The sequence below is a fragment of the Amycolatopsis balhimycina FH 1894 genome, assembly GCF_000384295.1.
In the GTDB taxonomy this organism is placed as follows: Bacteria; Actinomycetota; Actinomycetes; order Mycobacteriales; family Pseudonocardiaceae; genus Amycolatopsis; species Amycolatopsis balhimycina.
Genome location: NZ_KB913037.1, coordinates 7457102 through 7512675, shown reverse-complemented (window position 1 = coordinate 7512675; position 55574 = coordinate 7457102). Strand labels below are relative to the sequence as shown.

Genomic DNA, 55574 nt, shown 5'->3' with positions numbered 1-55574 from the left:
TCACTGCGCCGGACGTCAGGAAAGAGTCGTTCATGACGTCCTCGCCGCCGACCTCAGCCGCTGGCCGTCTCGCCGTGGCGGCTGCACCGAGCGGTCCAGCCGAGCGGGCTCACCTGGACGACCAACCGCCGCGCGCAGTACGTGCAGTACCGCGGCGGTTCCAGCGCCGTCCTCGGGTTGTGACACACCGGATGGTCCGCACCCCCCGCGGACGGCTGTCCACAATGGACACAGTACGACGCGGAAACCGAAGCGTCAGAGGCTGTCACTGAGGGCCTTGATGGGCATCTTGAGCTCGTCCAGCATCTCCAGGTCAGCCGATGCCGGACGGCCCAGGTTCGTCAGGTAGTTGCCGACGATGATCGCGTTGATCCCGCCGAGCATGCCCTGCTCCGCACCGAGGTCGCCGAGCGTCAGCTCACGGCCGCCGGCGAAGCGCAGCATCGTGCGCGGCATCGCGAGCCGGAACGCCGCCACCGTCCGCAGCGCGTCGCGGCCCTCCACGATTTCGTAGTTTTCGTACGGCGTTCCCGGCTGCGGGATGAGGAAGTTCATCGGCACCTCGTGCGGGTTCAGCTCGGCCAGCTGCACCGCGAACTCCGCGCGCTGCTCGACCGTCTCCCCCATGCCGATGATGCCGCCGCAGCAGACCTCCATGCCCGCGTCGGCCACCATCCGCAGCGTGTCCCAGCGTTCCTCCCACGTGTGCGTCGTCACGACCGACGGGAAGTGCGAACGCGCCGTCTCGAGGTTGTGGTTGTAGCGGTGGACGCCCATGTCGACGAGCTCGTCGACCTGCTCCTGCGTCAGCATGCCCAGCGAGCACGCGATCTGGATGTCGTTCCCGTCCTCGCGGATGGCGCGAACGCCCTCGCGGACCTGCGAGAGCAGCCAGTTCCCCGGCGTGGGCACCGATCGCGTCCGCCAGAGTGTCCAGATAGGACGGATCCGGTGGGGTGCCGAAGCCTGACGGCGGCGCGGGCACGAAGACCTGCTCGGGCAGGACGCCGCGCCACAGCGCGTGCATGCCGCCCTCGGGGTCGCACACGCTCATCGGCGTGAACGTGTCGCCGTGGTAGCCGCCGCGCCAGGTGAGCAGCTTCCGTTTCCCGGCCAGCCCGCGCGAACGCTGGTACTGCAGGCACATCTTCGCGGCGACCTCGACCGACACCGACCCGGAGTCGCAGAGGAAGACGTGCTCCAGGCCGTCCGGCGTCAGGTCGGCCAGTGTCTTGGCGAGGGTGATCGCCGGTTCGTGCGTCAGGCCGCCGAACATGACGTGGCTCATCCGCCCGGCCTGCGCGGCGAGCGCGGCGTCGAGCACCGGGTGCCGGTAGCCGTGGATGGCCGACCACCACGACGACATCCCGTCCACGAGCTCACGGCCGTCGGCGAGCTTCAGCCGCACCCCGCTCGCCTCGGTGACCAGCAGCGAGGGCACCTTCGCCGGCATCGGCGCGTACGGGTGCCACACGTGCTGGGCATCGAGGGCGAGCAGGCCGGCGGAGTCCATCCGCCGACCCTAGCCGCTCAGCGCAACCGGACCGGGAGTGCCTCCAGGCCGTGGACCAGCGAACTCTGCCGGTACGCCAGCTCGTCCGGCTTCGCGTCCAGCGCCAGGTCCGGGAACCGCGCCAGCAGGCCGCCGAGGGCGATCTCGGCCTCCAGCCGGGCCAGGGGTGCCCCGACGCAGTAGTGGATGCCGTGCCCGAACGCCAGGTGGCCGCCCGCCGCGCGGGTGATGTCCAGCCGGTCCGGCTCCGGGAAGCGCTCCGCGTCCCGGTTCGCGCCCAGCAGCGAGACGAGCACGAACTCGCCCGCCGGGATCGTCACGCCGCCGGCCTCCACCGGCTCGGCGGTGAACCGCAGCGTGGCCAGGTGGATCGGGCCGTCGAAGCGGAGGAACTCCTCGACCGCGCCGGGCAGCAGCGCCGGCTCCGCGCGCAGCCGGGCCAGCTGCTCCGGCTCGCGCAGCAGCGCCAGCACGCCGTTGGCGATCAGGTTGACCGTCGTCTCGTGCCCGGCGACCAGCAGCAGGAACGCCATCGACACCAGCTCCGGCTCGGACAGCGAGTCGCCGTCGTCGCTCGCGTGCACCAGGTCCGACAGCAGGTCCTCGGCCGGTTCGGCGCGTTTCTGCGCGATCAGGCCGGTGAGGTAGCCGAACATGCTCTGCGCCGCGTTCTGCACATCCTCCGGCCGCACCGCCGCGCTCAGCAGCGTCTTGGACCAGCCGGAGAACTCCGTGCGGTCCTCCTCGCGCACGCCGAGCAGCTCGCAGATCACCGTGATCGGCAGCGGCGCGGCGAACGACGGCACCAGGTCGGCCCGCTCCTGCCCGGCCAGCGCGTCGAGCAGCTCGGCGGTGATCTCTTCGACCCGCGGCCGCAGCCGGGCCACGGTCCGGCCGGTGAACGCCTTGTTCACGAGCTTCCGCAGCCGCGTGTGGTCCGGCGGGTCGGAGTTGAGCATGTGCCAGCTCAGGTCCTGGCCCAGGCCGTTCTGCAGGGCCTCGGGCGGCAGCTTCGCCTCGAACAGCTCACGGATGCCCTGGCTGTTCTTCCGCAGCCGCGGATCGGCCAGCAGCGCCCGCGCCTCCGCGAACCCGGTGACCAGGTAGCACGGCAGCCCGCGCGGTGGCAGCCGCACCCGGCGCACGGAACCGCCCGCCCGCAACAGCTCCGCGAACAGGTGTGCGTCCTGCGCGAAGTCTTCCGCCACCTCGACGATTTCGTCGGTCGTCATGCCATCCCCAGTTTCTCGCCGCGTCAGCGCTCGGCGAGTGCCGCCACCACGCGCTCGGTCACGTCCTGCCAGTATGCCCGTTGTTCCTCGCGTTCTTCCGCGTCGGCGAGCCATTCCTGGTGGAACCGCAGCGTGGTCTTGGCACCCGAGCCGCTCAGCCGCACCTGCACGGTGGAGTCGTGGTCCCAGTCGCTCGGCCGCCACGTGAGCCGGACCCGGTCGCCGGCCACGAAGCTGCGGATCTCGCCGACCGTGCCGTTCGCCGTTTCGTACTCCGCGCCCGCCTCGCGCGGCAGCTCTGCCCCGGGCCCCAGCCAGACCGCGACACCCTCGCGGCTGACCAGGAAGTCCCAGACCATCGCGGCGGGGTACGGCAAAGTCCGTGAAACGCCGATGTTCCACCCCACATCGGCCGTCTTCCCCGTTGAAGAAGTCATGTCCCCATCTTCCCACCGGGGTATGACAAAACCGCCCACCGGTCCGGGTGGAGGATGGGAACCCGTGCGCTACCGTCCGATTTCCCCCGCCGTCCTGGCCGAAGAACTGGCCGGCCGCATCGACGCGCTCCCCGGGCGGATCGCGGTCGCCGTCGACGGCGCGGCCGGGGCGACGGAAACGAAGGAACTCGCCGACGCCCTCGTCGACCCGCTGCGGCTGCGTGGCCGCGCGACCCTGCGCGTCTCCGCGGGCGACTTCCTGCGTCCCGCGTCGCTGCGGTTCGAGCACGGCCGCACCAACCCCGATGCCCGCTACACCGACTGGCTCGACCTCGGCGCGCTCCGCCGCGAAGTCCTCGATCCGCTGAAGGGGTCCGGCGAAGTCCTGCCGTCGCTGTGGGACCCCGAACGCGACCGCGCGACCCGCGCCGAGCGGGTGCCGCTCCCCGACGGCGGCGTCGTGCTGGTCGACGGCGAACTGCTGCTCGGCGCGGGTCTGGCGTTCGACCTGGCCGTGCACCTGTGGCTCTCCCCCGCCGCCCTGCGCCGGCGCGTGCCGGACGCGTGGGCCGTCCCGGCCTACGAGCGTTACGAGGCGGAAGCCGATCCCGGCTCGCTCGCCGACGTAGTCGTGCGCGTCGACGATCCGCGGCACCCGGCGCTCCACACGCCGTGACGGCTCAGCGGACCGCGGCCACCGGGTCGCCGTCCAGCAGGCCGGACAGCCGCCGCGCCATGACGTCCCACCGCCAGTTCGCGGTCACCCAGGCCCGCCCGGCCTCGCCCATCCGCCGCGCGCGCACCGGGTCGGCGAGCAGGCTGACGAGCGTCTCGGCGAGCTGGCCGGTGTCCCGGCCCTCGACGACGTGCCCGGTGACCTCGTCGAGCACCGCTTCGGGCGCCCCGCCGGAGTTGCCAGCCACCACCGGCAGGCCGGTCGCCGAGGCCTCCAGGTAGACGATGCCGAGCCCTTCGACGTCGAGGCCCTTGCCCCGGGTGCGGGCCGGCATCGCGAAGATGTCGCCCACCGCGTAATGCGCCGGCAGCTCGGCCCACGGCACCGACCCGGTGAGCACGACGTCGCGCTCCAGCCCCAGCTCGGCGACCAGCTCGGTGAGCTTCTTGCGGTAGGGACCGCCGCCGACGATCAGCAGCGCCGCGTCCGGGACCCGCTCGAGGATCTTCGGCAGCGCGCGGATCAGCTGGTCCTGGCCCTTGCGCGGGACCAGCCGCGACACGCACACGATCGTCGGCCGGTCGCCGAGGCCGTGCCGGGCGCGGATCTCCGCGCGGGCGGCCGGATCCGGCCGGAACACCTCGGTGTCCACCCCGGACGGCAGCAGCTCCAGCCCGGCCATCGGGCCGAACGCGGCGGCGAACCGGCCGCGGGTGTACCGGCTGACGTAGGTGACGACGTCCACGGTGTCGCCGATGCGCCGCAGCGCCTGCCGCGAACCGGGGAGCATCGACCAGCCGACCTCGTGGCCGTGGGTCGACGCCACGACGCGCCGGGCCCCGGCCCGGCGCAGCGGCTGCCCCAGCAGCGCGAGCGGGGCGGCCGCGCCGAACCAGACGGCTTCGCAGTCTCGCGCGCGCATGATCTGCTTCGCCCGGCGAAGGACGTCAGGCGTCGGCAGCATCAGCGACGTCGGATGCCGGACGACCTCGAACGGCGCCTCCGCGTCGAACTCCTCGTGCGACCCCGTCCGCGACTCCCACGACGGCGCGTAGACGACCAGGTCGTCCGCCGGCAGCCGGGTGGCGAGGGAGTTCAGGTAGTTCTGGATCCCCCCGGGCCGGGGCGGGAAGTCGTTGGTCACGAGCAGGGTCTTGAGCACGCCCCAGAGGCTAGCGGGGGCCACCTGTTCGTTCGGGGGTCCGGGTGGCGAAGCCCCCGGACCGAGGCGGAGCCTCGGCTGACACGGACGCCGAAGGGGCGGCACCGCGTGTGCGGTACCGCCCCTTCGGGGTGCTCTGCTTCGGGGTTACGCCGTCGGGCGGCGCGCTCCCGCGTACTGGCTCTGCAGCGGCGAGATCTTCACGACGTCACCGGTGTCGGGCGCGTGGACCATCTGGCCGTTGCCGATGTACATGCCGACGTGCGAAACGGGCGAGTAGTAGAACACGAGGTCGCCCGGCTGCAGCTGATCGCGCGGCACCGCGGCGCCGAACGTCGACTGCTCCCGGCTGGTGCGCGGCAGGGTGAGCCCCGCCTGCCCGTAGGCCCACAGCATCAGGCCCGAGCAGTCGAACACGGTCGGCCCGCTGGCGCCGTACTTGTACGGGCTGCCGAGCTTGCTCAGCGCCATGTTCAGCGCCGTCTGGGCCGCCGCGGTGGGGGCCTTGATGTTGGCCGGGGGTGTCGCGCCGCGGTCGCGCTGAGCGGCCTTGTCCGAGGCGCTCAGGTTCTTGTTGGCCGCCTCGAGCTGGTCGATCTGGTCGTTGAGGGACTTCTGCTTGGCCTTGATGTCCTCGGTCAGCTTGGCGGCCGCGTCACGGGCGTCCTGCGCGCGCTTCGCGGCGTCGGCGGCCTTGTTGGTGGCGTCGGTGGCCTGCTGGAAGGCGCCGGTGAGGTTGCCCATCGCGGCGTTCTTGCCGGTCGCGATGACCTCGAGCGCCGAAGAGCGGTCCAGGAAGTCCTGAGTGGAAGTACCGGCCAGCAGGGCCGACAGCTTGTTGAGCTGGACGCCGCTGGTGAACGAGGCACCGGCGAACTTGTCGACCTGGACCTGGTACTTCTTCTCGTTTTCGGCGGCCTTCGCGGCCTGGTCCTTCGCCGCGTTGACGTCGGTGGTGGCCTTGTCGAGCTCGCCCTGCTTCTTGCTCAGGTCGTCCTGAGCCGAAAGCAGGTCTTCGTTGAGCTTCTCGGCTTGCGCCGCGAGGTCGCGGTACTTGGCGAGGGCGTCGGAGCCGGTGGGAGGGGCTTGGAGGGCGGGGACGGGGGCGGCGATGGCCGTCGGCTGGGCCAAGGTGACGAGGGTGATCACCGAAACCGCTGCGAGGGCACCTGACACCACGCGCCTGACTGGATGCGACTGCACGGTCGCGCGGGTCTCCTTTGCGTCTCGGCCGCCGACGGGGACCGGAGCACGAAGAGGCCGGGGAGTCCTCTTCGCCGCTGTCCCCACCACACGCGCCGTCCGCTTGGGGACGAGCAGTGCTGCAACAGATAAAGCTGCAACTGTCAAACGTGTGGTGGTTCCGGTTCCCAGCTTCCCGACAAAGCTGTTTCCGGCGGCGATCTCGCGTCGCCGCCTCATCGGCGGCCGGGGGCCACGAGATCTCGGACAGGTTACGAAAAGACCGCCACCACGTCCACCACCTCTCCGCCAAAAACTGTGCGTGACGCCGTTAAACACCATCGGACCAGGGAGGGAGGAAACGTGTGATGGGCGTTACACGCTGGGGTTTCTCCGAGCCCGTTTCGACTACCGACCGTTCATCTGATCCGATCGACCATTCGGCGCGCCGACACGAAACGGGCGAGTCAGGCGGTGCGGCGGACCGGTTCTTCGACCAAGCGCAGCCGCGGCACCATTCCCGCTTCGGCCAGCGCGTCGACGGCGCGGCGCTCGTCGGCGTCCCACACCACCACCGGCGGCGCGCCGAGCAGCACGCTCACCGCGCAGTCGTGGCACGAGATGCCACGCACCACACAGCGGTCGCAATCGACCACCAGGTTCTCGATGTCCGAAACCGCGATGTGCGAGACGTCCACCGCGGACAGGTCGGGGGTGTCACTCACGTGGTCCTCCTCACGCCGGAAACTGACTTGGGGAGGACGGTAGGCGCCACCACCGACAATTTCGTGCGAGTCAGACCCGGGAGAGGCGGCTGACCAGCACCGCGGCGGGCGTCGGATGGGCCCCACCGCCGCGCACCGAGTCCGCGACCGCGCGGTCGGACGTCGCGACGACCATGGGCCGCCCCGCCGGCTCGGCCGCGACCAGGTTGCGGATCACGTCGTCGGCGAGGACCCCGCGGTCGGAGAACAGCACCCGCACCCCGCGCGGCGACGAAGCCGGGACCGACAGCACACCGGCGCCGTCGAAAACGACGGTGACCTCGGCCGACGTGCGCGCGGCCAGCGCGGACAGCTGGTGGACCAGCCGGTCGCGCTGGTCGGCGAGGGCGAGCTCGGGATAGCCGGTCTTGGTGACGTTGTAGCCGTCGACGATCAGGTGCACGTTGGGCAGCGCCAGGTAGCGGTCCAGGGTGGACACGTCGGCGATCTTGCCGCCCTGACCGGTGCCGGAGCTGGCCCCGCGGACCATGTCCGCGGGACGGGCACCGCGCGCGCCGAGGGCGAGTTCACGGCGGAGACCGTTGACAGCGCCGTCGATGGTGTCGATGAGCAGGGCGAGCCGCACCTCGTCGGCCTGCCGGGCCTCACGGGCGGACTGGCGGGCGATCTCGGCGTCGGAGACGGCCCGTTCGGCGCGGGCGCGCTCGCTGGCGACGCGCTGGCGCTCCCGCTCGAGCTGGGCGGCGAGGGCGGCGATCTCGACCGCTCGGGCGGCGGAGCCGCGTTCGGCCTCGGCGGACGCCGCTTCGACCGCGTCACGGGCCTGGCGCAGCTGGACGCCTTGCTCGCGAAGGCGCTTCAGGAGCTTCTCGACTTCGCCTTCACGCTCGCCGCGGGCGTTCTCGGCGGTGTTCTTCGCCTCGGCGAGTTCGGCGCGGACCTGCGCGAGTTCGGCTTCGAGCCGCTGGGTGCGGGCGAGCGCGGCGTCGCGTTCGGCGCGGAGGGCGTTCTCCTCGGCGTTCCTGGCCACCAGCCGGACGCGCCCGGCGGCCCCGGACTCCCCGAGCAGGACGGCCGCGGCCGCCGCGGCCACGGAGTCGGCGGCGTTGGGGTCGAGGACGTCGGTGCGGTGTTCGCGGAGCCATTCGATGACGGCCGTGCGGAACTGGGAGGACTCGCCGAGGGCGGCGAGCAGGGCGGCGCCGCCGAGCTTCGCGCGCTTGGCGGGGGCGAACTTGGCGACGGGCCGCAGCTGGCGGGGGACGTCGGTGCTCGGCAGCTTGGCGACGGCGGCCGCGGCGAGCTCGGCGATGCGGTCGCGGACCGGTTCGGGCAGGACGGGCCAGGTGGCGGGTTCAGGCCGGCCGGCCTGGTCGTCGGCGTCCTCGGCCTGCTCGGGGCGCGACGCGACACCCGAGGGACCGGCGGGGTCCCCGGGCGGCTCCGGCACGAGCGGCTGCGGGTGCATTGGTCCAGGGTAGGCCCCACCCCTGCATCCCGCCCCGCGCGCCACACGGACCACACCCCGACCAGGGGATCCGGCCACCGGCACCCGAGGCCGGCGGCACCGGCCGTGAATGGCACATCGAGGGACTTGAAGTCCCTCGATGTGCCATTCACGGACCTCCGGTCGCCCGCGCCGGGCAAAACTGTCGGTGCGTCCCTCTAGGGTCTCGCTCATGCGTTCGGTCCAGGCACAGCTCGCGTTCGACGAGCTCGGCACTCCGTTGCGGGACACCACCTTCGTCGTCTTCGACCTCGAAACGACCGGGGCTCCCCCCGGGCCGTCGGGGATCACGGAGATCGGCGCGGTGAAGGTGCGCGGCGGCGAAGTACTGGGCGAGTTCGCGACGCTGGTGAACCCGGGCATGGTGATCCCGCCGCAGATCGTGTCGCTGACCGGCATCACGCAGGCGATGGTCTACGACGCGCCGCCGATCGAGGAGGTGCTGCCGGCGTTCCTCGAGTTCATCGAGGGCGCGGTGCTGGTGGCGCACAACTCGGGGTTCGACACGTCGCACATGCGGGCGGCGTGCGAGGGCCACGGGTACGTGTGGCCGAAGCCGACCGTGGTGTGCACGGTCCGGCTGGCGCGGCGGATCGTCCCGCGGGACGAGGTGGGCCGGTACAACCTGACGGCGCTGGCGCTGCTGTTCGGGGCGAGGACCCGGCCGACGCACCGGGCGCTGGACGACGCGCGCGCGACGGTCGACGTGCTGCACGGCCTGCTGGAGCGGGTCGGGAACCTGGGCGTGCACTCGCTCGAAGAGCTGATGGGGTACCTGCCGGAGGTGACCGTCGCCCAGCGGGCGAAGCGGCACCTGGCCGCGGACCTGCCGTCGGCACCCGGCGTCTACCTGTTCAAGGGGCCGAAGGACGAGGTGCTGTACGTCGGCACGGCGAAGGACCTGCGCCGCCGGGTGCGGACGTACTTCACGGGCTCGGAGGGGCGGAGCCGGATCCGCGAGATGGTCGCGCTGGCGGAGCGCGTCGACCACGTGGTGTGCGCGCACGCGCTGGAGGCCGAGGTGCGGGAGCTGCGGCTGATCGCGGCGCACCGGCCCGCCTACAACCGGCGGTCGAAGAACCGGCACCAGGGCTGGTGGATCGGGCTGACGGACGAGGCGTTCCCGCGGTTGTCGGTGGTGCGGCTGCCGCGACCGGGCGTGCTCGGCCCGTTCCGCAACCAGGCGGACGCGCGGACGACGGCGGACACCCTGGCCGGGGCGTCGGGCCTGCGGACGTGCACGCAGCGGATCTCGCCGCGCTCGCCGAACGGGACACCGTGCGTGCTGGCGGAGCTGGGGCGGTGCGGGGCGCCGTGCGCCGGCAGGCAGAGCGTGGAGGAGTACGGGCCGGCGGTCGAGTCGGTGTCGGGGCTGATCGCGGGGCTGGACGGCCGTCCCCTGCACACCGCGGCCGCGCACGTCGAGCGGCTGGCGGCGGGCCGGCACTTCGAGCAGGCGGCGCGGCACCGCGACGAGCTGGCGGGCCTGATCCGCGCGCTGGGACGGGCACACCGGCAGGCGTCGCTGGCGTCGATCGGCGAGCTGATCGCGGCGGGTCCCGACGGCGCGGGCGGCTGGGAGCTGGCGGTGATCCGCTACGGCAGGCTCGCCTCGGCGGGCGTCGCGCGGCGCGGGGTGCCGCCGATGCCGGTGGTGGAGACGCTGGTGGCGTCGGCGGAGACGGTCCTGCCGGAGCCGGGCCCCTTGCACGGCGCGCCGCCGGAGGAGGTGGGGGTGCTGCTGCGCTGGCTGGCCCGCCCGGGTGTTCGCCTGGTCCGCACGACCCGCCCCTGGGCCGAGCCGGCGGCGGTGGCGGGCTGGCAGGGCTGGCTGAACCTGGTGGCGGACGCCCACTCCCTGGAACACGTCGGCTGAACCCAGGAACGGCGCCTCAAGGGGCGGCTGGCGTACCCGGAGGGCCGGTTCGCGTGCCGGCCGTCCGAGTGCGTGAGGCGGGGGTACTGGGCCGGGTCAGGCGACCGAGTGGTCCAGGGCGTCGAGGAGCCAGGTGTGCGTGATGCCCATCGGGGCCGGATCGCCGGTGACCTCGCCCGCCAGGTGCCAGTAGCGGCGCAGCCGGGGGTGGCGGTCGGGCGCGGTGCGGTGGCTCAGCGCGCGCCGGAACTCCGGGGTGTCGCCCGTGCCGAGCGCGGCCGCGTGGGCCGTCACGAACCGGTCGAGCGCCGGGCCGGGCGACGGCCGTGCCCCGGCCGCCACCTGCGGGAACGCCAGCTGGCACGCCGCGCCGACTTCGGCGTGGAGGACCCCGAGGTCGGCGATGCGGTCGTGGCCGGCCAGCGTGCTCGCCTTCAGGTGGGTGGCCAGCCGGGTGTCCGCGGCGAGCGCCACCAGCTCGGCGTACGCGACCACCTGCGCCGTCGTGGGCTGGTCCGGCGGCTCCGGCGCGCCGACGTCCAGGAACATGCTCGCCGTGTCCGGCGGGATCGGGCCGGTGGTCATCGGGTGCCAGAGGCGGACGAGGGTCTCGTGTGCTGCCGCCCCGTCCTGCACCGCGGACAGCAGCTCGAGCCGCGTGGCGCGGTCGGCAGGGGGCGTCTCCTCGACGGCGCGAAGCACCGAGCGCCGCCAGGCCAGCGTCGCCAGCTCGCGGTCGAGCGCGGCCCGCTCGGCGGCCACGGCGTCATCGAGGGAACACCGGCCTTCGAGGACGCCGGTGATCGAACGCAGGCCCAGCCCGAGCCCCCGCAGCCGGCGCACGAGGTTCAGCCGGTCGACCGCCGCCCGCTCGAACCGGCGGTGGCCACCGACGCTACGCGCAGGCTCCAGCAGTCCCTCGTCGCAGTAGAAACGGATCGTGCGGACGGGCACGCCGGTCCGGCTCGCCAGCTCACCGATCCCGAGTGTGTCTCCGGTCACCTTTCGTCGAACCTCCAGCCGGGTGGAGTTCCTACGGTACGGCCATGGACAACGCGAGACTCGCCGAGGGGCTCCACGAACACACCGCCGGATTCGCCTACGCGGCAACGCAAGCCGACCCGGACACCCTCGTCCCCACCTGCCCGGAGTGGCCGCTGCGGGTGCTGACCGGTCACATCGGCCAGGCCCACCGCTGGGCCGCCGGCATCGTCCGGTCCGGCCCGTCGCCGGTCCCGGACCCGTTCGACGCCGACCCCGGCTCCCCCGAGAAATGGTCCGACTGGCTGCTCCAGGGCGCCGCGGAGCTCGAAGAAGCGGTCCGCGCTTCCGGCGAAACTCCGGTGTGGACGTTCTTCGGCCCCCAGCCGGCCCGGTTCTGGCTGCGCCGGATGCTCCACGACACCACCGTCCACCACGCCGACGCGGCACTCGCCACGGGCACCGCCTTCACCGTCGCGCCGGACCACGCGGCCGACGCGATCAGCGAGTGGCTGGAGCTGCTGGCCAACCCGGTCACGGCGAGCCTCAGGCCCGGCTTCGCCGAACTGCGCGGCACCGGCCAGACCCTCCGGCTGGCCCCGGACGACGGCCCGGGCTGGCTGGTCCACCGCACCCCCGGCGGCGTGCGGTGGACGCGGGACGGCGAACCCGCGGACGTCACGCTGGCCGGTCCGGTGGAAGACCTCCTGCTCGTGCTGACCCGGCGCCTGCCCGCGGACCGCGTCACGGTCACCGGCGACCACGCCCTCGCCGAGCACTGGCTGGCACACACCGCGGCGTAGGGCTCACTAGGATCGCGGGCGACACCCGAAGACGAGTCTTGGAGGACCCAGGTGATCACCGCGATCGTGCTGATCCAGGTAGAGGCGGACGCGATCCCGGACGCGGCGCAGGCGATCGCCGACATCGAGGGCGTCGGCGAGGTCTACTCGTGCGCCGGGGACGTCGACCTCATCGCCACCGTGAAGGTCTCCGCGCACGAAGAGCTGGCCGACCTGATCCCCGGCCGGATCGGCAAGGTGCCGGGGGTGCTGGACACCGTCACGCACATCGCGTTCCGGTCGTACTCCCGCGCCGACACGGAGTCGGCCTTCGCGATCGGCGTCGAGGACTGACCGAGGTCCTCCAACGCCCCATACGTCAAGCCGCTGAACGCCGAAACCGCCCTCCGCGACTTCCGGAGGGCGGCTTCGGCGTCAACTGCTAGTGCTCGGAGCGCTTGGCGGCCTCGGCCGTCTCGATGCTCTCGAACTCGCCCGGCTCGCCCTGGGTGACCGAGTGGCCGTTGCCGTGCCCGTCGCCGTGAGCCCGCTGCAACGCGGTGGTCTCCTCGGCGGGGTCCGGCGACCAGAACGTGCCCGGAACGGCCTGCCCGGCCGAGCCCAGCTTGTTCATCTTCTTCGGCACGGACGCGCCCTGGTACTCGAGCGGGATCGCGTGGCCGTGGCTGTCGACACCGGCGAGCGGCTGGTGGATCTCGATGAACTCACCGTGCGGCAGCCGCTTGATGATGCCCGTCTCGACGCCGTGCTCCAGCACCTCGCGGTCGGCCCGCTGCAAGCCCAGGCAGAGGCGGTAGGTGAGGTAGTACGCGATCGGCGGCACGATCAGCACGCCGATGCGGCCCGCCCACGTCGTCGCGTTCAGGGAGATGTCGAAGCTGTCGGCGATGATGTCGTTGAAGCCCGACAGCTCGATGACCATGAAGAAGCCCAGCGCCATCGCGCCCAGCGCCGTGCGGACCGGGGCGTCACGGGGCCGCTGGAGCAGGTTGTGGTGCGCGGTGTCCTTGGACAGCTTCCGCTCGATGAACGGGTAGGCCAGCAGCAGGCCGATCAGGAGCGGCATGCCGACCGCGCCGGGGAAGAACACCGCCGGGATCGTGTAGTTCCCGAGGTAGACCTCCCACGCCGGCCAGATCCGGAGCATGCCGTCGGCCCAGGCCATGTACCAGTCGGGCTGCGAACCCGCCGACACCTGCGCCGGGTTGTACGGGCCGAAGTTCCACACCGGGTTGATCTGGAACAGGCCCGACATCAGCGCCAGCACGCCGATGACCAGCGTGAAGAACGCCCCGCCCTTGAGCGCGAAGTACGGCATGATCCGGACGCCGACGACGTTGGTCTCCTTGCGGCGCACGCCCGGGAACTGCGTGTGCTTCTGGTACCAGACCAGCGCCAGGTGCGCCCCGACCAGGGCGAGCATGATGCCCGGCAGCAGCAGGATGTGCAGCGTGTACAGGCGCGGGATGATCACGTCGCCGGGGAACTCCCCGCCGAACAGCGCCCAGTGGATCCAGGTGCCCATGACAGGCACCGAGAGCACGATGCCCGACAGCGTCGCGCGGATACCGGTGCCCGACAGCAGGTCGTCCGGCAGGGAGTAGCCGAAGAAGCCCTCGAAGCAGCCCAGGATCAGCAGCAGGCCACCGATCACCCAGTTCGCCTCACGCGGCCGCCGGAACGCGCCGGTGAAGAAGATGCGCAGCATGTGCACGGCCATCGACGCGACGAAGATCAGCGCGGCCCAGTGGTGCAGCTGCCGCATGAACAGGCCGCCGCGGACGTCGAACGAGATGTCCAGCGTCGTGCGGAACGCCTGGGACATCTCCAGGCCCTGCATGTTCTTGAAGCTGCCGTGGTAGACGACCTCCTGCATGGAGGGGTCGAAGAACAGCGTCAGGTACACACCGGTGAGCAGCAGGATGATGAAGCTGTAGAGCGCGATCTCGCCCAGCAGGAACGACCAGTGGGTCGGGAACACCTTGTTCATCTGGTGCCGCAGGCCCTTGGCCAGGTGGTACCGCTGGTCGGCGTTGTTCGCGGCCTCGCCCACGTGCCGCTCCACGGCGCTCGACCCCTTGGTCGGCGTGGTGAGTGAACTCATGACTTACGCTCCCAAAAGGCCGGACCGATGGCCTCGATGAAGTCGCCTCGCGCGATCAAGTATCCCTCTTCGTCCACCGTGATCGGTAGCTGGGCCAGCGGCCGCGTCGCCGGGCCGAAGATCGGCTTGGCGTAGTGGAGCGCGTCGAACTGCGACTGGTGGCACGGGCACAGGATGCGGTTGGTCCGCTGCTCGTACAGGGAGGTCGGGCAGCCGACGTGGCTGCAGATCTTCGTGTACGCGTAGTAGTCGCCGAAGTTGAAGTCCTCCTGGCCGGCCCGCTTGACCACGTTGGCGGCGTCGGTCGAGCGCAGGCGGATCAGCATGACCGGGTTGTCGACGCGGGTCAGCGCCTTGGCCAGCGCCTCCGGGTCGTCCTTCTCGGAGTCGCGGTACGGGAAGACCGTTTCCATCGCGCCGGCGTCGAGGTCCTCGGCCTTGACCAGGCTGGCCTTCTCGCCCTTTTCGAGGGGCTTGCCGGTGTTGCGGCGCAGGTAGACCTTCTCGCCGGGGAAGTTGGGCTTCCAGCCGGTGTGCCACAGCGAGTCGCGGGACTCGCTGTCCTTCCACGGGTTCTTGATGAACGACGCGATCGGCAGCGCGGCGGCCGCGAGACCCAGCGCGCCCGCACCGGCGATCGCCGAGCGCTTGATCAGCGACCGGCGGGCGATGGTGCTGCGGCTCCCGGCGTCGGCCAGGTGCGCGAGGATCGTCGCGCGGTCGACCTCGGCCGACCCCTCGCCGTCGTTGTCGCTCCGCTGCTGCACCGCGACCTCGGCGGGCACGAACTTCTTCGTGTACAGGATCACGCCGATGCCGAGGCCGAGGATGGACAGGCCGAGCGTGATGCCGAGCATCGGGGTGTAGAGGCTGTACCAGAAGTGGCCGCTCTCGTTGTCCGGCGCCTCGTACTTCCACGGCCACCAGATCAGCGAAACGACGAACCCGAGCCCGGCCAGCGCGGACAGCGCGAACCAGAACGCGACCAGGCGCTCCGCCCGCTTCTCCGCCCGGGTGCCCTCCACGGGCCACGGGGTCGGGTACTCGACGATCTCGACGCCGTCGAGCGCCCCACCCAGCTTGACCAGCTGGTCACGGTCCATCTCAGCCAGCTCCGCCTCCGTCGGCGGCTTCGGCCCCTCGGCACTCATGCCTTCGATCCAATCCACAACGTCACGCCGATCAGCGCGGCGATCCCGACGATGAAGGCGATGACGCCCTCCGAAGCGGGGCCGACCCCGCCGAGGCCGTTACCACCCGGGTCATTGTTGCCGTCCGACACCGACTTCACGTAGGCGACGATGTCCTTCTTCTCCTCCGGCGACAGCTGCCGGTCGGAGAACTTCGGCATGTTCTGCGGGCCAGTGAGCATGGCCGTGTAGATCTGCTCTTCGCTGGCCGGGTCCAGGTTCGGCGCGTACTTGCCGGCCGACAGCGCGCCGCCGCGGCCGGTGAAGTTGTGGCACGACGCGCAGTTGAGGCGGAACAGCTCGCCACCGCGGGCCGGGTCGTCGCCGCGGAGGGCCTCGCCCTTCTCGGCGGGCCGCTGGACGCCGCCGCCGTGCGCCTGGATGTAGGCGCCGACCGCGTCGATCTCGGCCTCGGTCAGCTTCGGCGGCTTCCGCTCGATCTGCGCCTCCTGGCGCGCGGCGGGCATCCGGCCCGAAGAAGTCTGGAAGTACACCGCGGCGTCACCGATGCCGATCAGGCTCGGCCCGCGGTCCTTCACACCCTCGAGGTTCGCGCCGTGGCAGGCGATGCAGGTGTTGTTGTAGACCTGCTCGCCGAGACGCAGCTGCGCCGGCGTGCCCTGGGCCTGCGCGGTCTGCGGCTCCGGGGCGAACACGGCGTACAGGGCGCCGGCGCCCACCAGCGCGATGCCGAGCGCGAGCAGGCCGGCGAACCGCCTCCGCAGCTTCGACCGCGCGCGGTACCGGCGCTCCGAGGTTTTGGTGCTGGTGGTCATCTTGCGGCAACCCTTGCTGTCAGTTCAGGCCGATGGTGAAGGTGGTGGCGGCTGGGGGTGAGCCCCTCACGGCAGGAGGTAGATCACACCGAACAGGCCGACCCACACGATGTCGACGAAGTGCCAGTAGTAGGACACGACGATCGCCGACGTGGCCTGGGCGGGCGTGAACTTGCTCAGTTTCGTGCGGATGAGCAGGTACACGAAGGCGATGAGCCCGCCGATGACGTGCAGGCCGTGGAAGCCGGTCGCGAGGTAGAAGACCGTGCCGAACGGGCCGGACGGGATCGTCATGCCCTCTTCGACCAGGTTGTGGTACTCGTTGGCCTGGCCACCGACGAAGATCGCGCCCATGATCAACGTGATGATGTACCAGCGGCGCAGCCCGTAGACATCGCCGCGCTCGGCGGCGAACACGCCGAACTGGCAGGTCAGCGAGGACAGCACGAGGATCACGGTGAACGGGATCGCGTACAGCACGTTGAGTTCGAACTTCTCGCCGTGCAGCGGCGGCGGCCACTGGCCGGTCGCGTTCTGCGCCTTGACGGTGAAGAACATCGCGAACAGTCCGGCGAAGAACATCAGCTCGCTGGAAAGCCACACGATGGTGCCGACACTGACCATGTTCGGCCGGTTCAGCGAGTGGACCCGCTGACTGATGGTGGGAGCTGCCGTTGTCACGCGTCGCATTATGTCCTCTCGCACCACCGCTCCGCCGGGTGGGTCCACGGCGGGTCGTCTGCGTAACCGATCACACCGGATGCCCGGGAAGGTGAGAGCTACTCATGGGTTTACTCGACCGCCTGCTTGACCTGGTCAAGAAGCGGGAAACGCCCGGTCTGACCGCTGAGACGCCGGGATTGAAGATCGTCGCCGAGGCCTTCGACCCGGTCGTCGCGGACTCCGCGGTCCTGGCCGGTTCACCCACCTGGGTCAGCACGGCACCGGCCGTCCTGCGGCACCACCTGCTGCTCCCACCGGACCGGCTCGAGGAGGCGGCGTCGATCCTCGCCCAGGACGGCTATGAGCTGCGGGAACAGACCCCTTCGGAGGACTTGGCGCGAGTGCTCGCGGTCCGCGTCCAGGTGCTCGACGCCCTGCACTGCGCCCAGGAACGGTCGCGGATGGCGGGCCTGGCGCAGCGGCTGGGCGGCGACGCGCTGGGCTGGGACGCGCTCCAGCCGGAGGCGCCCGCGTGATGTCGGTCTCGGCCGATACGATCGGCTCAGACGTGCAGTAGCGAGACGGAGGCGTGCCTGATGGGCGAGCGGTCGATGCGGGTCCTGGTGTTCAGCCACAAGGCGGAGGTGCGCGAGGCGATCGTGAACGCGGTCGGCCGCCGGCCCGCCGCGGACCTGGCGCGCGTGGACTACGTCGAGGCGGACGGCATCGCCGACGTGCTGTCCGAGGTGGACGCCGGGAACGTCGACCTGGCGATCCTCGACGGCGAGGCGCAGCCGACCGGCGGCATCGGCCTCTGCCGCCAGCTCAAGAGTGAAATCGCCGAGTGTCCCCCGATCGTGATCGCGGTGCGGCGCAAGGACGACCGGTGGCTGGCCACCTGGTCGCAGGCGGACGCCGTGCTGGTGCACCCGCTGGACCCGCTGACCGCCGCGGAGACCGTCGCCGACGTGCTGCGCGCGCGACGGGTCCCCGTCGTGAACGGCTGAGCCGGTGACCACCCCGGTCCCCCGCACCTGGCCACCCCTGCTCAAGCAGCTCATCGCGGGCGCCGACCTCTCCGCGGAGGACACGGCGTGGGCGATGGACCAGATCATGAGCGGCGCGGCGAGCCCGGCCCGGATCGCCGGGTTCGCGGTGGCGCTGCGCGCCAAGGGCGAGACGCCCGAGGAGATCGCCGGGATGGCGGCCACGATGCTGGCGCACGCCCGGCGGGTGGAGCTGGACCGCCCGGCGGTCGACATCGTCGGCACCGGCGGCGACGGCTCCAACTCGGTGAACATCTCGACGATGGCGGCGATCGTCACGGCGGCGGCCGGCGCGCCGGTGGCCAAGCACGGCAACCGCAGCGCGTCGTCGAAGTCGGGCGCGGCGGACGTGCTGGAAACGCTCGGCGTGCGGATCAGCCTGCCGCCGGAGGACGTGCAGCGCAGCCTGACCGAGGTCGGCATCGGGTTCTTCCTGGCGTCGGCGTTCCACCCGGCACTGCGGCACGCCGGCCCGGTGCGCAGCGAGCTCGGCATTCCCACGACGTTCAACCTGCTCGGCCCGCTGACCAACCCGGCCCAGCCGGGTGCCGCGCTGATCGGCTGCGCGTACCAGGACAAGACGTGGGTGCTGGCGGAGACGTTCGCCCGCCGCGGCACGCGTGCCCTGGTGGTCCGCGGCGACGACGGCCTCGACGAGATCACCACGACGACGACGTCGACGGTGCTGGTGGTCTCCGGCGGCACGGTCACCGAACGCACCCTCGACCCCGCCGGGCTGGGCATCCCCCGCGCGACGGCCGAGGACCTGCGCGGCGGCGACGCGGCGGCGAACGCCGAGGTCGTCCGCGACCTGGTGGGCGGCAAGCCGGGCCCGGTCCGCGACGCGGTCCTGATCAACGCGGCGGCCGCGTTGGCGGCTTTCACGGGCTTCTCGGAGACCCTCGAGGACGACCTCCGCACCGGCTTGACCCGGGCGGCCGAAGCCATCGACTCGGGAGCCGCGGCCGCGCTCCTGGACCGCTGGATCGCCTTCACCTGACCCGTAACCCGCGTGTTCCGAGCCGGAACTCGCGTGACTGAACCCGGATCTCGCGTGATTGAGGCCGGAACTCGCGAGTTCCGGCCTCAATCACGCGGGTTACGTCCCCGATCACGCGAGTCACGGGTCTGATCACGTTTGCCGGGCCGGTTCCGGGCGGGTTTCCGGAGCCGGACGGCGGCCGCGTTGCGGGGCCAGTGCGGCGGCGAGGACCGCGAGCATGCCCAGTGCTTCCGGCCAGCCGGGGCGGTGGCCGTAGAAGGCGATGTCGACCAGCACGGCGACCACCGGGTAGACGTAGGAGAGCAGCGCCACCGTCGTGGTGGGTCGTCCTACCGGGCCGCGTTCCGGGGCTGAAACGTCATGAACGACTCTTTCCTGTCGTCGGATGACAGGAAAGAGTCGTTCATGGCGTCACGGGCACCCTCGAACACGAAACCGGCCGCCGCACCGAAGTGCGACGGCCGGTCCGGAAAGCTCGGGTCAGTCGTGCGACGGGCCCGTGTGGTACTCGAACACCAGTCCGCCGATCGTGATGAGCAGCGCGACCAGCGCGATGACCAGCAGCCAGATGTGGAAGAACGCCAGCGCGACGGCGGCGAGGGCGGCGGTGGCCGCCATGCCGATCGGCCAGTAGCTGCCCGGGCTGAAGAAGCCCAGCTCGCCCGCGCCGTCGCTGATTTCCGCGTCCTCGCGGTCCTCCGGACGCGGTTCGATGCGGCGGGCGACGAACTGCATGTAGCTGCCCGCCAGGAAGGCCAGCCCGCCGGTCAGGATCAGCGCGACGATGCCCACCGGCTCGGGCCTGCCACCGAAGTCGGAATCCAGCACGGCCCACGCCCAGTACGCGGCCGCCATGAGCACGGCGAAGCCCGCCACGATGAAGAAAATCCGCGCTTCGACCTTCATGGTCTTTCCCTACTCCTGTTGTCGCTTCCGGGCGTCAGTTCGACGCGGTCCGCGCCGTGCGGTCGGTGTTGAACGGCTGGGTGGTCACCGCGTGCGGGGTGCACAGCTCGCCACAGTTCATCTTCGCCAGCGCCTCGGCCGCGGTGAACGTCTGGCCGGTGGCCGGGTTCATCTGCTTGCGCAGCGCGATGTACTGGTCGAACTTGTCCGCCGACAGCGCTCGGACCTCGAAGTTCATCACCGAGTGGTAAGTACCGCACAGCTCCGCGCACCGGCCGACGAAGGAGCCTTCGCGGTCGATCTTGTTCTGGAACGAGCTGTCCTGGTTGTTCTTGTCCGGGTTCGGGAAGACGTCCCGCTTGAAGTGGAACTCCGGGACCCAGAAGGAGTGGATGACGTCGGTGGAGACCAGGTCGTACTGGATGGTCTTGCCGACCGGGAGCACCAGCAGCGGGATCTCGCCGGATGAGCCGACCGTGCTGACCTGCCCGCCACCGTTCGGCTTCGCCGCGTTGGCGTCCTCGTACTTGAACTCCCAGTTCCACTGGAAGGCGACGATCTGGACCTTGACGTCCGGGTTGTCGACCTTCTTGAGGACATCCGTCTGCGTCATGTACGTGAAGACGAACAGCACCACGACCATGATCGTCGGGACGACGACGGTGAACATCTCGAGCGGGATGTTGTACTGGAACTGCCGGGGCAGCTCCTCCGGCTCGCCGTCGGCGGTCTTCTTCTTGCGGTGGAACGTCGCGGTCCAGAAGATCAGGCCCCACACGATGACGCCGACGACCAGCGCGGCGACCACGGTCCAGGTCCACAGCGTGCGCATCTCGTCGGCCTGCTGCGTGACGCCGACCGGCCAGCCGAACCGCAGGATCTCGTCGCCGGAGCAGCCCGTCGCGGTCAACGCGACCAGCACGGCCAGCGCGGCTACGCGCACGGTCCGCTTCCCCAGGGTGCGCTCGGGTTGTCCCACTGCGCCTCGCCCTTTCACCCAGAGCCTCCTACGACCGATCTTCGTGACAGGCGGAGCCTAGCCGAGTTGGCACGCTCCGCTGACCAAGGGGTAACCGACGACGCGAGTGTTACTCGCCACCAGGGTCCCGGCATACTGGGCCCTTCCCAGCCCGATGACGCCCTGAAGGTGTGTGAGTACCCGTGTGCGGCCTGCTTGGACTGATCTGCGCGACCGAGACCGGCGCGGCGAACGCGCGTGAAGCCGTCGGCGCGGCCATGCGCTGCCAGCGCCACCGCGGGCCCGACGAGCAGGACACCTGGGCCGACGCCGAAGTCGTCTACGGCTTCAACCGCCTCGCCTTCATCGACGTCGAGCACGCGCACCAGCCGCTGGTCTGGGGTCCGCCGGAGGCGCCGGGCCGCTACACGATGAACTTCAACGGCGAGATCTACAACTACCTCGAGCTGCGCGCGGAACTGGCCGAAAAGCACGGCGCGAAGTTCGAGACCGAGGGCGACGGCGAAGCCATCGTCGCCGGCTTCCACTACCTGGGCGCCGACTGGGTCAAGCGGCTGCGCGGGATGTTCGCCTTCATGATCTGGGACTCGCAGGAGAAGGTCGTCTTCGGCGCGCGGGACCCGTTCGGGATCAAGCCGCTGTACTACGCGGCCGGGTCCGGCGGGGTGGCGTTCTCCAGCGAGAAGAAGAGCCTGCTGGAGCTGACCGGCGTCCTCGGCGTCGGCCAGGAGCTGGACCGCACGGCCCTGCAGCACTACCTGGTGCTGCAGTACGTGCCCGAGCCCGAGTCGCTGCACACGGCGATCCGGCGCGTCGAGTCCGGCACGTCGTTCGAGGTCGCTCCCGGCGGTGAGGTGAAGTTCACCCGCTACTTCCACCCGCAGTTCGCGGCGAAGCCGGTCAACGGGCCCGCCGAGGCCGAGGAGCTGTACCAGCGCATCGCCGACGTGATGCGCGACTCGGTCGGCAAGCACATGATCTCCGACCCGGACGTCACCGTGGGTGCCTTCCTGTCGGGCGGCATCGACTCCACGGCCACCTGCACGCTGGCCAAGGAGCACAACCCGAACCTGATCGCGTTCACCACCGGGTTCGAGCGCGAGGGCTACTCCGAGGTCGACGTCGCCGCCGAGACGGCCGCCGCGATCGGCGTGAAGCACGTGGTCCGCACGGTGTCGGCGGACGAGATGATGGAGCTGCTGCCGCTCATCGTCTGGTACCTCGACGACCCGGTGGCCGACCCGGCGCTGGTCCCGCTGTGGTTCATCGCCCGCGAAGCCCGCAAGCACGTCAAGGCGGTGCTCTCGGGCGAGGGCGCGGACGAGCTGTTCGGCGGCTACACCGTCTACAACGAGCCGATCTCGCTGGCGCCGTTCGAGAAGATCCCGGGCGGCGTGCGGAAGCTGCTGGGCAAGGTCTCCACGAAGATCCCGGAGGGCACCCGCGGCAAGGACCTGCTGCGCCGCGGCGCGCTGCCGCTGGAGGACCGCTACTACGGCAACGCCCGCAACTTCCGCGACAACCAGCTGCGCGCGGTCCTGCGCACCTACCGGGAAGGCGTCGGCTTCAAGGACGTCACGGCGCAGTGGTACGACGTCTCCCGCGGCTGGGACCCGGTGGCCCGGATGCAGCACGTCGACCTCTACACGTGGCTGCGCGGCGACATCCTGGTCAAGGCCGACAAGGTCACCATGGCGAACTCGCTCGAGCTGCGGGTGCCGTTCCTCGACCCCGAGGTGTTCGAGGTCGCCGCGAGCATCCCGCTGGACCAGAAGCTCACGCACGGCACCACGAAGTACGCGCTGCGCCAGGCGCTCGCGAAGATCATCCCGGCGCACGTGCTGAACCGGCGCAAGCTCGGCTTCCCGGTGCCGATCCGGCTGTGGCTGCGCAACGAGATGTACGACTGGGCCAAGGGCATCATCAACGACTCGAAGACCGACGAGCTGCTGGACAAGAAAGCCGTCCTCGCGATGCTGGACGAGCACAAGGAGGGCCAGCTGGACCGCAGCCGCCAGCTGTGGGCGCTGCTGGTGTTCATGCTGTGGCACGGCATCTTCGTCGAGCACCGCATCAAGCCCGAGATCCCGGAGCCGGTGTACCCGGTCAAGCTCTGACCCCGGCGTAAAAGCCGTGAAGGCCACCTTCAGGAACTTGAAGTTCCTGAAGGTGGCCTTCACGGCTTTTACGGGACCTAGGCGGCGGGCAGGACCACCGAGATCTCCTCCGCCGCGTCCGGGCCGAAGGCCTCGCCGATGCGGGCCAGTGCCTCGGCGCGGTCGAACGTCCACTCCTGCGTGCCGACCGTCTCCAGCACCAATACCGCGATCAGCGAGCCGAGCTGGGCGGCGCGCTCGACGGCGAGGCCGCCGTCGAGGCCGGCCAGGAAGCCCGCGCGGAAGCCGTCGCCGACGCCGGTCGGGTCGGCCTTGGCGCGCTCGGGGACCGCGCCGATCTGCAGCGCGACGCCGTCGGCGCCGACGATCTCGACACCCTTCTCCCCCAGCGTCGTGATCCGCATGGCGACCTGGCCGAGGACGTCGGCCTCGGTCCAGCCGGTCTTCTGGAGCAGCAGCTCCCACTCGTAGTCGTTGCTGAACAGGTACTTCGCGCCGGCGACGAACTCGCGCGCCTGCTCGCCCGTCATCCTGGCCAGCTGCTGCGACGGGTCGACCGCGAAGGCGTACCCGCGCTGCCGGCACTCCTCGGCGTGGCGGACCATGCCCTCGGGGTCGTCCGGGCTGATCAGCACCAGGCTCAGCTCGCCCACGCGCTCGGCGATCGGCTGCAGCTCGATGTTGCGGGATTCCGCCATCGCGCCGGCGTAGAACGTCGCGATCTGGCAGAGGTCCTCGTCGGTCGTGCAGACGAACCGCGCGGTGTGCGCGACCTCGGAGACGTGCACTCCGGACGTGTCCACACCGTGGCGCTCCAGCCAGGAGCGGTAGTCGGCGAAGTCGGCACCCACGGCACCCACGAGCACCGGCTGGACGCCGAGGACGCCGAGACCGAACGCGATGTTCGCGCCGATGCCGCCGCGCCGGACCACGAGGTCGTCGGCGAGGAAGCTCAGCGAGACCCGGTGCAGCTGCTCGGCGACCAGCTGTTCGGCGAACCTGCCCGGGAAATGCATGAGGTGGTCGGTCGCGATACTGCCGGACACCGCGATCCTGGCCCTGTCTGCCACCGGCTGCTCCTTCGTGTTCGGCCTCACGGCAAAAGGCGCGAAGTTACCCCCGGGTCATGACCCATCCGGGTAGTTCGCGCGTACCACCCGACACTACCGGCTGGTACTCCTTCTCCAGTCGAGTCGCGATCAATACCGTTACGAATCGTGAACGCCGTCACCGAACCCGAAACCCTGTCCGAGCTGATCGCCGACTGCGCGCTCATCCCGGCAACGCTGCAGGCCGAGAGCCTGCCGCTGCCCCGTGTCACGGCCAAGCCGTGGCAAGTCGACGAAGCGTGCCACGCCCAGGTGGCGGAGCTCGACGCCTACGTCTGAGAATTTCCGGACCAGGGAATTTTCCGGAGCAAGCGAAAGGCCCCGCCTCCTCGTCGGAGGGCGGGGCCTTTTCGGGTGACTCGGTGCGCCGAGACTCAGTGGAACGAGTCGCCGCAGGCGCAGGAGCCGGTGGCGTTCGGGTTGTCGATCGTGAAGCCCTGCTTCTCGATCGTGTCCACGAAGTCGATGACGGCTTCCGAGACGTACGGCGCGCTCATCCGGTCCACGGCGACCTTCATGCCGTCGAAGTCGCGGAACAGGTCACCGTCGAGCGTGCGCTCGTCGAAGAACAGCTGGTAGCGCAGGCCCGCGCAGCCACCCGGCTGGACGGCGATGCGCAGGTGCATGTCGTCGCGGCCTTCCTGCTCGAGCAGGGCCTTCGCCTTGGCGGCCGCGGCGTCGGTCAACGTGACGCCGTGGGTCTCCTCGGCGGTCTCGGCCTGCGTCGCGCCGACGTGCTCAGCGGTCGTCATGGCACTCCCTCTAGGTTCGAACTCGCTACGGACACTCCTCGTGCTGACGTGTTCAACACGCGGGAAGTCCGATCTGTTCCCCTGCCATCGTCGCACATGGATCGCCCTGGTGAACGGCGGCGTGACGCCTGCAATACCCTGGTGAGGTGAGGTTCCTGCGCCGAAGCACCACAGACACCGCCGCCGAAGAGCCGGAGACGACGGATGCCGCCGACGTCAGCGGCAAGGCGTTCACGCCCGGTAAGGGCAAGGCTACGCCGAAGCGCCGCGAAGCGGAGGCGAAGCGACGCGGCCCGGTGGCCCCGCCGCCCACCACCATGCGCGAGGCGATGAAGCGCAACAAGGAACTGCGCAAGGCCAACCCGCAGAGCAAGGAAGAGCGCAAGGCGGCCGCGAAGGCCCGCCGCGACGCCATGATGCGGGGTGACGACAGCGCCCTGCCGGTGCGCGACCGCGGGCCGGTCAAGGCGTACGTCCGCGACCTGGTCGACAGCCGGCGCAACCTCCTCGGCCTGTTCATGCCGCTGGCCATCGTGGTGTTCCTGACGCTGCTGGTGCCGCTGCCCCAGGTGCAGACGTACGTCACGATGCTGTGCACGGCGATGCTGCTGGTGATGGCGATCGAGGGGTTCGTGAACGGCCGCAAGATCGTGAAGCTGGCGCGGGAGAAGTTCCCGAAGGAGACGGTGGCCGGCCGGACGATCGGCATGTACGCGTTCGTCCGGGCGTCCCAGATCCGGCCGCTGCGGGTACCGAAGCCGCGGCTGAAGCCGGGCGACCCGATCCCGAACTGAGCAGTTTCCGAGAAGCCGGGCGAAACGCGTGTTTCGCCCGGCTTCTCGCTGCTTGCGGCCGGAGTCACCGTCGAGTCGTTAGCAAAGCAAACGATTACCGCCTAGGCTGGCGCCATGGAGTTTCGTCGTCTCGGCCGTAGCGGCCTCAACGTCAGTGAGATCTCGTACGGGAACTGGCTCACCCACGGTTCCCAGGTCGAGGAGGACCAGGCCCACGCCTGCATCAAGGCGGCGCTGGACGCCGGCATCACCACCTTCGACACCGCCGACGCCTACGCCAACACCGCCGCCGAGTCCGTGCTCGGGCGCGGGCTAAAGGGCCAGCGGCGCGAAAGCCTGGAGATCTTCACCAAGGTCTACTGGCCCACCGGTCCCAAGGGCCCCAACGACAAGGGCCTTTCGCGCAAGCACGTCATCGAGTCCGCGAACGCGTCCCTGAAGCGGCTCGGCACCGACTACCTCGACCTCTACCAGGCGCACCGGTTCGACCGGACCGTGCCGCTGGAAGAGACCATGCTCGCCTTCGCCGACCTGGTGCGCCAAGGCAAGGTGCTCTATGTCGGCGTCTCCGAGTGGACCGCCGACCAGATCACGCGGGGCGCGGCGCTGGCCCGGGAGCTGCGGGTCCCGCTCGTGTCGAACCAGCCGCAGTACAACATGCTCTGGCGCGTCATCGAAGACCAGGTCGTCCCGGCCTCCGAGCGCGAGGGGCTGAGCCAGATCGTCTGGTCGCCGATCGCGCAGGGCGTGCTCACCGGCAAGTACAAGCCCGGTCAGGAGTACCCCGCCGGTTCGCGGGCCACCGACGAGAAGGGCGGCGCGAACATGGTCGCCCGCTTCCTCGACGAGAACGTCCTCAAGCGCGTCGCCGAGCTCGAACCCCTCGCCAAGGACGCGGGCCTGTCGATGGCTCAGCTCGCCGTCGCGTGGGTGCTGCAGAACCCGAACGTCGCGTCCGCGATCATCGGCGCCTCGCGGCCCGAGCAGGTGCACGACAACGTCAAGGCCGCCGGCAAGAAGCTCGACGCCGACCTGCTGACGGCCATCGACGACGTCCTCGGCGACGTCGTCGAGCGCGACGCCGGCCTGACCAAGAGCCCCTGACGCCAAGGCCGTGAATGGCACATCGAGGGACTTGAAGTCCCTCGATGTGCCATTCACGGCTTTCAGTCCTGGGTGATCCGCGCCTGGTAGGGGACGTCGAGGTCGAACGCGTCCTCGGGGGCCATCCGGGGCTCGAGCCCGAACCCGCGCAGGAGGCGGCCGGCCCCGGCCAGCCGATCGCCTCCGCGCCCCGGCACGCGCGACGGCGTCAGACCGTGCGAGACGAGCAGGCTTTCGACGTCGTCGATCAACCGGTACGGGTCGTACTCACCCACGGACCCAGGTCTTCCCGGTGATCCGCTCGTAGACCTCGGTGTAGCGCCGCCGCGTCTGCTCGACGATGTCCGCCGGGATCTCCGGCCCGGGCGGGGTCTGGTCCCAGCCCGTGCTCCGCGACCAGTCCCGCACGAACTGCTTGTCGAAGGCGTGCTGCGGGCGGCCCGGCTCCCACTCGCCGGCGGGCCAGAACCGCGAGGAATCCGACGTCAGGACCTCGTCGCCGAGGGTCAGCGTGCCGTCGGCGTCGAAGCCGAACTCCAGCTTGGTGTCGGCGATGATGACGCCCTGGGCCAGGGCATGTTCGGCGCCCTTCGTGTAGATCTCGAGCGTGAGGTCGCGAAGCCGCTTCGCGGTGTCCTCGCCGATTTCGTTCAGCACCTCGTCGAAGGTCATGAACTCGTCGTGGCCGGTGTCGGAGATCTTCGTCGTGGGCGTGAAGATCGGCTCCGGCAGCTTGTCGCCCTCGACCAGGCCCGGCGGCAGCGCGACGCCCGAGATCTTCCCGTCGCGCTGGTACTCCCGCAGGCCGAGGCCGGCGAGGTAGCCGCGCGCGATGCACTCGACCTGGACCATCTTCAGCGGCTTGCAGCGCATCGCGCGCCCGGCGAACTCCGCCGGCACGTCGGTGGTCGACACGACGTGGTTCGGGACGACGTCGCGCATCCGCTCGAACCACCACGCGGACAGCTGGTTGAGCAGCTTGCCCTTGTCCGGGATCGGCGTCGGCAGCGAGACGTCGTAGACCGAGACCCGGTCGGACGCGACCAGCAGGATGTCCCCGCCGTCGAGTTCGTACAGGTCGCGGACCTTGCCCGCGTGGATGTGCTTCATTCGCCGTCCTCAGTCGTGTACTCGTAGAAAACCCAGTGGTCGGGCAAGGCGGCGGACTCACCGTACTCGACGACCGTCCCGGCGGCCGCCAGGAAGGTGCTCCGGCCGAGCAGCACCGGCGATCCCGCCGGCAGCCCCAGCTCAGCGGCCTCCTCCGCGCCCGCGCGGCCCGCCGCGTGCCGTTCCTGCGTGGTCGCGATCTTCGTGCCGAGCCGGGCCGCCGCGTGGGCTGCGGTGCCCTCGACGATCCGCTCCGGCACCAGCAGCGCCGGCGCCTTGGCCGACAGCGCGCCGTCGAACCACGACGTCGACGTCGACAGCGGCCGGGAGTCCGGCCCGTAGGTGGTTCGGCAGCGGCGGATCGCCGGGGCGCCTTCCTCCAGGCCCAGCGCGGCCGCGGCGCGTTCGGACGCCGGTTCGAGGCCGGCCGACCGGATCACGGCGTAGTGGCCGGGCGGGTAGATCCGGCCCGTCCGGGCCGTGGCCGTGGTGCGATCACGAGCTGTGCGGTGCAGGCCGCCGCGGTCGACGACCGTGCCGACGCCGCGCACCGGGCGCACGAGGCCCTGCGAGCGGAGGGTGGCCAGCACCTTGGTGGCCGTTGCCATCGCGACGGCCCAGGTGCGGGCGATTTCGCGGGCGGACGGCACCGAGTCGCCCTCCTGCAGCCGGCCGGACAGGATGTCGTCACGGATCCGGCCCGCGATCTGCAGGTACGGCGGCTCAGGACGGTCGAGGGTGGGCAAGGCGGCTCCTCACAGGGACAACACGCACAAGTGTTCTAGCACGCCGGAGGGTGACACACAAAGGCCTGTTCAGAACCACCCAGGTGTACTAGTACACACACTGGACTGTGTTCTAGTGCACAAGCTACCCTCGAAAGTGTGTCCCCGCCCACATCGCACAGCGGCTCCAGCGGCCAGGGCCTCGAGGAACTCCTCGAGGAACTCCGGCGCCGCAACTGGGTGCTGCACCTGTTCGGCGGCCGCGAGGCGCCGGAGATCTACGCGGCGGTGCACCGGTGGCCGACCTGCGCGGACGTCATCATCCTCCGCGACGAACACCGGGCCAGCGCCTACCGGGTACCGACCTTCCCGGGCACGGACGTGTTCAGCCCGCGGGTGGTCACCTGGCAGTACCACGCCACCCCCGTCTGGACGCTGCGGGCGGTCCTCACCCTGGCGGAGCCCGGCACCCCGGGCGCGCCGCTGCAGGCGCTGCGCCCGCAGCCCGGCTGTCACGTCCCGGCCGAGCTGCGGCACGACGTCACCATCCGGCCGACGAACATCACGCCCGAGCCGGACCGGGAGGGGGACGACGGCGGCCCGCCCGCGTGCGCCTAGCCGTTCGCGGGCTCAGCGGGCGAGCAGCCGCTCCGCGGCCACCAGGTCGTGGGGGTAGGTGATCTTGAGGTTCTCGGGAGCCCCCGGGACCCAGCGGATCGGCAGGGAGGAGAACCGCTCCATGCACGACGAAGTGTCCGTACCCACGAAGCCTTCGCGCTCGGCCTTCTCGTAGGCCTCGAGCAGCGGTCCCGCCCGGAAGCCCTGAGGCGTCTGGACGCGGATCGCGCCGGGCACCTGGGCGACCAGGTGCCCGGCATCCACCCCGAAGACGTCGTCCGCGGCCAGGCCCGGCACAGCCCCCCCGTCCTCGCGTGTCCGGGCCAAAACCGCACCGATCAGCTCGGGGTGGACCAGCGGCCGGGCCGCGTCGTGCAGCAGCACGGCGTCGACCCGGCCGCCTGCAATTCTCGGGGCGAGGTGGCGCAGCGCGTTCAGCTCGGACGCCTGGCGCGTGTCGCCGCCGTACACGATCTCGATGCCATCGCCGGCCACTTCTTCGGCGAGTTCCCGATCCTGCGGCCGGATGACGAGCACGAGCACGCCGATCCCCGGGACGCGCCGGAAGGCGTCCAGCGACCAGGCGACCACGCGCCGGCCCGCCAGGGGCAGGTAGACCTTGTTCAGCTTCGCGCCGACGCGGGTCCCCGCGCCACTGGCCAGCACCACCGCGGCCGCCGTCGTCTCCACGAGCCGCGAGACTACCGGCCACCCCTGCCCGGTAGGTTGGCCACAGCGTTGCCGTGCCAGAGAAAGGGCCAGGTGTGGAGCCGGAAAACATCGAGTTCCCCGAGATCACCCCGCCCGACGACCACGCCCGGTCCGCGGCGATCGCGCTGCACGGCAAGCTCGTCAAGCCCGCCGGTTCGCTGGGGCGGCTCGAAGAGCTGGGCGTCTGGATCGCCGCCTGCCAGGGGCAGTCGCCGCCGCGGCCGTTCACCCGGCCGCGCGTCGTCGTCTTCGCCGGGGACCACGGCATTGCCGCGAAGGGCGTCTCCGCCTATCCCGCCGAGGTCACCGCGCAGCTGCTGGGCACCATGCTCACCGGTGGGGCCGCGATCAACGTCCTGGCCGCCGCCGCGGGCGCGAGCGTGCGCGTCGTCGACCTGGCCGTCGACACCGAAGCCCCGGCGACCCGCTCGATCGGCGAGTTCAAGGTCCGCCGCGGCTCCGGCTCCATCGACGTCGAAGACGCGCTGACCGCCGACGAAGCCAAGGCCGCCGTCCGCGCCGGGATCGCGATCGCCGACGCCGAGGTCGACGGCGGTGCCGACCTGCTGATCCCCGGCGACCTCGGGATCGGCAACAGCACGCCGGCGTCGGTGCTCGTCGCGGCGCTGACCGGCAGCGAGCCGGTCGCCGTCGTCGGCCGCGGGTCCGGCATCGACGACGACGCCTGGATGCGCAAGGCCACCGCGGTGCGCGACGCGCTGCGCCGGGCCCGCGCGGTGCTGGCCGACCCCGTCGGCCTCCTGCGCACCACGGCCGGCGCGGACATCGCCGCGATGGCCGGCTTCCTCGCCCAGGCCGCGGCCCGCCGGACGCCGGTGATCCTGGACGGCCTGGTGACGTGCGCCGCGGCGCTCGTCGCCGAAGACCTCGCCCCGGGCGCGCGCCGCTGGTGGGTGGCGGGCCAGCGGACGGCCGAACCCGCCCACGCCCTCGCCCTGGAGCACCTCGACCTCGGCCCGCTGCTGGAGCTGGACGTCCGCCTGGGCGAAGGCACCGGCGCGGTCACGGCGCTGCCGCTGCTGATGATGGCCGCCCGCGTCCTCGCCGAAACGGCCACCCACGACCAAGCCGGGGTTTCCGGCCCGCTGATCGCCGCGCCGGCCTCCTGACCCTGAAAGCCGTGAATGGCACATTGAGGGACTCTAAGTCCCTCAATGTGCCATTCACGGCTTTTCCGCTAAACGCTCAGCCGAGCTTGACCATCCAGTGGTCGGCGTCGGGGCGGGTGCCGTCCTGGATGCCCGTCAGCTCTTCGCGCAGCTTCATCGTCAGGGCGCCCGGCTGCCCGTCGGCGATCGTGAACTCGCCGTTCGCGTGCTTGACGTGCCCGACCGGGGTGATCACCGCCGCGGTGCCGCAGGCGAACGTCTCGGTCAGCTCACCGGACGCCGCCGCCTTCTCCCACTCGTCGGTGGAGATCCGGCGCTCCTCGACCTTGTACCCGAGCCGCGAAGCCAGCTGCAGCAACGACTTGCGCGTGACGCCGGGCAGCAGCGAACCCGTCAGCTCCGGCGTCACCAGCCGGGCGTTCTCGCCGGAACCGAAGACGAAGAACAGGTTCATCCCGCCCATCTCCTCGACCCAGCGCCGCTCGACCGCGTCGAGCCAGACCACCTGGTCGCAGCCCTTTTCGACGGCCTGTGCCTGCGCCACGAACGACGCCGCGTAGTTGCCGGCGCACTTGGCCGCGCCGGTGCCGCCGGGGGCCGCGCGGACGTACTCGGTGGACAGCCAGACGCTGACCGGCTTGACCCCGCCCGAGAAGTACGACCCGGCCGGGGACGCGATGACCGTGTACACGTAGTCGGCGGCCGGGCTGTTGACGCCGAGCCCGGTGGACGTCGAGATCATGAACGGGCGCAGGTACAGCGAATCACCCTGCCGGGTGGGCACCCACCGGCTGTCGACGGCAACGAGCTCCCGAAGCGACTCGATGAAGACGTCTTCGGGCAGCTGCGGCATGGCGAGCCGCTCGGCCGACTGCCGGAACCGGGTGGCGTTGGCGTCCGGGCGAAACGACGCGATCGAGCCGTCCGGCTGGCGGTAGGCCTTGAGGCCCTCGAAGATCGCCTGGCCGTAGTGCAGCACCGAAGTCGCCGGGTCGAGCGTGAAGGGGGCGTACGGACCGACCTGCGCGTCGTGCCAGCCCTGCGCCTTCGACCACTTCACGGTCACCATGTGATCGGTGAAGTACACCCCGAACCCGGGGGCGGCGAGTACCTCCGCGACACGGTCCGCGCTCGCAGGACTCGGGTGCGGGACATGGGCGAACTGTGTCGTGGTCGTCATGGCTAGACGATACCGCTTGGTCGGAGGCGCGTTAGTCGGACGTCCTTGTGTTCCGGGCATCCCGCAGCGCCGCCGTGACCGCTCTAGTATGGCGCTGTGACCTACCACTCCACTGAGCCGGTCCCCCGGCCCAAGACCACCGGCGCCGACGTCAAGACGTTCGTCGCCGCGGTGCTGCTGACCTTCGGCGTCGGCCTGCTCGGCATGGTCGGCTGGGCCGTGCTGGACAGCGGCTTCGGCGGCTTCCTCGGCCTGGTCGGGGGCGTCTTCGGCGTCGTGTGGTGGCGGAAGATCCACGGCAAGGCGTTCCCGAAGGTGCTCCCGACGAAGTCGGTGGTGATCCTCGCGGTCGTCAACGCCGTGCTGGCGCTGATCCTTCTCCTGACCGCGGGCTGAGCGAGGCCGGCAGGCCGGGCGGCAGCTCGGGCGCCGGCCAGCCGGGGTCCGGGCGGAAGTCGGTGTCGGTCCCGTCGAACGGGTAGGCGCCGCGTTCGGCCAGCGCGCCGATCCGCTCGCCCTCCGCGCGCAGCCGGTCGAACTGCTCGAGCGTCAGACGCCCGACCTCGAGTGCGGCCTCGGCCTCGTCCTCGTCGTCCCAGCGCCAGCTGCCGTCGCGCTCGACGACGACGTCGAGGACGCCGTCGATCCGGTCGACCGCGCCCGGCGTCCGGCCCAGCGGGATCTCCAGGTTGACGTACCAGTTCTTGAACCGGCCTTCGAGGTCGAAGAACCACCAGACCGAAGACCACTCGTCTTCGGGAATCCGGCGCAGCGTCGACGCACCGTGCCAGAAGTCCGGCACCGCCACCCGCGGGATGCGGAACCGCTGGTCCAGTGGGGCCTCCCGCATCAGGCGACCGTCGGCGAGCCTGCTGCCGATGATCGGCGTGCCCGCCGGCAGCCAGGCGAGCAGGACGCGGCCGTCGTCTTCGAGGACGCGCAGCGGGTGGACCTGGCCGATCGAGCCGTCGGGGCGGTGGAACCGTTCGGCCACGGTCTCCCCCGGCCGCCAGCGTCGATCACTCACGGGTCCCACTGTACCTGCGCGTGCGTACGCCCAGTAGCAGCTCGGTCACGGTCGCCAGGCCGGCTACGACGAGCACGGGCAGCACCGGCAGCAGGTACGCGGCCACCACGGCGGCGATGCGCGCCACGATCCCGGGCACTCCCGTCCGCACCCGGACGTCACTGCCGGCAACCAGCGCGGGAACGACGGTCGCGACCACCGCGACGGCCGTGAGCAGCGGCTGCAGGGCGTCCGCGTCGGCGGCGGACAGCAGATCCCGCAGCGAGGTCGGGGACAGCCCCAGCCGGACCGCGCCGAGCTGGTACAGCGCGGCGAAGGCCACCAGCACGGCGACCCCGCCGAGCAGCAGCACCCGCCACCCGGCGTTCTCGCGTCGCCAGGCGCGCAGGAACGGGAGGAAGACCACCGCGGCGACGAGCACACCCGCGAAGTCCGGGGGCCGGAGGCCGCCGCCGACGGTCGCCACCGGCGGCACCGCGACGCACACCGCGATCAGCCCGAGACCCGCGAGGAGCAGCAGCGCGCCGGTGATCCGTACGACGATCGTCGGGATCTTCAGCCCGGCGAACCCCGCGCCGGTCACCACGACGACGAACGCCGCGGCGGCCGCCGCCCGGTGCTCCGGGAAGACGTAGGCCCCGAACGCGATCGCGTAGACCGTCACCTCGGCCAGCCGTGCGACGGCGACGACGACCCGGTCCACCAGGGCATCCCCCGGTGCCGGCACCCGCGCCGTCACCCCGGCGGCCACCGCCGCCAGCACCAGACCGGCGAGCAGCCACCAGCCCGCGCCCGCCGCCCCGGCCGCCAGCGCGACCAGCAGCCCGCCGCCCAGCCGCACGCGGCCCTCCCTCTCCCTGTGTTCACCCGTGGTTCCGTCGTCATTAGCATGGCTCACGATCCCGGCCGGGCCGGTGCCCGGTACCACAGAGAAAACGCGCGAGGAGCCAGAAGTGACCGTGCCTAAGCTCGCCCTGTCCGACAACACCGGGGAGGCACTGGCCAAAACGCGCGCCGACGTGGTCGTCATCGGCACTCTCGCCGGCGAGGGCGGCCCGGTCCTCGCCCCCGGCGCGGCCGCCGTGGACGCCGCCTTCGACGGCCGCCTCGCCGGCCTGCTCGCCACCCTCGGTGCGAGCGGCAAGGCCGAAGAGGTCGTCAAGATCCCGACGCTGGGCAAGCTCCCGGCGCCCGTCGTGCTCGCCGTCGGCCTGGGCAAGGAAGGTGCCGCCGTCACCGCCGAGCAGGTCCGCCGCGCCGCGGGCGCCGCCGGCCGCGCGCTGGCCGGCACCGACCGCGCGTTCGTCACGCTGTCCGAGCTCGACCTGCAGGCCGCCGTCGAGGGCACGATCCTCGGCTCCTACGTCTTCACCGCCTACCGCTCCGAAAAGGGCGACGCCCCGGTCGCGAAGGCCGACTTCGCGACCCCGGGAACTGGCACTGCCGGGACCGCCCGCGAGCACAAGGCGACCCTGAAGGCGGCCAGCACCATCGCCGAGGCCGTCATCACCGCGCGCGACCTGATCAACACCCCGCCGAACGACCTGTACCCGGCCTCCTTCGCCGACCGCGCGAAGAAGCTGGCCGAGGACAACGGCCTCGAGTTCGAGGTGCTCGACGAGAAGGCCCTCAAGCGCAAGGGCTTCGGCGGCATCCTCGGCGTCGGCGGCGGCTCGTCCCGCCCGCCGCGGCTGCTGCGCCTGGCGTACAAGCCGGCCAAGGCGGGCAAGAAGGTCGCGCTGGTCGGCAAGGGCATCACGTTCGACTCGGGCGGCATCTCGATCAAGCCCGCCGCGAACATGGACCACATGACCTCGGACATGTCCGGCGCGGCCGGCGTGCTCGCTTCGGTCGTGCTGGCCGCGAAGCTGAAGTACCCCCTCGAGGTCGTCGCGCACATCCCGCTGGCGGAGAACCTGCCGTCGGGGACGTCGTACCGGCCGGGTGACGTGCTGACCATGTACGGCGGCAAGACCGTCGAGGTGCTCAACACCGACGCCGAGGGACGGCTCGTGCTGGTCGACGCGATGGTGCGCGCCGCCGAGGAGAACCCGGACTACCTGATCGAGACCTCGACGCTGACCGGCGCCCAGGTCGTCGCGCTCGGCAACCGGACCGCCGGCGTGATGGGCTCGGACGAGTTCCGCGACCGCGTCGCGGCGATCATGCAGGCCGGCGGCGAGAACGGCTGGCCGATGCCGCTGCCGGAGGAACTGCGCGCCGACCTCGACTCGCGCCTGGCCGACCTGGCCAACGTGACGGGTCACCGCTGGGGCGGCATGCTGGCCGCCGGGATCTTCCTGCGCGAGTTCGTCGCCGACGGTCTCGACTGGGTCCACATCGACATCGCGGGCCCGTCGTTCAACACCGGTTCGCCGTGGGGCTACACCGGCAAGGGCGGCACCGGGGTCCCGGTCCGGACGATCGCCGCGGTGCTGGCCGACATCGCCGCCAACGGCTGACCCACCACTGTCTTGAATGACTCATTCAGGACCTCCGAGGTCCTGAATGAGTCATTCAAGACGATCGGGCGGCAGTGATCCCTTTGCCGGTTTCGGTGTGATCTGCGACACCGTACCGTGGCCGGGTGACGACCGAGCCGGTTGAGCGCGACTCCCCCGCCGCGATCGCCGCCGAGCACGACGAAGAACGGCCCGCGCGCACCCTCTCCCGTGTTCCCGACCGGGTCGTCTACGTCGTCGCGCTCGCCGTGGCGGTGCTGGTGCTCAAGCAGGTGTTCTTCCCGTTCGCCAAGGGCAACCAGTTCTACCTCGTGCTCTTCCTCGGCGTGACGCTGCCGCTGGTGTTCCTCTGCTACCGCCCGCGGCTGCGCGGCCGCGACGACCCGGGCTGGATCGACTGGGCCCTGGCCGTCCTGGCCCTCGCCGTCGGCCTCTACCCCGTGCTCACCGGCTACGACGACTTCCTGAACCGCCAGGGCATCCTGTCCCCGCCGGACATCGTGGCCGGCGCGCTGCTGCTCGTGCTGATCCTCGAAGCCACGCGCCGCACGACCGGGCTCGTGCTGCCGATCGTCTGCCTGCTCTTCCTGGCCTACGCCTACTACGGCGGCTACCTCCCGCAGAACTGGGGCATCGCGCACGCGGGCATCGACTTCAGCCAGATCGTCAACGCGCTCTTCAACGACGCCAGCGGCTTCTACGGCACCCCGCTGGACGTCGCGGGCAGCTACATCGTGCTGTTCACGCTCTACGGCGCGGTGCTCAACGCCTCCGGCGCCGGGCAGTTCTTCGTGGACATCTCCTTCGCCGCGTTCCGGAAGTCCCGGACCGCGCCGGGCCGGACCACCGTCCTGTCGGGCTTCCTGCTCGGGACGGTGTCGGGTTCGGGCACGGCGACCGCCGTCAGCCTCGGCTCGATCACCTGGCCGATCCTCAAGAAAGCCCGCTACCCCAAGGAAAACGCGGGCGGCCTGCTGGCCGCGTCGGGGATCGGGGCCATCCTCTCGCCACCCACGCTCGGCGCCGCCGCGTTCATCATCGCCGAATACCTGCAGACGTCGTACCTGCAAGTGCTGGTCTGGGCGACCGTGCCGACGCTGCTGTACTACCTCGGCATCGTGTTCGCGATGGAGGCCGACGCGCGGCGGTTCGAGGCCGAGGCCGTCGACGTCCCGCACGGCGATCCGTGGAAGCTCCTGCTGCGCGGCGGTTACCACTTCCTGTCGCTGGCGATCATCGTCGTGTTCCTCGCCCTGGACATCCCGCCGTTCGCCGCGGTCGTCTACGCCACCGGCGTCGCCGCGCTCTTCGCGCTGGTCGCCCGCCGCCGTGACGTCAGGGGCTGGGCGAAGGACATGGTCGACGCGCTTTCGGCCGGGGTGCGCGGGGCGCTGCCGGTGATCGCGGTGTGCGCGGCGGCCGGGGTGATCACCTCGACCATCACCAAGACCGGGCTGGGCCTCGAACTCGCGGACGCGCTGGTGGAGCTGGCCGGCGCACTCACCGACAACGGCACGGTGATCCTGATCCTGACCGTGCTGCTCTCGGCGATCGCCGTCGGCGTGCTGGGGCTCGCGGTGCCGGTCACGGCGAGCTTCATCATCGCCTGGGTCGTCATCGGCCCGGCGCTGGAGTCCCTGGGCGTCGCCGACGCCGAACGCGCGATGTTCATCTTCTACTACGCCGTGTTGTCCGAGGTCACGCCGCCGACCGCGCTCGCCGCGGTGGCTTCGGCGGCGATCACCGGCGGCTCGGTGCTCGGCACCATGTGGCAGTGCTGGAAGTACACGCTCCCGGCGTTCCTGGTGCCGATCGCGTTCGTGCTCACCGACAACGGCGCCGCGCTGCTGCTGCAGTCCGACGCGCTGACCGTCGTCTGGGTGGCGGCGGTCTCCGCGGTGGCCGTCGCCGCGCTGGCGGTGGTGACCGGCGGCTGGCTCTTCGGGCCGGTCACCACGGGAGTGCGCCTGCTGTTCGTGCCCACCGCCCTGTGCCTGCTCTACCTGGAGCCGGTACCGATCGCGATCGGCGCCGTGTGCGGCGCCGCCGCCCTGGGAACCCACGCCGTGATCAAGAGGAGGACAGCATGAAACGCGCAGTCGCCGCCGTCGTGGTGCTCGCACTGGCCGTCACCGGCTGCGGCGGGAAACAGCAGACCGACCAGGCCGCGCCCGGCGGGGCGCAGTCCTGCGAAGCGGGCGAAGGCCGGATCACCATCGCCACCGGCAACAGCGGCGGCGTCTACTACGTGCTGGGCGGCGGGCTGGCCCAGCTGATCAGCAACACCACGAAGCTGCGCGCGACGGCGGCGGAGACCGGCGCGTCGGTGCAGAACATCCAGCAGCTGGTGGCCGGCAACTACGACGTCGCGTTCTCGCTGGCGGACACCGCGGCGGACGCGGTGAACGGCAAGGGATCCTTTGACGGCAAGCCGCAGAAGATCCAGGCGCTGACCCGGATCTACCCGAACTCGACGCAGGTCCTGGTCCGTACGGACGCCGGTATCACCAGCATCGCGGACATGAAGGGCAAGCGGATCTCGACCGGCTCGCCGAAGTCGGGCACCGAGGTGATCGCGAACCGCCTGCTGCAGGCGGCGGGACTCAAGCCGGAGTCCGACGTCCAGGCGCAGCGGCTGGACCTGGCCAAGACCGCGGACGGCATGAAGGCGGGCACCCTCGACGGGCTCGTCTGGTCCGGCGGCCTGCCGACCGCGCAGATCACCGACCTCACCACGGCGCTCAAGGACAAGGTGAAGTTCCTCGACGTCACGCCGCTGCTGCCGAAGCTGAAGGAGGTCAACCCGGTCTACGACCAGGGCGTGCTCCCGAAGGCCGCGTACGCCCAGCCGTCGGACGTGCCGACAGTCGTGGTGCCCAACCTGCTGCTCGTGCGCGAGGACTTCCCGGCGGGCAACGCGTGCGCGATCACGAAACTGATCTTCGACAAGCAGGCGGAGCTGGCGAAGGTGCACCCCGCGGCGAAGGAGATCTCGAAGCAGCTGGCGACCCAGACCGGCCCCGTGCCGCTGCACCCGGGGGCGAAGCAGGCTCTCGGCTAGGGTCGGGGCGTGGACGCCGGTGAGTACCTCGAGGCGGCGGTCCGCGACGTCCTGACCGCGGCCGAACCGCGCGTCGACGACCAGGTGGGGTACGCCGCCCTGCTGCTCGCGGTCGCCGGCGCTCTCGACGAGGCCGACCGGCTGGTCACGCAGTGGCAGGCCCGGACGGAGCGCCCGGTGGACGCCCTGGCCGCGGACCCGGTGCGGGCCCGCGCGTGGGCGATGCTCTTCGAAGCCCGGGGTGCGCGTCCGGGCTGGGCCGAGGGCCTGCCCCCGCTCGACGTCGATGCCGAGGAGCGCGCGCACACGGCTGCCCTGCGCCGTCCGGTCTCCGATCTCGACGGCGTTCTCCCGCCGGGCCCGGTCTCCGAGGTGATCAAGCACGTCACGCCGTCGCGCCCGGACCGGGTCCGCACCGCACTGGCCGACCGTGACCTGGCTCTTTGGGCTTCACTGGCCGGACCACGCCCGGACGTCGCCGCGCTCGCCGCCACGCGCGCGCTGGCCCCCGCGCTGGTGGCGGGCGCGGACCCCCTTGGCCTGCGCGACTGGGCTCCGACCTGCGCGGGCGCCCTGATCGCGGCGCTGCACGAGCGGTACCCGCCCGGCCTCGGCAGCTGGCCCGAGCTGATCACCGAGATCACGCGGCTGCGCGGCGCGGAACCGGGGCCCGGGCCGCTCCTGCACCGCCGGGCCGCTCTCCCACCCCCGGCATCGGAAGCGGCGATCCGCTCGGCGGAGCTGCGGCTGGGCATCGAGCTGCCCGCCGACCACCGCGAGTTCCTGCGGACGTGCGACGGCCTGCCCGCCGACGTGGTCTTCCCGCGCCTGCTCGGCACGGCGGACCTGCGCACCGAGGACGGCGTGGTGGTGCTGTCGGACCCGGCGGTGCTGCTGCTGTCGGCGGGGCACGTGGTCGAGGTCGACCCGGTCCTCGGCACGACGGTCCACGCGTCCTTCCGGGCGGCGCTGGTCAAGCACGCCACGCTGCTCGCCCAGGCCAGCTAGGTTGGACCCGGTGACCATCCTCACCGCGGAGAAGATCACCCCGGAAAACGTCGCCGCCGCGTGCCAGCTGGCCGTCGAACCGCACCAGAAGGACTTCGTCGCGCCCGTCGCCGTCTCGCTCGCCGAGGCCTACACACAGCCGGAAATCGCCTGGCCACGCCTGATCCTCGCCGACGGCCAGCCGGCGGCGTTCGTGATGGGCGGCTTCGACCCGGACGCCGAGCTCGACTTCTTCCGCTGCGGGGTCTGGCGCCTGAACGTCGGCGCGGGCGTCCAGGGCCGCGGCTACGGCCGGTTCGCCGTCGAAACCGTCCTCGAAGAAGCCCGAAGACGCGGCCAGAAGGCGGCGACGGTGCTGTGGCTCCCGGCCGAGGGCGGGCCCGAGGACTTCTACCTCAAGCTGGGCTTCCGCCCCACCGGCCAGACGTTCAACGGCGAGGTCGTCGGCCGGATCGAGCTTTAGACCTGGCCGCGTTTCTTCCGCTCGGTGTACTCGCGCATGCGCTTCGGGTAGCCGACGCGCGCGACCTCGTACACCGGGATCGACCGGCGGTGGCCGAACTGCTGCGCGGCCTCCAGGCTTCCGATGCGCCGGCGCGTCCATTCGCCGTCATGGGCGATCAACACCACAGTGGCCTCGGTGACGTTCGTCTTCGGTTCCACATAGGCTTCGACGCCGCGCCGGGAACCCGCCCACTCGTCGAGATGGCGGGTGTCCTCGGAGCTGGCTTTCCGCAGCGTACCGGCCCGTTGCCCACCCTTGGCCCGCCTGCGCAGCGAGTCGAAGAGACCCACCTCGACCACCCTCCCTCACGAGACTTCCACCCCTCATTATCCCGGTGTCCGCGTGTGGTCGGCGTCGCACACCCGGCTAGCTCGCAGCCTCGTCCGGCGTAGTGACAAGATGGCGAGTGTCGCGCGCGCGGTTATACCCGGCGCGGGCGGCACCAGAGCATCACCCCACTGCTTGCCGAGGAGTTAATGAAGTGACCGACACCTCCGCCGACCTCGTGATCCTGGGAGGCGGATCGGGCGGCTACGCCGCGGCGTTCCGCGCGGCCGAGCTGGGCCTTTCCGTCACGCTGATCGAGAAGGACAAGCTGGGCGGGACCTGCCTCCACCGGGGCTGCATCCCGACCAAGGCCCTGCTCCACGCCGCCGAGGTCGCCGACGAGACCCGGGAAGCCGAAGCGGTCGGCGTCAAGGCCGTCTTCGAGGGCATCGACATCGCCGGGGTCAACAAGTACAAGGACGGGATCGTCGCCCGCCTGTACAAGGGCCTGCAGGGCCTGGCCAAGGCGCACAAGGTGAACCTCGTCGAGGGCAGCGGCACGTTCGTCGGCGGCACGACCGTCGAGGTGGACGGCACCCGCCACACCGGCAAGAACGTCATCCTCGCCACCGGCTCGTACTCGCGCACGCTGCCCGGCCTGGAGCTCGGCGGCCGCATCATCGCCAGCGAGCAGGCACTGGCCCTCGACTACGTCCCCAAGAAGGTCGTGGTGCTCGGCGGCGGTGTCATCGGTGTCGAGTTCGCCAGCGTCTGGGCCTCCTTCGGCGTGGACGTCACGATCGTCGAGGCCCTGCCGCGGCTGGTCCCGAACGAGGACGAGTTCGCGTCCAAGCAGCTCGAGCGCGCTTTCCGCCGCCGCAAGATCGCCTTCAAGACCGGCGTGCGGTTCACCGGCGCGAAGCAGGACGACAACGGCGTGAGCGTTTCGCTGGAGTCGGGCGAGACCATCGAGGCCGACCTGCTGCTGGTCGCCGTCGGCCGCGGGCCGAACTCGGCCGGCCACGGCTACGAGGAGGCGGGCGTCAAGATCGAGCGCGGCTTCGTCCTCACCGACGAGCGGCTGCGCACCAACCTGCCGAACGTGTACGCCGTCGGCGACATCGTCCCCGGCCTGCAGCTCGCGCACCGCGGCTTCCAGCAGGGCATCTTCGTCGCCGAGGAGATCGCCGGGCAGAACCCGCGCGTGATCGACGAGAGCGGCATCCCGCGGGTCACCTACTCCCACCCGGAGGTCGCGTCGGTCGGGCTGACCGAATCGCAGGCGAAGGACAAGTACGGCTCCGACGTCACGACGTTCACCTACGACCTCGGCGGCAACGGAAAGAGCCAGATCCTCAAGACCTCCGGCGGGGTCAAGCTGGTCAAGGCCCCGGACGGCCCGGTCGTGGGCGTCCACATGGTCGGCGACCGCGTCGGCGAGCTGATCGGCGAAGCGCAGCTGATCTACAGCTGGGAAGCTTTCCCCGAAGACGTCGCGCCGCTCATCCACGCCCACCCCACCCAGACCGAGGCCCTCGGTGAAGCGTTCCTCGCCCTCGCGGGGAAGCCGCTGCACGTGCACAGCTGACGTCCCACCAGCAGAATCCAGACCACGCAGAACTTGGAAGAGGAGTCAGCGAACGATGGCCTACTCCGTCACATTGCCGGAGCTCGGGGAGAGCGTCACCGAAGGCACCGTCACCCGGTGGCTTAAGCAGGAGGGCGACACCGTCGAGGTCGACGAGCCGTTGCTCGAGATCTCGACCGACAAGGTCGACACCGAGGTCCCCTCCCCGGTGGCGGGCACGGTCGTGAAGATCAGCGCCCAGGAGGACGAGACCGTCGAGGTCGGCGGCGAGCTCGCCGTCATCGACGACGGGTCCGGCGGCGTCCCCGAGTCCGAATCCGACACAGCCCCCGCGCAGGAAGAGCAGAAGTCCGAACCCGAACCGGAGCCGGAACCCGAGCCGCAGGCTCAGGCCGCCGAGGAGAGCGCGCCGAGCAAGCCGGACACCGCGCCGGCCGCGGGCGGCGAAGGCACCGAGGTGAAGCTGCCCGAACTGGGCGAGAGCGTCACCGAGGGCACCGTCACGCGCTGGCTGAAGCAGGTCGGCGACTCGGTCGAGGTCGACGAGCCGCTGCTCGAGATCTCCACCGACAAGGTCGACACCGAGGTGCCGTCGCCGGTGGCGGGCACGGTCCTGGAGATCCGCGCGGGCGAGGACGAGACCGTCGAGGTCGGCGGCGTCCTGGCCGTGATCGGTGACGCGAACGCGGCGCCGAAGGCGGAGTCCAAGCCCGAGCCGGAGCCGGAACCCAAGCCGGAGCCGAAGCCCGAGCCGGTCCAGGAGGCCAAGCCCAAGCCGGAACCGAAGCCCGAGCCGCAGGCCGCGCCCGCGGCGAAGGCGGCCGAGGCGGCTCCGGCCGCCGAGGCGAAGGACGGTTCGGCGGACGGCCCGTACGTCACGCCGCTGGTCCGCAAGCTGGCGTCGGAGCACGGCATCGACCTCGCGTCGCTGACCGGCAGCGGCGTCGGCGGCCGGATCCGCAAGCAGGACGTCCTGGCCGCGGCCGAGGAGAAGCAGAAGGCCGCCGCCGCACCGGCGCCGGCTGCTGCCGCTCCGGCCGCGGCTGCCGCCCCGTCGGCGCCCGCCGCGCGTCCCGCGCCCGCGGTGTCGCCGGAGCTCGCCGCGCTGCGCGGCACCGTGCAGAAGGCCAGCCGGATCCGTCAGATCACGGCCACCAAGACCCGCGAGTCGCTGCAGATCGCCGCGCAGCTCACGCAGGTCCAGGAGGTCGACGTCACGAAGATCGCCAAGCTGCGCCAGCGGGCGAAGGCGGGCTTCAAGGAGCGCGAGGGCGTCAACCTGACGTTCCTGCCGTTCTTCGCGAAGGCCACGGTCGAGGCGCTCAAGCAGCACCCGAACGTCAACGCGTCCTACAACGAGGACACGAAGGAGATCACCTACCACGGCGCCGTGCACCTGGGCATCGCGGTGGACACCGAGCGCGGCCTGCTCTCGGTCGTGATCCACGACGCGGGCGAGCTGAGCCTGGCCGGTCTCGCGCACCGGATCGCCGACCTGGCGGGCCGCGCGCGGGCGGGCCAGATCAAGCCGGACGAGCTGTCCGGTGGCACCTTCTCGATCACGAACATCGGCAGCGTCGGCGCGCTGTTCGACACGCCGATCATCGTGCAGCCGCAGTCGGGCATCCTCGGCACGGGCGCGGTCGTCAAGCGCCCGGTCGTGGTCGCGGACGCCGACGGCAACGACACGATCGCCGTCCGGTCGATGGCGTACCTGCCGCTGACCTACGACCACCGCCTGGTGGACGGGGCCGACGCGGGCCGCTTCCTGACGACGATCAAGCAGCGTCTGGAAGAGGGCAACTTCGAGAGCGAGCTCGGCCTCTGAGCCGCTGAACGCCGCTGAAGGCCACCACCGGGTCACCCTGGTGGTGGCCTTCGGCGCATCCGGGAGCAGGCGGCGATGACCTGGTTCGCGGAGCACCACGACGAGTTCGGCCTGGCGATCCTGTCCGACGTCCCCGCTTTCGCGCGGGACCTGGGCGTGCGCCCGCGACCCTGATGGGCCACGATCGAAGCATGCGAGTACTGATCGCCGGGGCGAGCGGCTTGATCGGGTCGGCGCTGGGCGAACGCCTGCGTCGCGACGGCCACGAGGTCCGCCGGCTGGTGCGGCGTGAAGCGCGCGAAGGCGGCGAGTTCCGGTGGGATCCGCCGTCGGGCACCATCGCGAGCGGCGCGTTCGAGGGCGTGGACGCCGTCGTCAACCTGGGCGGCAAGCCGCTGTTCCCCGGCCGGTGGAGCGCGATGCGCAAGCAGCAGCTCACCGACAGCCGGGTCGAGCCGACCGAGGTGCTCGCCGAAGCCGTCGCCGAGCACAGCGTCGGGGTGCTCGTCAACGCGTCCGGGGTGACCTACTACGGCGACGCCGGATCATCCATTGTGGACGAGTCGGCGCCGCGGGGCCGGGGTTTCCTCCCCGAGTTGTGCGAAGCCTGGGAAGCCGCGACGGCGGCAGCCGGAGACGCGCGTGTCGTGAAGCTTCGGAGCGGGCTGGTGCTTTCGGCGCGGGGCGGGTTGTACGCCACCCTGCGTCCGCTCTTCCGGCTGGCCCTCGGCGGGCGGCTCGGCAACGGCCGCCAGTACATGCCGTGGATCGCCCTCGAGGACGAGGTCGGCGCGATCGTCCACGTCCTGACGCACAACGATGTCTCCGGCCCGGTGAACCTGACCGGCCCGGCCGCGGTGACGAACGCCGAGTTCACCCGCGCCGTCGGCCGGGCGGTACACCGGCCCGCGCCGTGGTGGGTGCCCGGGATCGCGCTGAAGGCTGTGCTCGGCCAGGCTGCCGAGGAGATGGCGCTGTTCAGCGTGCGGGCCGTGCCGGCGGCACTGGAACGGTCCGGCTACCAGTTCCGGCACCGGACCCTGGACAGCGCGCTCGCCGCGGCATGAGTGTCCGGCTGCAGCGCTGGCTCGTCGTCGGCGCGGTGTTCTCCGCCGCGTTCGTCCTGCTCGGCCTGAGCGTCGCGCGGCAGCCGCTGGCTCTCGACGTCGCGGTCTCGAAAGTGCTTCACGGCGTGTACGCCGAGCCGCTCGGCCGGGTCGCGCAGGCCGGCAGCGACGTCCTCGGCCCGGTGCTCCCCTACATCCTCGGCTTCGCGCTGCTCGCGCTGGCGCTGCGTCACCGGGAGCACTTCGGCCTGTGCGTCCGGCTGGCCGCCGTGCTGCTGCTGTGCCGGCTGACGAGCCTGGTGTTCAAGCCGATCTTCCTGCGGGAACGCCCTCGTGACTACCCGGACCTGAGCTACCCGAGCGGGCACGTCGTGTCGGTGGCCAGCACGGGGTTCGTCTTGCTCCTGCTGTGCGCGTGGCTGTGGCCGCGGCTGGTCCGCCGCGTCGCGGTGGCGGTCGCCGTCGCGGTCGTGCTGTCCGCCGCCTGCCGGGTCGTGCTCGGGGTCCACTGGGTCACCGACACGATCGGAGCAGTGCTGGCCGTGACCGGTGTCGGGCTGCTCTCAGCGTGCGCCTTGCGGCTGCTTCCGCCGGGTGACGGGCGTAGCCTCGACGGGTGAGTTCTTCCCTGACCTCCTGCCGCGCCGGCACCGAGCCCGTCGACGTCCGCGAACTCGGCACGATCGACTACACCGAAGCCTGGGAGCTGCAGCGGCGTCACCTCGCCGCCCGCGCCGACGGCACCGCGCCGGACACCATGCTCCTGCTGCAGCACCCGTCGGTGTACACCGCGGGCAAGCGCACCGAGGCCGCCGACCGGCCGGTGGACGGCACCCCGGTGATCGACGTCGACCGCGGCGGCAAGATCACCTGGCACGGTCCCGGCCAGCTGGTCGGCTACCCGATCGTGAAGCTCGGCGACCCGATCGACGTCGTGCACTACGTGCGGCGGCTGGAGGAAGCGCTGATCCACGTGTGCGACCAGCTGGGCGTGACGAGCGGCCGCGTGGAAGGCCGCAGCGGGGTGTGGATCCCGGCCGACGACCGCGGCATCGAGCGCAAGATCGCGGCGATCGGCATCCGCGTCCAGCGCGGCGTGACGATGCACGGCTTCGAGCTGAACTGCAACGCGGACCTGAAGGCGTTCGACACCATCGTCCCGTGCGGCATCCGCGACGCGGGCGTGACGTCGCTGTCCTACGAGCTGCAGCGGGACGTCACGGTCGAAGCGGTCCTGCCCCTGGCCCGCGACGCGGTCCTGGCGGCCCTCGAGGGCGAACTCCCGGTGAGCGAGGACCGCTGGCTCACCCGCCCCGAGGCCCCGCAGGCCGCAGGCGTCACCTTCGCCCTCCAGAACTGAAGTCCGTGAATGGCACATTGAGGGACTCTAAGTCCCTCAATGTGCCATTCACGGCTTTCGTGCTCCGGAACTGTCGGACCGTTCCCGTAGCGTGGAAAACGGGGCTGCTCAGTCCAGCTGCGGTGCGACCTCGGCGGCGATGAGCTCGAGCTGGTCGAGGTCCGAGAGGTCCAGCAGCTGCAGGTAGACCCGCGTGATCCCGGTCTTCTCCCGCCATTGCCCGATCCGGTCGACGACCTCGGCGGGTGTCCCGGCCAGGCCGTTCGCCCGCAGCTCGTCGACGTCACGCCCGATCACCGAAGCCCGCTGCGCGACCTCCGCGTCGGAGCGGCCGACGCCGATGACCAGCGCCACCGAGCGCAGGATCTCCTTCGGGTCGCGGCCGATCTCCTCCGCCGCCGCCTCGACCCGGGCGAACTGCGCGGCCGCGCTGTCGGCGTCCGCGAAGGGCAGGTTGAACTCGTCGGCGAACCGCGCGGCCAGCGCCGGGGTGCGCTTCTTGCCCCCGCCGCCGATGATCACCGGCGGCGCCGGGTGCTGCGCCGGCTTCGGCAGCGCCGGCGACTCCGAAAGCGTGTAGTACTCGCCCTTGAAGGAGTACGTCGAGCCTACCGGCGTCTTCCACAGCCCGGTGACGATCTCGAGCTGCTCGGCGTAGCGGTCGAAGCGTTCCTTCAGCGGCGGCAGCGTCAGGCCGTACGCCTCGTGCTCGGCGTCGTACCAGCCGGAGCCGAGGCCGAACTCGACGCGGCCGCCGGACATCTGGTCGACCTGCGCCACGGAGATGGCCAGCGGGCCCGGGTGCCGGAACGTCGCCGCGGTGACGAGCGTGCCGAGCCGGATCCGGCTGGTCTCGCGGGCCAGGCCGGCGAGGGTGATCCAAGCGTCGGTCGGGCCGGGCAGGCCGTCGGCCGAGCCCATCTTCAGGTAGTGGTCGCTGCGGAAGAAGGCGTCGTACCCGGCGGCTTCGGTCGCCTTCGCGACACGCAGCAGGTCGTCGTAGCTGGCCCCTTGCTGGGGCTCGGTGAAGATCCTCAAGTCCACGAAGATCAGCCTATAGAGACATCGGGCTCGGTGCGCCGCAGCCGTACCAGCATGCGGACGATCACGTCCTCGATCTCGGCGCCGACCTTCTTCGGGTCGGGCGAACTGGCGATTTCGGTCGCCGCGCTCGACAACGCGCCGAACAGCAGCCGGGCGGTGACCTCCACCGGGACCGGCTCGACCTCCCCCGCGTCGATCAGCGACTGCAGGCCGGAGCGCACGAGCCCGAAGCTGCACCGCTCCTCGGCCTCGCGCCAGCGTTCCCAGCCCATCACCACCGGCGCCTCGTGGATGGCAATCCGCTGGTAGGCGGGGTCGAGGCAGGAGCGGATGAACGCGTTGAGCCCGCCGAGCGCCCGTTCCCACGGCGTGCCCTCGCCGGTCATGATCTTGTCGAGCCGGTCGTAGACGAGGCTTTCGACCTGCTCGAACGCGGCTTCGAACAACGCCTGCTTGCCGCTGAAGTGGTGGTACAGCGCGCCTTTGGTCACCCGGGCGCGTTTGGCGATCTCGTCGAGCGAGGTACCCGCGTAACCGCGTTTGGTGAACAGTTCGACCGCGCTGTCGACCAGCGCGGACCGGGTCGACTCGGAGTAGTCGAGTCGTCTGGACCTCATTGTCGCCACCTTCACAACCTTACGCCCGGAGCATCTCTCCATACCCATGGTATGTTCGCCGTGTCAGGTCCGTACCGGGAGTATGCCGCAAACCCGCAGTATGACCCGGACCACGGAAGGGGAGCCCCACGATGAGCTGGACCGACTTCTACCGACGTCAGGAAATCCTCGAAGCCGCCGTGCGCCTGGCCGCACGGAACCCGGGCGTGCCACTGCCGCTCGAAGAGGTGCCCGGTGCCGAAGAGCACTTCGGCACCGAGGAGAACCTCCTCACCGCCTTGCAGTACCAGTGGACACGCACGCTGAGCGGACGCCTGCGCACCGAGGTCATCGACCCGGACGACGCCGACGGCCTCGGCGACCACGTCGACGCCGTCACCCGCGCTTGGCGCGCCGCCGTCGACGAGCACGCGGACCTGCGTGCGGTCCTCGACGGCGCCCGCGAGCGGCACGCGTCGCTGCGCCGGATGCACGAAGGCGAGCTGCGGATGCTCGCCGTCACGGCCGGGCTGGCCGACCCGCGCGAACCGGCCGAAGAGATCGTCAAGGTGGGCCACGCCCTCGAAGCGCTGCTGCGCACGAGCCGCGAACCCGTCCGTCGCCGTCCGGTGATGGGACATCTGCGGCGGCTGCTCGCGCCCAGTGCTTGATTGGCACTGCGACGCGAAGCGTCTCCGTTGAGGGCGGTGGCGGGGGCATGGATGGAGGGGTTAGGTAAGCGCATGACGCGTTGGAGCGAAGCCGACATCGCCGGCCAGACCGGCCGGACCGTCCTGGTCACCGGGGCGAACTCCGGTCTGGGCCTGCGTACCGCCGAAGTGCTCGCGGGCAAGGGGGCCCGCGTGCTCCTCGCCTGCCGCTCCGCCGAACGCGGCGCGAAAGCCCTCGACCAGGTCCGCGCAGCCGCCGCGGGCGCCGCACCCGAGCTCATCCCGCTGGACCTGAGCGAGCTCGCGTCGGTGCGCGCGGCGGCCGTGTCGGTGCGGGAACTCACCGGCGACGCGCTGGACGCGCTGGTCAACAACGCCGGCGTGATGGCGACCGCCCGCGGCCGCACCGCCGACGGATTCGAGCTGCAGTTCGGCACCAACCACCTCGGGCACGCGGCGCTGACCTGGCTGCTGCTGCCCGCCCTGCGCGGCGGACAGCACGCCCGCGTCGTCTCGCTGTCGAGCATCGCCGCCACCGGCGCCCGGATCGACCTCGAAGACCCCAACAGCGAGCACCGCCGCTACAACCCGGCCACGGCGTACGGGCAGTCGAAGCTCGCCAACCAGGTGTTCGCCGTCGAACTCGACCGGCGGCTGCGTGCGGCGGGCGACGACGTCCTCAGCGTCGCCGCGCACCCCGGGTATACCGCGACCGGCCTCGGCGGCGGCATGGCGCGGTCGTACACCAACCCGGTCCTCCGCTCGGTCATCGCCGGCGGCCACCGGATCGGCGAGGCCCTGTTCGCCCAGAACGTCCGCCAGGGCGCGCTGCCGCAGCTGTACGCGGCCACCGCGGACGACGTCGCGGGCGGCGACTACGTCGTCCCCGGCGGCCTCGGCGGGTTGCGCGGCAGCCCGGTCAAAACGCGCCCGCTGCCCGCCGCGCGCAGCGAGTCGCTGGGGGCGGGCCTGTGGGACGTCACCGCGAAGCTGACCGGCATCACCCCCGATCCCGCGTAGCCCGGACGGGCGTACGGTTGAAGCCGTGAGTGCTGCGCCTGAAGGCCGGAAGCTGCTGCGTCTCGAGGTTCGCAACAGTGAGACGCCGATCGAGAAGAAGCCGCCGTGGATCAAGACGCGGGTGCGGATGGGGCCGGAGTTCACCGAGCTCAAGGGTCTCGTGCGCCGCGAAGGACTCCACACGGTGTGCGAAGAAGCCGGTTGTCCCAACATTTACGAATGCTGGGAAGACCGTGAGGCCACGTTCCTGATCGGCGGTGACCAGTGCACCCGCCGGTGTGACTTCTGCCAGATCGACACCGGGAAACCGGCGGCTCTGGACACTTCCGAGCCGCGGAAGGTCGCGGAGTCGGTGCAGGCGATGGGTTTGCGGTATTCGACGGTGACCGGTGTGGCGCGGGATGACCTGCCTGATGGTGGGGCGTGGCTGTATGCGGAAACTGTCCGGCAGATTCATGCGTTGAACCCGGGTACGGGTGTGGAGTTGTTGATTCCGGACTTCAACGCCGATCCCGCGCAGCTGGCTGAGGTTTTCGGGTCGCGGCCGGAGGTTCTTGCGCACAACGTGGAAACAGTTCCGCGGATTTTCAAGCGGATCCGCCCCGGTTTCCGTTACGCGCGGTCTCTGGAAGTGATCACCGCGGCGCGTGCGGCCGGTTTGGTGACGAAGTCGAATCTGATCCTGGGCATGGGTGAGACGCCCGATGAGGTGGCTCCGGCGATGCGGGACCTGGTCAATGCCGGGTGCGAGATCTTGACGATTACGCAGTACTTGCGGCCTTCGCCGCGGCACCACCCGGTGGACCGGTGGGCCAAGCCGGAGGAATTCGTCGAACACTCGAAGGCGGCGGAGGCGATGGGCTTCGCCGGGGTCATGGCCGGACCACTGGTCCGGTCGTCGTACCGCGCCGGACGTCTGTACGCCCAGACGAAGGCCCACCGCGGCGAGATCCTCCCGGAAAACCTGCGGCACCTCGCGACCGAAGGTCCCGCCGCCCAGGAAGCCGCGTCGCTGCTGGCGCGGTGACCCAGGTCACTCCACCATCCTTAAAGGATCGGTAAAGTGGGCCGCATGGCCCTGGTTTCGGACCTTCTCACCTGGTTGCAAGGACTCCCGGAACCGGGGCTCGTCGCGGCGACCGGCGGCCTGGTGTTCGCCGAATGCACGATCGGGCTGGGTTTCGTGGCCCCGGGCGAATCCGGGCTGCTCATCGCCGCGACGACGGCGAACACCGTCCCGCGATTCCTGGTGCTGTGGACGGTCGTGACCCTCTGCGCGACGGCGGGCGACGCGCTCGGCTATCTCATCGGCCGCCGCTTCGGGCCGCGGCTGCGTGAGACGAAGCTGATCCGCAAGTACGGCCTCGACGGCTGGGACAAGGCCACCGCGGTCCTCGAACGTCGCGGCGCCTGGGCGGTGTTCTTCGCCCGGTTCCTGCCGGTGATCCGGACACTCACCCCGGCCGCGGCAGGCACGGCCGGCCTCCCGTTCCGCAAGTTCCTGCCGGCCGCCGCGGCGGGCGCGTTCTGCTGGTCGCTGGTCCACATCGGCATCGGCGCCGCGCTGGGCGAAGCCGCCAAGCGCATCGAAGGCGCCCTCAACACGGGCGGCTTGGTCGCGGTCGGCCTGCTCGCCGCGACCGGCGTATTCTTCCTGCTGCGGCTCAAGAAGCGCAAGGCTCTCGCCGGGCCCGGGCCCGGGCGTGAGCCCGAACGCGTGCCCTGACAGGCGCCCGACCTGCGGACTTACTACATTCGGCGCTATGAGTCTCGCGGATCTCCCCCGGCCGGTCGGCTTCGTCCTCGGCGGAGGCGGCAGCCTCGGCGCCATGCAGGTCGGCATGCTGCGCGCCCTGACCGAGGCCGGGCTTTCGCCGGACCTCGTGACGGGCACGTCGGTCGGCTCGCTCAACGCGGCCGTGCTGGCCCTGTCCGGCGGCGACGCGCTCGCGCGGCTGCACGGCATCTGGGCGCACATGACGCGCGACGAGGCGTTCCCCGGCGGTGTGCTGAGCCGCGTGCGGACGCTGACGCAGAGCAAGACGCACCTGTTCCCCAACACCGGCCTGGCGAGGATCATCGCCGACCACCTCGGCGCTGAGACCCGCTTCGAGGACCTCGCGCTGCCGCTCGGCGTCGTCACGACGCAGGTGGAAACGGCCGAGCCGCTGCTGATCCGGTCCGGGCGCCTGCTCGAGCCGCTCCTGGCCAGCTGCGCGATCCCGGGGATCTTCCCGCCGGTGGAGCACGAGGGAAAGCTGCTGTACGACGGCGGGCTCGTCGCGAACGTGCCGATGCGGCAGGCGCTCGCCATGGGCGCGAAGTCGCTGGTGGTGCTCGACTGCGCGTTCCCCGGGAAGCTGCCGGGCGCGCCGCGGACGTTCGCCGAGGTGATGATGTTCACCGCGATGATCAGCATGCGGAACCAGGCCGTGCTGGAAGCGCCCCTGGCCGCCGCGCAGGCGCCGGTGCTGTACCTGCCGGGACCGGCGCCGGTGCGTGTGAACCCCCTCGATTTCGGGCACACGGAAGCACTGGCTGAACAGGCGTACACGGCGGCGCGGGAGTACCTCGACGAGCTTTCCGTGAGCGGGCCGGGGCTGTACGGCGCCCCGGGGCTCGTCATGACGTGATCCGCGTCACGCCGATGCACCGATCCGCCGGTAAGGACGTCATCGCTATCGCGTAGTTTTGATGACGAATGCCCGCCGATCCCAATTCCCCAAAAAGAGACAATATGCTCCCCAAGAAGATTTTACTTTCGGTGGCCGGAATCCTCGCCGGAGCACTGCTGCTTTCCGCCTGCTCGTCCGGTGACGACGGTGGTTCGCCCGCCGGCGGGGCACCGGAGTCGGGGTCCGCCTCGCCGTCCGCGACACCGGTCGCGGTGACGTTCGATCCCGCGGGCGGCACGGGTGTGAACCCCGCGACGCCGATCGTCGTCAAGGCGGCCAACGGGAAGCTCCTCGACGTCACGGTGACCAACACCGGCAAGGGGAAGACGGTCGCCGGCAAGCTCGCGAGCGACGGGTCGAGCTGGACGTCGAGCGAGCCACTCGGCTACGGCGCGACGTACAAGATCGTCGCGCACGCCCAGGGCGCCAACGGGCAGCCGATCGAGCAGGACAACCAGATCAGCACGATCGCGCCGAAGAAGCAGGCGAACGCCAACCTGATCCCGGCGCCGTCCGCGGTGGCGAGCACGGGCGTCGGCGTGGGGCAGCCCATCGTGTTCAGCTTCGGCAAGGTCGCCGTCAAGAACAAGGCGGCGGTCGAGAAGGCCCTCACGGTCGAGTCGACGCCGAAGCAGGACGGCAGCTGGTACTGGATCGACGACTCGAACGTCCACTACCGGCCCAAGGAGTACTGGAAGGCCGGCACGACCCTGAAGGTGACGGCGAAGATCTACGGCGTCGACTTCGGCGGCGGCGTCTTCGGCGCCGAGGACCGGACCGAGACGTACAAGGTGCACGATTCCTGGATCGCGAAGGCGGACGGGAACAGCGAGCAGATGCAGATCTTCCACAACGGCGCCATGGTCAAGTCGATGCCGATCTCGATGGGCAAGGACGCGACGCCGACACATCTGGGCGCGCACGTCATTTCGGACAAACAGGCGAACTACACGATGGACTCGTGCACCTACGGCGTCTGCCCGCCTGACCCGAAGGCCTACCGCTCGAACGAGAAGTTTTCGGAGCGGATTTCCAACGACGGCGAGTTCGTCCACGAGAACCCGAACAGCGTGGGCCAGCAGGGCAGTTCGAACGTGTCGCACGGGTGCATCAACCTGAACGACGCGAACGCCCAGTGGTTCTTCCAGAACATGGGCCTGGGCGACGTCGTGGAGGTCACCAACTCCGGTGGCCCGCAGCTCCCGGTGTGGGACCTGTACGGCGACTGGACGAAGTCCTGGGCGGACTGGCAGGCCGGCTCGGCCATCAAGTAACCACTCGTCCCGTCCATCGGGGGTCAGGAGCTTCGCTCCTGACCCCCTTCTTCTTGCCCAGCCCCTTTCGAACACCCAAACCGCCCCGCCAGGCCCACGAGTCGACCCTCCAATCACGCGAGATGCCCCTTCAATCACGTGAGTTCCGGCCTCAATCACGCGAGTTGCGGTTCTGATCACGTGAGTTCCGGGCCGGCTCACACCGCACGCGAGCGACAGGAGGCATCACGTGTGATCCGGGAGCCATCACGCGTGATGGGAGGGACGACACTGTGCCGGCCTGGGCCCGCGTCAGCGTGACCCGGGGCGGGATTCGCGTGACTGGGGCCGGGACTCGCGTGATTGACGGCGGAACTCGCCGCCAGGACCGCCCCGACTCGCATACCCGAACGTGGGAATGCAGAAAGGGCCTGGGCCGGGAGACTTACGTCTCGACCGGGCCCAGGCCCTTTCTCCAAAATAAGTTCGGCGGTGTCCTACTCTCCCACAACCCTTCGGTTGCAGTACCATCGGCGCTGTCAGGCTTAGCTTCCGGGTTCGGAATGGGACCGGGCGTTTCCCTGACGCTAAAACCACCGAAACACTCCGAAACAACACACCCTCTGGGGTGGTGTTTCAGAACCGTAGAGTGGATGCGCAACATCTTCGTAGGCAAGTCCTCGGCCTATTAGTACCAGTCAACTCGACAACACATTACTGTGCTTCCATTTCTGGCCTATCAACCCAATGGTCTGTTGGGGGCCTTAACCCACAAAGGGGTGGGATACCTCATCTTGGAACAGGCTTCCCGCTTAGATGCCTTCAGCGGTTATCCCTTCCGAACGTGGCCAACCAGCCATGCCCTTGGCAGAACAACTGGCACACCAGAGGTTCGTCCGTCCCGGTCCTCTCGTACTAGGGACAGCCTTCCTCAAGTATCCTACGCGCGCGGCGGATAGGGACCGAACTGTCTCACGACGTTCTAAACCCAGCTCGCGTGCCGCTTTAATGGGCGAACAGCCCAACCCTTGGGACCTACTCCGGCCCCAGGATGCGACGAGCCGACATCGAGGTGCCAAACCATGCCGTCGATATGGACTCTTGGGCAAGATCAGCCTGTTATCCCCGGGGTACCTTTTATCCGTTGAGCGACACCCCTTCCACCAGGAGGTGCCGGATCACTAGTCCCGACTTTCGTCCCTGCTCGACATGTCTGTCTCACAGTCAAGCTCCCTTGTGCACTTGCACTCAACACCTGATTGCCAACCAGGCTGAGGGAACCTTTGGGCGCCTCCGTTACTCTTTAGGAGGCAACCGCCCCAGTTAAACTACCCATCAGGCACTGTCCCTGAACCAGATCATGGCCCGAGGTTCAGATTCCCAATTCGACCAGAGTGGTATTTCAACAACGACTCCACAACAACTAGCGTTGCCGCTTCACAGTCTCCCACCTATCCTACACAAGCCGAACCGAAAACCAATACCAAACTATAGTAAAGGTCCCGGGGTCTTTCCGTCCTGCCGCGCGTAACGAGCATCTTTACTCGTAGTGCAATTTCGCCGGGCCTGTGGTTGAGACAGCCGGAAAGTCGTTACGCCATTCGTGCAGGTCGGAACTTACCCGACAAGGAATTTCGCTACCTTAGGATGGTTATAGTTACCACCGCCGTTTACTGGCGCTTAAATTCTCAGCTTCACCCCCGAAGGGATTAACCGGTCCTCTTAACGTTCCAGCACCGGGCAGGCGTCAGTCCATATACATCGTCTTGCGACTTCGCATGGACCTGTGTTTTTAGTAAACAGTCGCTTTCCGCTGGTCTCTGCGGCCACCCACCCCTAGCCCGTAAAGGACTTCAGGATGTTTGGCCCCCCTTCTCCCGAAGTTACGGGGGCATTTTGCCGAGTTCCTTAACCACAGTTCACCCGATCGCCTTGGTATTCTCTACCTGACCACCTGTGTTGGTTTGGGGTACGGGCCGTGCATGCACTCACTAGAGGCTTTTCTCGGCAGCATAGGATCACTCTACTTCA

The 55574-nt window shown here is 70.5% G+C and carries 57 protein-coding genes, 2 rRNA genes and 3 pseudogenes (1 of these 62 cut by a window edge); 31 read left to right on the top strand and 31 right to left on the bottom strand.

The window, feature by feature from the left end:
• Window positions 1-53: 53 nt before the first annotated feature.
• From bsaP to A3CE_RS52080, 3 genes and pseudogenes are all read right to left on the bottom strand, one after another.
• Window positions 54-269 carry a biotin synthase auxiliary protein BsaP gene (gene bsaP / locus A3CE_RS58870; RefSeq protein WP_084641886.1) on the bottom strand — a complete coding sequence of 72 codons (216 nt, stop codon included), beginning with the start codon at window positions 267-269 and terminating at the stop codon, window positions 54-56.
• Window positions 256-894, bottom strand: a pseudogene (gene bioB, locus A3CE_RS52085) (biotin synthase BioB); the annotation flags it as partial. The pseudogene bioB and the gene bsaP, both read right to left, overlap by 14 nt.
• Window positions 884-1429: pseudogene (locus A3CE_RS52080) on the bottom strand (aminotransferase class III-fold pyridoxal phosphate-dependent enzyme); the annotation flags it as partial. The pseudogenes A3CE_RS52080 and bioB, both read right to left, overlap by 11 nt.
• On the opposite strand from A3CE_RS52080, the gene A3CE_RS58865 reads away from it, so the two are divergent.
• Complete coding sequence (locus A3CE_RS58865) at window positions 1344-1526, top strand: hypothetical protein (protein ID WP_020644687.1); 183 nt, start codon at window positions 1344-1346, stop codon at window positions 1524-1526. The pseudogene A3CE_RS52080 and the gene A3CE_RS58865 sit on opposite strands and share 86 nt — an antisense overlap.
• A 4-nt stretch (window positions 1527-1530) precedes the next feature.
• Here the strand turns inward: A3CE_RS58865 and A3CE_RS0134625 are convergent, their stop codons facing one another.
• Both A3CE_RS0134625 and A3CE_RS0134620 read right to left on the bottom strand, forming a co-directional pair.
• The gene (locus tag A3CE_RS0134625) at window positions 1531-2745 is read right to left on the bottom strand and encodes a cytochrome P450 family protein (RefSeq protein WP_020644686.1); all 1215 of its coding nucleotides are present in this window, start codon (window positions 2743-2745) and stop codon (window positions 1531-1533) included.
• Between the two features lie 23 nt (window positions 2746-2768).
• On the bottom strand, window positions 2769-3182 hold the full coding sequence (locus A3CE_RS0134620) for an SRPBCC family protein (RefSeq protein ID WP_084641884.1): 414 nt from the start codon (window positions 3180-3182) through the stop codon (window positions 2769-2771).
• 64 nt (window positions 3183-3246) lie between these two features.
• Here A3CE_RS0134620 and A3CE_RS0134615 point away from each other — a divergent pair, with 64 nt between their 5' ends.
• Window positions 3247-3858: a nucleoside/nucleotide kinase family protein gene (locus A3CE_RS0134615; RefSeq protein WP_020644684.1), complete on the top strand. Its 612-nt coding sequence runs from the start codon at window positions 3247-3249 to the stop codon at window positions 3856-3858.
• Window positions 3859-3862: 4 nt separating this feature from the next.
• On the opposite strand, the gene A3CE_RS0134610 is transcribed toward A3CE_RS0134615, so the two are convergent.
• From A3CE_RS0134610 to A3CE_RS0134595, 4 genes are all read right to left on the bottom strand, one after another.
• Entirely contained in the window at window positions 3863-5020 is a 1158-nt protein-coding gene (locus A3CE_RS0134610; protein WP_020644683.1) for a glycosyltransferase family 4 protein, read from the bottom strand.
• A gap of 147 nt (window positions 5021-5167) precedes the next feature.
• A complete protein-coding gene (locus A3CE_RS0134605) occupies window positions 5168-6223 on the bottom strand; it encodes a C40 family peptidase (protein ID WP_026469145.1) in 1056 nt (351 codons plus the stop codon).
• Window positions 6224-6669: 446 nt separating this feature from the next.
• A complete protein-coding gene (locus tag A3CE_RS0134600; RefSeq protein WP_020644681.1) occupies window positions 6670-6927 on the bottom strand; it encodes a hypothetical protein in 258 nt (85 codons plus the stop codon).
• Window positions 6928-6997: 70 nt separating this feature from the next.
• Window positions 6998-8395 carry an NYN domain-containing protein gene (locus A3CE_RS0134595; protein ID WP_020644680.1) on the bottom strand — a complete coding sequence of 466 codons (1398 nt, stop codon included), beginning with the start codon at window positions 8393-8395 and terminating at the stop codon, window positions 6998-7000.
• Window positions 8396-8606: 211 nt separating this feature from the next.
• On the opposite strand from A3CE_RS0134595, the gene A3CE_RS0134590 reads away from it, so the two are divergent.
• Window positions 8607-10310, top strand: coding sequence for a DEDD exonuclease domain-containing protein (locus tag A3CE_RS0134590; protein ID WP_020644679.1), 1704 nt, complete (start codon window positions 8607-8609; stop codon window positions 10308-10310).
• Between the two features lie 96 nt (window positions 10311-10406).
• Here A3CE_RS0134590 and A3CE_RS0134585 read toward each other — a convergent pair whose 3' ends face one another.
• Window positions 10407-11312 carry a MerR family transcriptional regulator gene (locus A3CE_RS0134585; RefSeq protein ID WP_020644678.1) on the bottom strand — a complete coding sequence of 302 codons (906 nt, stop codon included), beginning with the start codon at window positions 11310-11312 and terminating at the stop codon, window positions 10407-10409.
• 44 nt (window positions 11313-11356) lie between these two features.
• Between A3CE_RS0134585 and A3CE_RS0134580 the strand changes: the two genes are divergently transcribed.
• A complete protein-coding gene (locus A3CE_RS0134580; protein WP_020644677.1) occupies window positions 11357-12094 on the top strand; it encodes a maleylpyruvate isomerase family mycothiol-dependent enzyme in 738 nt (245 codons plus the stop codon).
• Window positions 12095-12145: 51 nt separating this feature from the next.
• Entirely contained in the window at window positions 12146-12427 is a 282-nt protein-coding gene (locus tag A3CE_RS0134575) for an Lrp/AsnC family transcriptional regulator (protein ID WP_020644676.1), read from the top strand.
• 88 nt (window positions 12428-12515) lie between these two features.
• Here A3CE_RS0134575 and qcrB read toward each other — a convergent pair whose 3' ends face one another.
• The 4 genes from qcrB to ctaE form a co-directional block, all read right to left on the bottom strand.
• Window positions 12516-14198 carry a cytochrome bc1 complex cytochrome b subunit gene (gene qcrB, locus A3CE_RS0134570; RefSeq protein WP_020644675.1) on the bottom strand — a complete coding sequence of 561 codons (1683 nt, stop codon included), beginning with the start codon at window positions 14196-14198 and terminating at the stop codon, window positions 12516-12518.
• Window positions 14195-15349, bottom strand: coding sequence for a cytochrome bc1 complex Rieske iron-sulfur subunit (gene qcrA / locus A3CE_RS0134565; protein ID WP_020644674.1), 1155 nt, complete (start codon window positions 15347-15349; stop codon window positions 14195-14197). The genes qcrB and qcrA overlap by 4 nt, the downstream gene beginning before the upstream one ends.
• Window positions 15346-16164, bottom strand: coding sequence for a cytochrome bc1 complex diheme cytochrome c subunit (gene qcrC, locus A3CE_RS0134560; RefSeq protein ID WP_020644673.1), 819 nt, complete (start codon window positions 16162-16164; stop codon window positions 15346-15348). Before qcrC ends, qcrA begins: the two co-directional genes overlap by 4 nt.
• Window positions 16165-16230: 66 nt before the next feature.
• The gene (gene ctaE / locus A3CE_RS0134555) at window positions 16231-16854 is read right to left on the bottom strand and encodes an aa3-type cytochrome oxidase subunit III (RefSeq protein ID WP_043791243.1); all 624 of its coding nucleotides are present in this window, start codon (window positions 16852-16854) and stop codon (window positions 16231-16233) included.
• Between the two features lie 95 nt (window positions 16855-16949).
• On the opposite strand from ctaE, the gene A3CE_RS0134550 reads away from it, so the two are divergent.
• Genes A3CE_RS0134550 through trpD form a run of 3 tightly spaced genes read left to right on the top strand, consistent with a single transcriptional unit; the run spans window position 16950 to window position 18873 of the window.
• On the top strand, window positions 16950-17363 hold the full coding sequence (locus A3CE_RS0134550; protein WP_020644671.1) for a hypothetical protein: 414 nt from the start codon (window positions 16950-16952) through the stop codon (window positions 17361-17363).
• A 60-nt stretch (window positions 17364-17423) separates the two neighbouring features.
• Window positions 17424-17834 (top strand): response regulator, encoded by a 411-nt coding sequence (locus tag A3CE_RS0134545; protein WP_020644670.1) that lies wholly within the window; start codon window positions 17424-17426, stop codon window positions 17832-17834.
• Window positions 17835-17838: 4 nt separating this feature from the next.
• Window positions 17839-18873 (top strand): anthranilate phosphoribosyltransferase, encoded by a 1035-nt coding sequence (trpD, locus tag A3CE_RS0134540; RefSeq protein WP_020644669.1) that lies wholly within the window; start codon window positions 17839-17841, stop codon window positions 18871-18873.
• A gap of 132 nt (window positions 18874-19005) precedes the next feature.
• Here the strand turns inward: trpD and A3CE_RS0134535 are convergent.
• The 3 genes and pseudogenes from A3CE_RS0134535 to ctaC all read right to left on the bottom strand — a co-directional run.
• Window positions 19006-19200: pseudogene (locus A3CE_RS0134535) on the bottom strand (DMT family transporter); the annotation flags it as partial.
• A 156-nt stretch (window positions 19201-19356) separates the two neighbouring features.
• Complete coding sequence (locus A3CE_RS0134530; RefSeq protein WP_020644667.1) at window positions 19357-19782, bottom strand: cytochrome c oxidase subunit 4; 426 nt, start codon at window positions 19780-19782, stop codon at window positions 19357-19359.
• 34 nt (window positions 19783-19816) lie between these two features.
• Window positions 19817-20761 carry an aa3-type cytochrome oxidase subunit II gene (ctaC, locus tag A3CE_RS0134525; RefSeq protein WP_020644666.1) on the bottom strand — a complete coding sequence of 315 codons (945 nt, stop codon included), beginning with the start codon at window positions 20759-20761 and terminating at the stop codon, window positions 19817-19819.
• Window positions 20762-20943: 182 nt separating this feature from the next.
• On the opposite strand from ctaC, the gene asnB reads away from it, so the two are divergent.
• On the top strand, window positions 20944-22878 hold the full coding sequence (asnB, locus tag A3CE_RS0134520) for an asparagine synthase (glutamine-hydrolyzing) (protein ID WP_020644665.1): 1935 nt from the start codon (window positions 20944-20946) through the stop codon (window positions 22876-22878).
• Between the two features lie 77 nt (window positions 22879-22955).
• Here the strand turns inward: asnB and A3CE_RS0134515 are convergent, their stop codons facing one another.
• On the bottom strand, window positions 22956-23948 hold the full coding sequence (locus tag A3CE_RS0134515; RefSeq protein WP_026469143.1) for a carbohydrate kinase family protein: 993 nt from the start codon (window positions 23946-23948) through the stop codon (window positions 22956-22958).
• A 147-nt stretch (window positions 23949-24095) separates the two neighbouring features.
• Here A3CE_RS0134515 and A3CE_RS57520 point away from each other — a divergent pair, with 147 nt between their 5' ends.
• The gene (locus A3CE_RS57520) at window positions 24096-24266 is read left to right on the top strand and encodes a hypothetical protein (RefSeq protein WP_020644663.1); all 171 of its coding nucleotides are present in this window, start codon (window positions 24096-24098) and stop codon (window positions 24264-24266) included.
• 95 nt (window positions 24267-24361) lie between these two features.
• Here A3CE_RS57520 and A3CE_RS0134505 read toward each other — a convergent pair whose 3' ends face one another.
• Window positions 24362-24739, bottom strand: a complete 378-nt coding sequence (locus tag A3CE_RS0134505; protein ID WP_020644662.1) for a HesB/IscA family protein — start codon at window positions 24737-24739, stop codon at window positions 24362-24364.
• Between the two features lie 146 nt (window positions 24740-24885).
• Here A3CE_RS0134505 and A3CE_RS0134500 point away from each other — a divergent pair, with 146 nt between their 5' ends.
• Both A3CE_RS0134500 and A3CE_RS0134495 read left to right on the top strand, forming a co-directional pair.
• Window positions 24886-25533, top strand: a complete 648-nt coding sequence (locus A3CE_RS0134500; RefSeq protein WP_020644661.1) for a DUF3043 domain-containing protein — start codon at window positions 24886-24888, stop codon at window positions 25531-25533.
• Window positions 25534-25647: 114 nt separating this feature from the next.
• Window positions 25648-26637 (top strand): aldo/keto reductase family protein, encoded by a 990-nt coding sequence (locus tag A3CE_RS0134495; RefSeq protein WP_020644660.1) that lies wholly within the window; start codon window positions 25648-25650, stop codon window positions 26635-26637.
• A gap of 62 nt (window positions 26638-26699) precedes the next feature.
• Here the strand turns inward: A3CE_RS0134495 and A3CE_RS0134490 are convergent, their stop codons facing one another.
• From A3CE_RS0134490 to A3CE_RS0134480, 3 genes are read right to left on the bottom strand one after another with little or no spacing between them, the layout of a single operon-like run.
• Window positions 26700-26912 (bottom strand): hypothetical protein, encoded by a 213-nt coding sequence (locus A3CE_RS0134490; RefSeq protein ID WP_020644659.1) that lies wholly within the window; start codon window positions 26910-26912, stop codon window positions 26700-26702.
• A complete protein-coding gene (locus A3CE_RS0134485) occupies window positions 26905-27747 on the bottom strand; it encodes a phosphoribosylaminoimidazolesuccinocarboxamide synthase (RefSeq protein ID WP_020644658.1) in 843 nt (280 codons plus the stop codon). Before A3CE_RS0134485 ends, A3CE_RS0134490 begins: the two co-directional genes overlap by 8 nt.
• The gene (locus tag A3CE_RS0134480; RefSeq protein WP_020644657.1) at window positions 27744-28493 is read right to left on the bottom strand and encodes a GntR family transcriptional regulator; all 750 of its coding nucleotides are present in this window, start codon (window positions 28491-28493) and stop codon (window positions 27744-27746) included. The genes A3CE_RS0134485 and A3CE_RS0134480 overlap by 4 nt, the downstream gene beginning before the upstream one ends.
• Window positions 28494-28631: 138 nt before the next feature.
• Here A3CE_RS0134480 and A3CE_RS0134475 point away from each other — a divergent pair, with 138 nt between their 5' ends.
• Window positions 28632-29090 (top strand): hypothetical protein, encoded by a 459-nt coding sequence (locus tag A3CE_RS0134475; protein WP_020644656.1) that lies wholly within the window; start codon window positions 28632-28634, stop codon window positions 29088-29090.
• Between the two features lie 12 nt (window positions 29091-29102).
• Here A3CE_RS0134475 and A3CE_RS0134470 read toward each other — a convergent pair whose 3' ends face one another.
• Window positions 29103-29780 (bottom strand): IspD/TarI family cytidylyltransferase, encoded by a 678-nt coding sequence (locus tag A3CE_RS0134470; RefSeq protein WP_020644655.1) that lies wholly within the window; start codon window positions 29778-29780, stop codon window positions 29103-29105.
• Window positions 29781-29854: 74 nt separating this feature from the next.
• Between A3CE_RS0134470 and cobT the strand changes: the two genes are divergently transcribed.
• A complete protein-coding gene (gene cobT / locus A3CE_RS0134465) occupies window positions 29855-30931 on the top strand; it encodes a nicotinate-nucleotide--dimethylbenzimidazole phosphoribosyltransferase (RefSeq protein WP_020644654.1) in 1077 nt (358 codons plus the stop codon).
• A 76-nt stretch (window positions 30932-31007) separates the two neighbouring features.
• Here the strand turns inward: cobT and A3CE_RS0134460 are convergent, their stop codons facing one another.
• Window positions 31008-32111 carry a branched-chain amino acid aminotransferase gene (locus tag A3CE_RS0134460; protein ID WP_026469142.1) on the bottom strand — a complete coding sequence of 368 codons (1104 nt, stop codon included), beginning with the start codon at window positions 32109-32111 and terminating at the stop codon, window positions 31008-31010.
• Window positions 32112-32207: 96 nt separating this feature from the next.
• Between A3CE_RS0134460 and A3CE_RS0134455 the strand changes: the two genes are divergently transcribed.
• The gene (locus A3CE_RS0134455; protein WP_020644652.1) at window positions 32208-32507 is read left to right on the top strand and encodes a hypothetical protein; all 300 of its coding nucleotides are present in this window, start codon (window positions 32208-32210) and stop codon (window positions 32505-32507) included.
• On the opposite strand, the gene A3CE_RS0134450 is transcribed toward A3CE_RS0134455, so the two are convergent.
• Both A3CE_RS0134450 and A3CE_RS0134445 read right to left on the bottom strand, forming a co-directional pair.
• The gene (locus A3CE_RS0134450) at window positions 32464-33138 is read right to left on the bottom strand and encodes a ribonuclease FAU-1 family protein (protein WP_185839882.1); all 675 of its coding nucleotides are present in this window, start codon (window positions 33136-33138) and stop codon (window positions 32464-32466) included. The two genes, A3CE_RS0134455 and A3CE_RS0134450, sit on opposite strands and share 44 nt — an antisense overlap.
• Window positions 33131-33979 (bottom strand): hypothetical protein, encoded by an 849-nt coding sequence (locus A3CE_RS0134445; protein WP_020644650.1) that lies wholly within the window; start codon window positions 33977-33979, stop codon window positions 33131-33133. The genes A3CE_RS0134450 and A3CE_RS0134445 overlap by 8 nt, the downstream gene beginning before the upstream one ends.
• A 112-nt stretch (window positions 33980-34091) precedes the next feature.
• Here A3CE_RS0134445 and A3CE_RS0134440 point away from each other — a divergent pair, with 112 nt between their 5' ends.
• From A3CE_RS0134440 to A3CE_RS0134420, 5 genes are all read left to right on the top strand, one after another.
• Complete coding sequence (locus tag A3CE_RS0134440) at window positions 34092-35600, top strand: leucyl aminopeptidase (protein ID WP_020644649.1); 1509 nt, start codon at window positions 34092-34094, stop codon at window positions 35598-35600.
• 125 nt (window positions 35601-35725) lie between these two features.
• On the top strand, window positions 35726-37690 hold the full coding sequence (locus A3CE_RS0134435; RefSeq protein WP_020644648.1) for a TRAP transporter permease: 1965 nt from the start codon (window positions 35726-35728) through the stop codon (window positions 37688-37690).
• On the top strand, window positions 37687-38661 hold the full coding sequence (locus tag A3CE_RS0134430) for a TAXI family TRAP transporter solute-binding subunit (RefSeq protein WP_020644647.1): 975 nt from the start codon (window positions 37687-37689) through the stop codon (window positions 38659-38661). The genes A3CE_RS0134435 and A3CE_RS0134430 overlap by 4 nt, the downstream gene beginning before the upstream one ends.
• A gap of 9 nt (window positions 38662-38670) precedes the next feature.
• Entirely contained in the window at window positions 38671-39669 is a 999-nt protein-coding gene (locus A3CE_RS0134425; RefSeq protein WP_020644646.1) for an SMI1/KNR4 family protein, read from the top strand.
• Window positions 39670-39679: 10 nt separating this feature from the next.
• Window positions 39680-40132: a GNAT family N-acetyltransferase gene (locus tag A3CE_RS0134420; RefSeq protein WP_020644645.1), complete on the top strand. Its 453-nt coding sequence runs from the start codon at window positions 39680-39682 to the stop codon at window positions 40130-40132.
• Here the strand turns inward: A3CE_RS0134420 and A3CE_RS0134415 are convergent.
• Window positions 40129-40473: a hypothetical protein gene (locus A3CE_RS0134415; RefSeq protein ID WP_020644644.1), complete on the bottom strand. Its 345-nt coding sequence runs from the start codon at window positions 40471-40473 to the stop codon at window positions 40129-40131. The genes A3CE_RS0134420 and A3CE_RS0134415 overlap by 4 nt on opposite strands.
• A gap of 182 nt (window positions 40474-40655) precedes the next feature.
• Here A3CE_RS0134415 and lpdA point away from each other — a divergent pair, with 182 nt between their 5' ends.
• The 5 genes from lpdA (at window position 40656) to lipB (ending at window position 46284) form a co-directional block, all read left to right on the top strand.
• The gene (lpdA, locus tag A3CE_RS0134410) at window positions 40656-42029 is read left to right on the top strand and encodes a dihydrolipoyl dehydrogenase (RefSeq protein WP_020644643.1); all 1374 of its coding nucleotides are present in this window, start codon (window positions 40656-40658) and stop codon (window positions 42027-42029) included.
• A 55-nt stretch (window positions 42030-42084) separates the two neighbouring features.
• Window positions 42085-43857 carry a 2-oxoglutarate dehydrogenase, E2 component, dihydrolipoamide succinyltransferase gene (gene sucB, locus A3CE_RS0134405; RefSeq protein WP_020644642.1) on the top strand — a complete coding sequence of 591 codons (1773 nt, stop codon included), beginning with the start codon at window positions 42085-42087 and terminating at the stop codon, window positions 43855-43857.
• A gap of 191 nt (window positions 43858-44048) precedes the next feature.
• Window positions 44049-44924 carry a TIGR01777 family oxidoreductase gene (locus A3CE_RS0134395; protein ID WP_020644640.1) on the top strand — a complete coding sequence of 292 codons (876 nt, stop codon included), beginning with the start codon at window positions 44049-44051 and terminating at the stop codon, window positions 44922-44924.
• On the top strand, window positions 44921-45544 hold the full coding sequence (locus tag A3CE_RS0134390) for a phosphatase PAP2 family protein (RefSeq protein WP_020644639.1): 624 nt from the start codon (window positions 44921-44923) through the stop codon (window positions 45542-45544). Before A3CE_RS0134395 ends, A3CE_RS0134390 begins: the two co-directional genes overlap by 4 nt.
• Window positions 45541-46284 carry a lipoyl(octanoyl) transferase LipB gene (gene lipB, locus A3CE_RS0134385; protein ID WP_020644638.1) on the top strand — a complete coding sequence of 248 codons (744 nt, stop codon included), beginning with the start codon at window positions 45541-45543 and terminating at the stop codon, window positions 46282-46284. Before A3CE_RS0134390 ends, lipB begins: the two co-directional genes overlap by 4 nt.
• Before the next feature lie 108 nt (window positions 46285-46392).
• Here lipB and A3CE_RS0134380 read toward each other — a convergent pair whose 3' ends face one another.
• Window positions 46393-47328: an LLM class F420-dependent oxidoreductase gene (locus A3CE_RS0134380; protein ID WP_020644637.1), complete on the bottom strand. Its 936-nt coding sequence runs from the start codon at window positions 47326-47328 to the stop codon at window positions 46393-46395.
• Between the two features lie 5 nt (window positions 47329-47333).
• Window positions 47334-47945 (bottom strand): TetR/AcrR family transcriptional regulator, encoded by a 612-nt coding sequence (locus tag A3CE_RS0134375; RefSeq protein ID WP_020644636.1) that lies wholly within the window; start codon window positions 47943-47945, stop codon window positions 47334-47336.
• 131 nt (window positions 47946-48076) lie between these two features.
• Here A3CE_RS0134375 and A3CE_RS0134370 point away from each other — a divergent pair, with 131 nt between their 5' ends.
• From A3CE_RS0134370 to A3CE_RS0134345, 6 genes are all read left to right on the top strand, one after another.
• Complete coding sequence (locus A3CE_RS0134370) at window positions 48077-48595, top strand: hypothetical protein (protein WP_020644635.1); 519 nt, start codon at window positions 48077-48079, stop codon at window positions 48593-48595.
• A gap of 72 nt (window positions 48596-48667) precedes the next feature.
• Window positions 48668-49615: an oxidoreductase gene (locus A3CE_RS0134365; protein ID WP_020644634.1), complete on the top strand. Its 948-nt coding sequence runs from the start codon at window positions 48668-48670 to the stop codon at window positions 49613-49615.
• 25 nt (window positions 49616-49640) lie between these two features.
• Window positions 49641-50642, top strand: coding sequence for a lipoyl synthase (gene lipA, locus A3CE_RS0134360; RefSeq protein WP_020644633.1), 1002 nt, complete (start codon window positions 49641-49643; stop codon window positions 50640-50642).
• A gap of 45 nt (window positions 50643-50687) precedes the next feature.
• The gene (locus A3CE_RS0134355; RefSeq protein ID WP_020644632.1) at window positions 50688-51341 is read left to right on the top strand and encodes a DedA family protein; all 654 of its coding nucleotides are present in this window, start codon (window positions 50688-50690) and stop codon (window positions 51339-51341) included.
• 37 nt (window positions 51342-51378) lie between these two features.
• The gene (locus A3CE_RS0134350) at window positions 51379-52248 is read left to right on the top strand and encodes a patatin-like phospholipase family protein (protein ID WP_020644631.1); all 870 of its coding nucleotides are present in this window, start codon (window positions 51379-51381) and stop codon (window positions 52246-52248) included.
• Between the two features lie 104 nt (window positions 52249-52352).
• Window positions 52353-53564, top strand: coding sequence for an Ig-like domain-containing protein (locus A3CE_RS0134345; protein ID WP_020644630.1), 1212 nt, complete (start codon window positions 52353-52355; stop codon window positions 53562-53564).
• 463 nt (window positions 53565-54027) lie between these two features.
• Here the strand turns inward: A3CE_RS0134345 and rrf are convergent.
• Both rrf and A3CE_RS0134335 read right to left on the bottom strand, forming a co-directional pair.
• Window positions 54028-54144: ribosomal RNA gene (gene rrf / locus A3CE_RS0134340) — 5S ribosomal RNA — on the bottom strand.
• Between the two features lie 67 nt (window positions 54145-54211).
• A 23S ribosomal RNA gene (locus A3CE_RS0134335) occupies window positions 54212-55574 on the bottom strand; it runs 1764 nt beyond the window's last position.

Coding starts and splice junctions, on each gene's coding strand:
- A3CE_RS58865 (WP_020644687.1), top strand. CDS start 1,344: ATGGCCGACCACCACGACGACATCCCGTCCACGAGCTCACGGCCGTCG.
- A3CE_RS0134625 (WP_020644686.1), bottom strand. CDS start 2,745: ATGACGACCGACGAAATCGTCGAGGTGGCGGAAGACTTCGCGCAGGAC.
- A3CE_RS0134620 (WP_084641884.1), bottom strand. CDS start 3,182: ATGACTTCTTCAACGGGGAAGACGGCCGATGTGGGGTGGAACATCGGC.
- A3CE_RS0134595 (WP_020644680.1), bottom strand. CDS start 8,395: ATGCACCCGCAGCCGCTCGTGCCGGAGCCGCCCGGGGACCCCGCCGGT.
- A3CE_RS0134590 (WP_020644679.1), top strand. CDS start 8,607: ATGCGTTCGGTCCAGGCACAGCTCGCGTTCGACGAGCTCGGCACTCCG.
- A3CE_RS0134580 (WP_020644677.1), top strand. CDS start 11,357: ATGGACAACGCGAGACTCGCCGAGGGGCTCCACGAACACACCGCCGGA.
- qcrB (WP_020644675.1), bottom strand. CDS start 14,198: ATGAGTTCACTCACCACGCCGACCAAGGGGTCGAGCGCCGTGGAGCGG.
- qcrA (WP_020644674.1), bottom strand. CDS start 15,349: ATGAGTGCCGAGGGGCCGAAGCCGCCGACGGAGGCGGAGCTGGCTGAG.
- qcrC (WP_020644673.1), bottom strand. CDS start 16,164: ATGACCACCAGCACCAAAACCTCGGAGCGCCGGTACCGCGCGCGGTCG.
- ctaE (WP_043791243.1), bottom strand. CDS start 16,854: ATGCGACGCGTGACAACGGCAGCTCCCACCATCAGTCAGCGGGTCCAC.
- A3CE_RS0134550 (WP_020644671.1), top strand. CDS start 16,950: ATGGGTTTACTCGACCGCCTGCTTGACCTGGTCAAGAAGCGGGAAACG.
- A3CE_RS0134545 (WP_020644670.1), top strand. CDS start 17,424: ATGGGCGAGCGGTCGATGCGGGTCCTGGTGTTCAGCCACAAGGCGGAG.
- A3CE_RS0134530 (WP_020644667.1), bottom strand. CDS start 19,782: ATGAAGGTCGAAGCGCGGATTTTCTTCATCGTGGCGGGCTTCGCCGTG.
- A3CE_RS0134505 (WP_020644662.1), bottom strand. CDS start 24,739: ATGACGACCGCTGAGCACGTCGGCGCGACGCAGGCCGAGACCGCCGAG.
- A3CE_RS0134495 (WP_020644660.1), top strand. CDS start 25,648: ATGGAGTTTCGTCGTCTCGGCCGTAGCGGCCTCAACGTCAGTGAGATC.
- A3CE_RS0134485 (WP_020644658.1), bottom strand. CDS start 27,747: ATGAAGCACATCCACGCGGGCAAGGTCCGCGACCTGTACGAACTCGAC.
- A3CE_RS0134460 (WP_026469142.1), bottom strand. CDS start 32,111: ATGACGACCACGACACAGTTCGCCCATGTCCCGCACCCGAGTCCTGCG.
- A3CE_RS0134430 (WP_020644647.1), top strand. CDS start 37,687: ATGAAACGCGCAGTCGCCGCCGTCGTGGTGCTCGCACTGGCCGTCACC.
- sucB (WP_020644642.1), top strand. CDS start 42,085: ATGGCCTACTCCGTCACATTGCCGGAGCTCGGGGAGAGCGTCACCGAA.
- A3CE_RS0134395 (WP_020644640.1), top strand. CDS start 44,049: ATGCGAGTACTGATCGCCGGGGCGAGCGGCTTGATCGGGTCGGCGCTG.
- A3CE_RS0134390 (WP_020644639.1), top strand. CDS start 44,921: ATGAGTGTCCGGCTGCAGCGCTGGCTCGTCGTCGGCGCGGTGTTCTCC.
- A3CE_RS0134375 (WP_020644636.1), bottom strand. CDS start 47,945: ATGAGGTCCAGACGACTCGACTACTCCGAGTCGACCCGGTCCGCGCTG.
- A3CE_RS0134370 (WP_020644635.1), top strand. CDS start 48,077: ATGAGCTGGACCGACTTCTACCGACGTCAGGAAATCCTCGAAGCCGCC.
- A3CE_RS0134365 (WP_020644634.1), top strand. CDS start 48,668: ATGACGCGTTGGAGCGAAGCCGACATCGCCGGCCAGACCGGCCGGACC.
- A3CE_RS0134355 (WP_020644632.1), top strand. CDS start 50,688: ATGGCCCTGGTTTCGGACCTTCTCACCTGGTTGCAAGGACTCCCGGAA.
- A3CE_RS0134350 (WP_020644631.1), top strand. CDS start 51,379: ATGAGTCTCGCGGATCTCCCCCGGCCGGTCGGCTTCGTCCTCGGCGGA.
- A3CE_RS0134345 (WP_020644630.1), top strand. CDS start 52,353: ATGCTCCCCAAGAAGATTTTACTTTCGGTGGCCGGAATCCTCGCCGGA.